The sequence below is a fragment of the Parabacteroides timonensis genome, from assembly GCF_900128505.1.
GTDB classification, from domain to species: domain Bacteria; phylum Bacteroidota; class Bacteroidia; order Bacteroidales; family Tannerellaceae; genus Parabacteroides; species Parabacteroides timonensis.
In genome coordinates, this window is record NZ_LT669941.1 from 2,633,141 (window position 1) to 2,690,811 (window position 57,671).

A 57,671-nucleotide genomic window follows, 5' to 3' on the forward strand; every position below is an offset into this window, starting at 1 on the left:
TATCCGACAGCTATGCCCAGTGTCACCTGATGTTCGAAAGTCCGTTGCTCCTGTTTCAGCTGATAAAAACCAGACATGTCCGGTATGTCGTTTCCGAACACCTCTATTTCAGTCAACTCTGGACACCGGATCTTCCCTGCTACACCGAGCTGGGATACGGTGTGGGCAGCGACCTGTTTAATGTAGGTATCTTTGCCGGATTCGAACGGGGGCACTACCACAGTATAGGGGTGAAGTTCACCCTGGAGCTATTCCACTAAAGAAAAAGACAACTGAATACCGCCCTATACCAAATCATCCGAACAAAGTACCAGATCGTTCAAACTTCACCTCCTCTATTGCTTATCAATCTCTTCTGTAATACATTTACTGCAAAATCAGACAAACACCCAGCATTAGTATGAATACACATTACCCGGACAAAATCCGCCGAAAATTACCGTTACTGGCAATTACCGTCCTTTCACTCCTTCAGATGCCCTGCTTCGCATGGGATTTCGCCGAACACCGTAAGATAGGTGACCGTGCCATGAGCCTGTTGCCCGCACGACTGGCCGAAGAAGGTATTTTTGCCAATGAAGCGGAAGCAGACAAGGCTATACTTTCCATATTGAACATGTCGCACATGGAAGGAACGAATGCCTATGCCATGAACGAGCTGACACAGTTACCCAACATCGTAACCTACGGTACGCTGTGCGGACTGGCAGGCGACCATGTTGAAAACCCTCTCTTGCTCGAAACCGGTCTGCAAACCCATTTCTCCAAGACGAACCGGACACTAGCTCTTGAATTCAAGGCCATGAACGAGTTCCTGACCGGTGCTTCCAGCAAAGAATTACTCGATATCAACCTGGCTTACGGCCTGCTTGCCATTAAAGACCTCTCTCACTTCTACGCGTATGGGAAAGGGCTGAACGAACACCTCCGTATGATAGACCCGGAACTGATCCGCCGGTTACGGAAACCTTCGGAGGTGAACGATGTCTTCTCCAGGCTAAACCATCTACCTTCGCTCTCGAAGTACTTCTGCATACATATCTTTGCCGCTTACCTCGCAGAAGAAGCAGGCAAACAGTTATACGCAGGCAACCGAACAGCCTCGAACGACCTTATGTTCTATGCTACCCTCTATGAAGCCTTTGCCGAACACTTCCTACAGGACTCGTTCGCATCGGGCCACCAGATGGTGCGCCGCGGCTTCTCGGCATCGGCTGTCTCCAATAATAAGAGCTTGCACGACTTCTACAATACAATTCCCGTACAAACTGCCAATATGAAGGGTGAAACCTGGTCGGCCTACGGTGATAAGCGACTGAACCAGAATCCTATGAACTATAGGAATGCGGATGACTACCTGAATATCCGCGTTACCAAACGGCATGCCTATACGCTGGATAAGGGTGACAGCTATGAACGTGAAACACAAGTGTTCTATCAGGTAGTTACCGCTACCTGCCAGTCGTTGACGGAAGTATGGATGGCATATCATAAAGCATCTTCGGGGAATAGCTATAACATACTGGAAAAACTACCCGCAAACGGTAAAGAGCTGCCCGATTTTATATATACCAACTTCCCGGTTGTGCGCCAGTTCCCACTCCCGTTCGGTACGGATATCAACAGCCTTCCGATAAACGATCTGACAGACCAACGCAAAGAGGAATTGCAACTGATAGTACAAGAACCTTTCACCCGTAACTTCATCCGCTCCAGGGTAGCCAACTCATTCATGTTCCTTATCGGTGTGCCAATCCATGTAAACCGACAGGGGGTAATGGCGTACGGAGCACGCCTGAACGCCAGTATGTTCAACTGGCACAAATTCGGGAACGGAACAACGATGGTCATGAAACCAGGCGATGTCGCCCAATGGATCAACCCAACAATATCCGGCTATTATATGCATGCCCCCACTGGCTCTTATATGATGAAAAACTGGAACATCAAGGCGGGTGTAAACTATGCCGCTGATATATTTGTTTCTCCCCGCCGTTTCCTCGGTCTATATGGCTATATGGAAATGGGTGCCGACCGTCGTAATAATGAAACTCGTTTTCTGGTAGCGCCCTCTGCCGGTATACAGTTAGGATCGTTGATAGGACTACATGAATTCAATATGCCGGGATGGCTACGTATCCCTTTGGGGATCATTCTACCTTTGAAATTCGCCGTCACCTGCAACAAAGCAGCAGGGCGTCCTGTGGAATGGATCAGTAATATGGAGGTCGATATTCTGTTTTAAGCGGCAGGCATTTTATAATGTTACGTTATATAGCACGCCTGTATTCCCTCTGTTAACACAGGCGTGCTGATTTAGATATAATGCTTATATTTGCGATGATGAAATACGGTCACTGCATATTACTCCTGCTGCTTATAAGCCTTCTTTGTGCCTGCCACCCACGACGATCGGCAGAAGAAGGGGAACGTTTTCTTCAAAAAGAAGAAAACTATAATTCCCGTAATAAATATCCCGCAGATACTTTCCTTATCAGCCGTTATTCCAATCTTCTGGAAGCTGAACAGCTTTACAACTTCACTCCTACTCAACAACTACGGCTCAAACTATTGCAACTATATCTATTTAATGGATATAATATTCCGCAAGCAACACGAATAGCTGACAAAGTAGATGATTTAGCTCTCCGTATAGGTAATGATACGCTTTTATGCACTGCCCGGATACAGATCTTCCTGCTGGCTCAGGGTAACGGAGATACGACCCGCATGCTCCATGTCATCAGGCAACAAGAGCAATTGCCTCCTTCCCTCCACCACCTCAAAGATATGGGATTTTATTATATGGGTATGGCTGTCTACTACCAAAAACAAGGCGAATGGCAACAGGCTCTTTACTGGCTCAAGAAAGCTCGTCCGCATGTAAAGTCGGTATATGCCTGGTATTTACAGATGTGCCAGTCGCTTCTGAAGGTGAAAGCCTACTCCGAAGCGCAGCTATACACGGACAGTATCCGGATCGTATTCCCTGAAAAAGTAACGAAAAGTAACACGCCCTATTTCGACTTCCACGGTCAGGTACTCATTCATACCAACCGCAAGAAGGAGGCACTCGACTGGTATGCCAAAGCAACTGAACAAATAGAAACCGTCCATAAACAAAAAGACTCCGCAACATACAGCAAACAACAAATACAGACAATCTACCATGCCGCTCTTTTGCATCATCAACAAGGACAAACAGACTGGGCGATCAGACATCTGGAAGAGTTACAACCGCACAAGTACCCAATATTATATACTTCTAAAAACAATCTATACAACGATACATTATTGTTACCAAACTGTTTACACCTCTTAAGCGAATGCTATGAGGCAACAGGACAATTGCAGGCTGCCACCCGCTGTCTACAAACACTCGATTCTATTCAACATACAGAAATCAAACGGGGTAGTATATCTTTTATAAACTATAAGCACGAATTACGACGAAACACCATGCTCAGCAGTAACCTGGTAGAGCTGGAAAAGGCAGCCGTCCATACCCGGCAAATACAATATCTGCTTTATGCTATCATAAGTTGCCTGCTGATAGTGATCATTGCCGGTCTGCTGGCATGGCAGCGCCATCAGCGGCGGCTTCGCCAGTTATACGAGGTATTGATGGAACAGCATACTATCTGGTTGCAGGCGCATGAAACCGAGGATATTCTCCCCCCCGGCATACTACCCCTACCCGTTGAACCGACCTCGGAGAAAAGTAATGAACCGGAAGCACCGGAAATACCTGTTATAGAAGTAAGGCAGCCATCCCAGCTCTTCCTCCGCATACTCCATCTGATGGATACCCGGAAACCTTACCGCGATCCGTCATTCGACCTGGTAACTCTGGCACAACTAGCCGCAACAAACCGTTCCCAGCTATCCTCTTTAATCAACCGGGAAACACCCAACGGTTTCAGCTACTGGTTAGCCGAATACCGGGTGAACGACCTGATCCAACAAACTGAACTTTTCCCGGACAAAAGTATGGATGAACTATACGTGCTTTCCGGCTTCCCCTCACGAACCACCTTCTTCCGCCAGTTCCGCCTGGTAACCGGACTTACCCCCAGGCAATACAAGACACAACGGAATCGCCCTTGTTTCATAAAGTCCGAATAGAGTACCAAATCGTCAATATTTGAGTCCACCCATTGCAGAACTATCAACGGATTGATACATTTGCCACTTAAACAATCATAATCAAGGCACAATGAAGAATCGGACACAACCGGGATGGCTATGGCTGTTCCTATGCTTTCTCCTATATATGGGAACTGCATGTCAAGACAAAAATGAAGCAGAAGATGAACAACTTACCAGTGGGTCTTACTATGACGGAGAGCTGCGATTCGTAGATTTCCACAGGAAGATGGCACCGGGAGCCTATGAATGTTACTTCACCAACCAGGAAGATAAATCAGAACTGGTAGTAGCTGCTATAGTCTATTCCGAAGAAGGAGAAGTGGTCTTTATCCCCGAGTCGCCTGTACGTACCGGCGATTATTACTTCAACCGAGCCGTATTGGTAAAAAGCGACTTGCCGGCTAATGAAACGGAAATTGGATTTGATGTTCCCCTGGGATGCCAGGTTAGTATAACCAATGAATCCTGCATCCTCAAGGAAGAGACGGTAGATGAAAACCTGGAATGTTTTGGTTCAGGGACAAAAGATGATCCTTTCCGTATATCTTCTTATGTGCATTTGGAGAACCTGATGACTATGATCAACTCCACAGAGGAAAATAATAAGAAGTATGGTGATAAATACTATATACAAACAGCCAACCTCTCGTTGAAGGTGCCTTGTGCCAACCTCAACAACGGCTGGAACTCGATCGGTAACCATATCACCCGACCTTTTGCCGGGCATTATGACGGGCAGGGTTACAAGATTAAGAATATGACAGTCAAACGTACGGGCGACATCGTGCCCCAGCCGGCCGGATTGTTCGGCATCATCATCAACAGCAGTATCTGTAATGTGAAGTTGGAAAGCTCGACGATCGAAAGCGATTTTGCCGTAGCAGGTATGCTGGTCGGTGCCGTAGTGTCGACAGGCGATATGCGCCTGACCTCCGGACTGAGAAACTGTAGCGTATCGAAAGATTGTAAGATACAGGCACCTTACCTGGTAGGCGGACTAGTAGGCGGTGTCAACCAAAATGCGCGTTTGGTAATGAGCGAGTGCACGAACAATATGCCGGTATCAGCGGCTCACCAGGGAGTAGGCGGGCTGGTCGGAGCCGCATTCTTTGCCTCTTCCGTTACACTCGACGGTTGTTCCAATACGGCAGCCATCAGTGGAACTTCAGGAATCGTAGGCGGACTGGTCGGATCGGCTGACACACTTCTGATCAATGACTGTAAAAACTCAGGAAAGATAACCGGCGGATACAGCTCTATCGGCACCGGCGGACTGGTCGGCGGCGGTCTGAATGTCATAACGAGTTTCAGTGAAAACCGGGGTATTGTAGAAGGCGATCGCGAGGTAGGAGGCATTATCGGCTCGACCGCTCGTAACTCATCGCAAAAGGTATATGGCGACACGCATATCTATGCGTCCGGTAATTATGGAACGATAACAGGGAACAGCGAAGTTGGTGGTCTGGCGGGAGCCGCCCAGATATTGATTTCAGGCAGTTACAACTTTGCAACCGTACAGGCGTCTCAAAAGAATGTCGGCGGACTGGCAGGACTGGGTCCGATGGCAATCATCATCGGTTCGAGTAACGATGGCGATGTTACATGCTCCGGATCGGACAAAGATGGTTTTACAGGAGGTGTACTGGGTTCAGCTCAAGACTACGTGATTACCGGTTCCAACAACTTCGGGACTGTCAGCAACCCCAACGGAAAAGGTACGGTTGGCGGTATCCTGGGCGGATGCGACCTGCTGGGTATCGTTTCTTATTGCGGTAACTTCGGGACCATCAAGGCGAAGGAAGGTTCGGCTGGTGGTATTATCGGTCGCGCCGGTAAACCGAAGAATATGACAGACAAGATGATTGCAGACATGGTACTGGGTACAGCTTTAAGCGTGGCTTCCATAGGCATGTCGGCCTCTGAAATACCCGGCGAAACCGGTAAAAAGAAAAAAACAGCCAAGATGGAAGCCCAAAGTTTGCGGATAGGCAATGCCAGCAAAGTACTCAACACTTTTGTCTCGGTCAACGACCTGAGTTGGACGATCGCCAATGGCGTCATGAAAGAAGCCGACCTCTCACCGGAAGCATTAAAGCAGTTGGAATATAAATCAAGTCAAGCACTCGAAAACCACCACTACAGCAGGATACAGACCATGCAGTTGGGACGAAGCGAAACGTTGAATCTCTTCAATACCATGGAACAACAACAGAGGCAACAAAAAGACTTCCTAACACGCATCAGCGGCGAAAAGAGCCCATACCAGGATAATCTGAACGAATGGCGTAATGATGTGGAAGACAAAATGCACAGCCGTGAAGAAATGCGCGAAGTGGCAGGACATGTCGGTGAAACGATCGCTTTCATCGGTGATATCATCGGATTCTGCAAGGTACCCAACCCAGTAAGCATAGTAGTGACCGCTATAGTAGCCATCTACAACCTAGTGATGAACTTGACGGACTATAGCTACAACCGCGTCGGCATCCTCCAGTCATACAATTACGGTGAAGTGCAGGGAGGAGACAGTTACTACTCAGGAGGTATCGCTGGCGAGTTGCACGACTACGCCCGTATCCTCGATGCAGCAAACTTGGGTACGATCAAAGGGAAACAGGCCGGAAGCCTCTTCGGCAAAGGAGGACACCTCCCTGCCGTAGAACATTCCGTCAATCTACAAACACAGAGTATCCCTTTCTATAAAGAATGTATCTTCCATGACACGGTAAAGAACAACCTCGACATCTCCGGCAACGACAAAGAATTGAACACTCAAAACACATACAATATGCTTGACTTCAATAATCGTTGGACCTGGAACACCAGCGTCCGACTGCCCCTCTTAAACAAATCGCAATTCGAATAAACGGAGAAAATAACAAATGTTCAACCCATAAACAGTCTATCGAATTATGAAAGCAATCAATAGAAATATAGAGAAACTTCTCACCTTTACCCTCCTTTCAGGATGCCTGCTATTAAGCGGATGCAGCAAGGACGACGACGATACGGATATCCCCGGCCAACCGAACGAAAAAAACGAGATTGTGCTGACCCGCAATGTATCCGCCTCCATCCCACTCTTCTCGGCAACCAGTGCGACACCTCCGGGCGACTGGCTGTTCTGCCTGGCTGACGAGGATGACAACGAATATCTGATTCCCGGATCGGCCGGTGAAAAGAAAGACGGTACCTACCTTCACCTGGATTTTTCAGAAGGCGACAAATGCATTACCTATACCGTCAAGTACGTCACCAATCCGGAACAGACGGAAAGCTATGATCTGGGGTTCACTATCACACTGGATGCCAGCGGAACCATCACTTGTGAAGATGTATGGGACGAAGATCTGGAACTGTTCGGTAAAGGAACCAAAGAGTGGCCCTATAAGATCAGTTCGCTGAAAGACATAGCGACAATCTCCGGTTTCTGTGATGATACGAAATGGGAAGACACCTGGTTTATCCAGATATGTGACATCAAATGTGACGAAGGCATAAACAAAACATATAATGAGAAGAACGGAGGGATCAAACCGATCGGGTTCTCATCTTCTTTCAAAGGGCATTACAACGGGAAAGGTTACACGATCAACAAACTCAAGTTCATCGCTTCCGGCACGACAGACAATATCGGAATGTTCAGTGTAATCGACGGCAACGCAACAATCGACAGTCTACGGATAGATGCGGTCACTATAGAGAAAGCACATGAGAATATAGCTGCCCTGGTCGCTGTAATGCGAGGCAATGCTTCTGTTACAAACTGCTCCGTCACAAATGGCAGGATCAGTGGCATTAAGAATGTCGGCGGACTGATCGGACGGATGGAAAGCGGCACTGTGACTAACTGTGAGAGTGACGATTGCGATGTGATGTCGAACATGCAGAACAACCCTTACACCGACTGTATCGGCGGTATGATCGGAGCCGTACAAGTAGCCCAGGGAGCAACGATACATATAAAAGATATCCGAAGCAATTCCAAAGTTATTGGGAATGAGAATATAGGAGGTGTGATCGGCTTCATCAGTTCCTCCGATGCTTCCTATTCACTGACGTTGGAAAATCTGGCGATGGGACTGATGAATATAACCGGAGAAAGAAGCGTTGGCGGTATCATCGGCGGATGTACCCTGCCACTCACATTGAAGAATTCAAGCAACCGCTCGGTCATCGATACCCAAGGAAACGACCGAAGGGATTTCGGAGGTATCGTGGGAGCCATCTCCACCACAGGGGCTGTCCTTCTCGATAATTGCCAGTCGGGTAAAAACAAAGCAGGTACCCAACCCGACCCATCGCAGAAATATATAGACGGCGGATCGCATACGGGAGGGCTGATCGGCTACGTACGTGCCGGACAAGGTGTCAAGCTAATCAACTGCAGTCTCACTTCCAACACGTATGGCTTCGACCAGGTAGGCGGTCTGATCGGTCTCTGTGCATCTGAAGTAACCATTGAAAACTGCAGGAATGAAGGCGGTAATATTCAGGCATTGGGCATGTGTGCCGGTGGATTGATCGGGCAGGCTACCGAAAGCGTCGGCTTCAACAGCAGCTGTGTGAACCAAGGGAACGTAACGGCTACCGGCAGCTATGCCGGCGGCTTCATCGGACAGGCTAGCAAGATCAAGTTGTCAGGCGGACGTAGCCAGGCAAACGTGACAGCCGGTAAGAAATACAGTGGCGGATACATCGGGTATGCAGCTGACCTGACGGCCCAACTAATTGACCAGCCCACCATTGCCGGTACCGTATCCGGCAACGAGGCGATAGGCGGACTGACCGGATATGCTGTCAAGGCCTCGGTGAGCGACGTAAAACTAGGGTATATCGTAGGAGAAGCGGCTGCGACGACTAAATATACGGGTGGTCTGATTGGTTTGCTCGACAATGGCGAATTCAGTCAATGTACCTTCACCGGTTCCGTACAGGGAGGCGAAAAGACAGGCGGCATCGTCGGTTATCAGAAAGAGGGCAAAATCGAGAACTGTACAACCCGTTCGGAAAACCGCATACTCTGTAACGAAACTGGAGAAGTAGGTGGCATAGCCGGCAGCATCACCCATACGTCCATCACCGGATGCAATAACTATACGACCGTGACCAATACCCAACAAGCACACCTGACAGGCGGCATCGTTGGTTACGTAGACAAGCAGCCGGACGACCTGCAGATAAGCGGCTGTAACAATCACGCATTAGTAACCGGCGGCGACCAGACAGGCGGTATCATCGGAGGCCACCGCAGCGACAAAGACTCGAATATCCAGGTTGCCAACTGTCATAATACCGCGAATATAACCGGAAAAGACGAGGTGGGTGGTATCGTCGGCAGCCTCATCCAGGGACAGATTTACCGCTGTTCCAACAAGGCAACCATCACCGGAACCCGTAGCGCAGGCGGTATTTCCGGTTGTATATACGGTACGGAATCTTATTATCCCAACGGACTCGTCAACGAATGTTTCAACACCGGGCGGATAGATGCGCCGGATAAAGTGGGTGGGATTGTCGGACGCTTCTTTGGCTGGAGCCATGCCACAGTTAAAAATTCGTATAACAAGGGAGAAATCGGACACGACGGATCCACAAGTTGTGCCGGCATCGTCGGATGTATCGATAACAATGCATACAGTCGTATCGAATACTGCTACAGCGGCGGGACACAGCGTACCGGCTGGGGTATTGCCGGACGCTATTTCACGATGGTAGGTTCGGAAGTGACCTTCGTTAAATGCCATTACTCAAAGGAAAGTGCCACCACCGACAAGCTGGATAACTCGGACTGCACGAAAAACTCCAATGCCGGCCTGGGTACGCAAAGTAACTTCAAAGGCTGGGATTTCACCAGCACATGGGTGATGAAGTCGATGCCTGAGCTTCAAGAAAATAGGGAGACGAATCAGTAATTAACAGAAAGACTAATAGTATGAAAGACTGTATCACGAAGAATATGATCCGGGAAGAAGTCAGCCGTTGCTGGATGTGTCATGCTCCGGTTTGCTCTGCTGCCTGCAAAAGCGGAATGCAACCGGCACGCATGCTCCGCTCCCTTCGTCTGGAGAATGAAGCCGGTGCCACCCGTCATGCCCGGCAGATGGAGGGCTGCCTGACTTGCACGGCCCGTGCCTGTGAAAAAGCCTGCCTGCGCAGACGTAACGGGCAAGCGGTGAAGATACACGATATATTCAGTTACCTGTATAAACAGGGAGAGAGTTCATCCGAACAAAAAGCGACCGACTCTCTTCCTACCGGAAAACACTCTCTGCCCGATCTGTCTCTCGACTTCTGCGGTATCCGTTGTGAGAATCCGTTTATTCTCGCCTCCTCCCCAATAGCACACAACTACGAAATGTGTGCCCGTGCGCTCGATGCAGGCTGGGGCGGTATCTGTTTCAAAACCATATCCTATTATCCGGTGGAAGAAGTTTCACCACGCTTCGACCAGGTGCAACAGGGAGGAGTCCCTTTTATCGGCTTCAAGAATATGGAACAACTGTCGGAAGCACCAATCCGCACAAACTTCGACATACTCTATCGTTTAAAGCAGCACTATCCCGACAAACTGATCATCTCATCCATCATGGGACGGACGGAAGAAGAATGGACTCATCTGGCTCATTTCTCCACATTGGCCGGAGCGGATATCATAGAGTGTAACTTTTCCTGTCCTCAAATGACCAGCGAAGGGATGGGATGCGACGTGGGGCAAAACCCGTCGCTGGTACGCAGCTTCACAGCCGCCGCCTGTCGGGGAACACATTTACCCGTGATCGCCAAAATGACACCCAATCTGACTCATATCGTACCGGTAGCCCGGGCCGCCTGCGAAGGTGGAGCAACCGGCATTGCCGCGATTAACACGATCAAAAGTATTACCCGTATCGATGAAGAGGCGATGACCGCCTTACCCGTTATCAATGGAAAAAGCAGTGTGTCGGGTTATTCAGGAAAAGCAATACGCCCTATCGCCCTCCGCTTTATACACGAACTTGCGTCCGACCCAATTATCGGACAAGCACCTTTAAGCGGGATCGGAGGAATCGAAACATGGCGCGATGCGCTCGATTTTCTGTTACTGGGCTGCACGAACCTTCAAATATGTACTTCGGTCATGCAATACGGCTATCGTATCATAGACGACCTACGTGAAGGATTACAACTCTACATGCAACGGAAAGGCTATACCAACCTGTCACAACTGATCGGGCTGGCGGTATCGAACATCGTACCACCCGAATCGCTCGACCGCACGACAATCTGCCGTCCCGTGATCGACCGGGAACTTTGCATTGGTTGCGGCCGATGCTACATTTCCTGCCAGGACGGAGGACACCAGGCGATCGTTTTTCCTCCCTCCCGCCGTCCGGCTATCGATGAAGCACAATGTGTAGGTTGTTTATTATGTAGCTTGGTCTGCCCTACAGGAGCGATCCGACAGGGAGAGCGGATAGGGAAAGTTCATTCATAACAGTTACATTCTCTTCCCGAAATAGGTATAAATCCGTCGCGAGTCGCTATCTTTGTCCGGTCAAACAATAACGCGACAATTATGAGACATTTCACTTGTGTACAGGATTTAGGCGACCTGAAACAGGCGCTTAACGAAGCTTTCGAGATCAAGAAAGACCGCTTTCAGTTCACAGAACTTGGCAAGAACAAGACGCTGTTAATGATATTCTTCAACTCCAGCCTGCGTACGCGCCTCTCTACCCAGAAGGCCGCGATGAACCTGGGGATGAACACGATGGTTCTCGACGTGAACCAGGGAGCGTGGAAACTGGAAACCGAACGCGGCGTCATCATGGATGGAGACAAACCGGAACACCTGCTGGAAGCTATTCCGGTCATGGGTTGTTACTGCGACATCATCGGTGTACGTTCTTTCGCCCGCTTCGAAAACAAGGAAGACGATTACAACGAAAAGATCATCTCTGAATTTATCAAGTACTCCGGTCGTCCGGTATTCAGTATGGAAGCGGCTACCCGCCATCCGCTACAAAGTTTTGCCGACCTGATCACAATCGAGGAATATAAGAAAACAGCCCGTCCGAAGGTGGTTATGACCTGGGCACCGCATCCCAAGTCTCTTCCGCAGGCAGTTCCCAACAGTTTTGCCGAATGGATGAATGCGACGGATTATGAATTTGTGATTACCCATCCGGAGGGCTACGAACTGGATCCTAAATTCGTAGGCAACGCCCGTGTGGAATACGATCAGAAGAAAGCCTTCGAAGGTGCAGACTTCATCTATGCCAAGAACTGGGCTGCTTATACCGATCCGAACTACGGCCAGGTATTAAGCAAAGACCGCGCCTGGACTGTCGATACGGAAAAGATGGCGTTGACCAACAATGCTTATTTCATGCACTGTCTGCCGGTCCGCCGTAACATGATCGTTACCGACGACGTGATCGAAAGTCCGCAAAGCATCGTGATCCCGGAAGCTGCCAATCGCGAAATTTCGGCACAGACGGTACTGAAAAAGATATTGATGGGATTATAATATCTATGGTTCTACCAGACTCATTTTCAATATCAACTATCATACCATCATAAACCGACACAAACATCACTTATACAACATGTTAGACTATGACAGTTACTATTTTGAACCATCATTCATCTATCATAGAACTATCATAACCTGCGATAAAAACAGGAAATATACTGCCTTTTCTCACTAAGTATATTACTAAAACTCAAGAAGATAAGGAATAAAGATGTTTACCACCCGGGTCTCGAAGACCTCGACACCCGGGTGTGAGTATCGTCGGGACCCGGGTATAAAACCGGTCAATACGGGCATGTCGGCAACAAAAAGTAAGCATTCCCACGAAGTTAAGTCATAGTTTTCTGAAAAAAAGGTAGGCAGGAAACGATTTAATTGAGCGATACCTATCGGTTACAGCCCCTTTTTAACGGATAAAGCAGTTCTATTTTCGTTCAAAAAAGAGGTAAATGAGGGTTTATGATAGTTCTATGATAGATGAATGATAGTTCAAAACGTCAACTATCATAGCCATACACATTGATATACATGCCATCCGAGTAAATAGTGATAGTATGATAGTATATTTTAAATTATTTCAATTGGATAAGAAACACTCAAAGTAAGAGCTACTACCGAACTTCCATAAACCTCTTTATTATGACGCCTTACCTTCAAACTTATCTGTTTATGAATTGTTTTATAAGAAAAGTGATTCATAAAACAATAACATCATGGGCTTCAACATTGCAAAAACAGATAAGAAACGGGTTGTTATTATTGGTGGTGGTTTTGGGGGATTAAAGCTGGCCAATAAACTGAAAGGAAGCAACTTCCAGGTAGTCTTGATTGACAAGAACAATTTCCATCAGTTCCCCCCCTTATTGTATCAGGTAGCATCATCCGGTCTGGAGCCGGGATCAATCATATTTCCTTTCCGAAAGATATTCCAGAAACAGAAAGACTTCTACTTCCGAATGGCAGAAGTGAAAGCCGTTATCGCCGAACGAAACCTGATCGAGACATCGATCGGTGAACTGAGCTACGACTATCTGGTGATAGCCTCCGGTACCATCACCAATTTCTTCGGTAACAAGACTATTGAAGAAAAAGCATTGCCGATGAAAACGATCCAGGAAGCTCTCGAACTAAGGAACACCCTGCTTTCCAACTTTGAAAAGGCTACAATCTCTACCGATCCGGAAGAAAAACAAGCACTGATGAATGTGGTTATCGTTGGTGGTGGAGCCACTGGCGTAGAGGTATCCGGAGTACTGGCTGAAATGAAAAGATTCGTTATGCCGAAGGATTATCCGGACCTGAAACAGTCGGATATGAATATCTATTTGATAGAAGGTTCTACCAGGTTACTCGGAGTAATGTCTACCGAAGCATCCGAGAACGCAGAGAAATTCCTGAAAGAGATGGGCGTAAACATCATACTGAATAAACGGGTAACAGACTATCAGGATGGAAAAGTCATACTGGATGACAACTCCACTATCACAACCAAAACCCTCGTTTGGGTCAGTGGTGTAACCGCCACACATTTTGATCATATCGATAAAGAAGCATTGAACCGGGGTGGCCGGATCACAGTCAATGAATTTAACCAGATGCCAGGGATGACAAACGTTTTTGCTATCGGCGATGTTTGTTTCCAGACAGAAGAAGAATACCCGAACGGTCATCCGCAAGTAGCCCAGGTAGCTATCCAGCAGGGAAATCTGCTTGCAGATAACCTCAAACGCCTGGAATCGGGGAAGACATTGAAAGCCTTCCATTACATAAATCTCGGAACACTGGCAACCGTAGGACGCAACAAAGCTGTCGCCGATCTAAAAAAGCTGAAGTTACAAGGGTTTATTGCCTGGATGGTGTGGATGCTGGTTCATTTACGTTCTATCCTGGGGATCAAGAATAAGTTGATGGTACTGATAGAATGGGTATGGAGCTACTTTACTTACGATCAGTCTATTCGTTTGATACTCTATATACCTAAAAAGCATAAGTCAACGTCAACCACGTAACCCGGGCATCCCGATTACGGATTTGCTCCATATGCATTTTACTCGTATCGATAATCGTTGTCTCCTCCAGACCGTCGAAGATATTATTGATACTTAAGTTAGCACGCAATTTACGATTCATAAAATACTGCGAAAGTCCGGCATTCACACTGCTGTGGCTCTTTATTTTTCCCTGCGGTGTCAACTGGTCCGAAATAAAGAAACCATCCAACTGAAACTCGGTGGTCGGTGTTATGGCAATACTTACACTCCCCTTCCAATCCGTACAAACCATCGATTTCTTTTCATCATAGCCGACCGTACGTCCGTCAATCTCATCTTTATATACATTTCCGGAGAAACCGATATTCAGTATACGGATAGGATTCCAGTTGCCGGACAGTTCAAAACCGAATGACTGGCTGTGTCCGATATTCTCTTTCTGCCAGACAGACTCATCATTCACCACTTCCATGATCCGGTTTGACTTATTCCGGTAATAAATAGCCGGAGAGAAACGGAAACGATCCGCCACCAATAAATAAGACAACTCCAAAGAATGAATGAACTCATCTTTCAGGTCAGGATTTCCCTGTGTCAAATGCGTCGGGTCGCCATACTGAATGAAAGGATTCAGATCCGCTCCGTAAGGACGGATCACCCGTTGCAGATAACTCAACGACAGGCTACCGGATTTACTGGTTTGCAAAGACAGTTTCACACGTGGATAGAGATGGAAACGAGTATGACTTCTTTCCGAATCCGAAGTCTCCGACTTATCCACTTCCGGGACATAAGTCTTAAACTCCTGTGCATTTATCTCCGCCTGTAAACCAGCCTCGGCTGAAAAACGATTCCATCGCTTATCTACAGAAGCATACAGCAAATGAGTATTCCGGTTGAAAGAATAATCGTATGTCTTATTATCTACCGGAGTCCAGATACCGTCATCCAGGCTGATATCGTTCGTCTCAGTCCTGTACTTTTCATCTTTTATACGTCCGATATAACCGGCTTTGAAATACCAGTCGTTTGTAAACGATTTACTGAATGCGGCAGACAAATAATAATTATGTTTGTCCTGATTGGCGAACATATTATCTTTCTTCAGGATATTTCCAGTGCCCGGCTTTTCATTCTCATACTGATTATCCTCATCGTAACTAAAATCATTGTAATTGAATGTCACACTTAACTGATCCAGCGGATTGGCAAAACGATGATTCCATCTCGCTTCCACAGCATAAGCATCCTGGCGCTGGTCGTTGTAACGGTGGCGCGTCATCTGATTCTTCACAGTCCCATCCGGATTCAAGACCTTATTATTGATCCCGCCATAACGGCTGTAATCCATTAAATGATACAGTCCATATACCGTCAGCAGGTCATTTGAAGTCAGATCGTAACCAACGCTCAAATCCGCCAGATGAACATCGGGACGTGCCTTCGCATTGTTGTTCATCAGGGTCGTACCCGCCTCCGTCCATGTAGTCTTATCGAATGAACGTTCACGGTATTCCTTACGATAATTATATTTTCCGACAATATGGAATTTACCCGGATGCAGATTGACGACCGCACCGACATTATACCGTTCCTGTAACCCGGCCCCCAATGTAACCGTCAAAGGAGAATCGGATTTCGTATAGTTGGCTGAAGAAAGATTCAGTACACCGGCATCACCGTCGGGAACCAGCGAGATACCGGGCAAGGCAGACATGGAGATACGGTTGAAGAACAAAGCAGGCAACTGGATCAGGACATCTCCGCTATATTCTTCCAGCAATCCGTAAGGAATACCGTTGATCAGCATCCCCGCCTTACTGGAACCGCGATAAGTCACTCCCCCTTCAATATCAGTGACCAGCGAAGGCATCTGGCGAAAGGCTTCCGAGACAGTCCCCGTCACACTACTCAGGCTCTTATCGACCTGCAGACGTTTGACCTCTCCCCCGTTCAAGCCGGAAAAACGCTTTCCCTGTATTTCTACATTTTGCAACAATAGATTCATGTCGACCGGATTCTGGGCTGACAACGCATGGCTGAACAACGCGACAACTGGGATAATGAGTAGATTTCTTTTCATATTGATATACCGTTATAAACAAAAAAAGTCTGTATGTGTAAGCATACAGACTGTCCTTCTAACTGTTTACTGAATATTATTCAGCAGGAGCAGCTTCTGTTTCAGTAGCAACAGCAGTTGAATCACCTTCAGCAGGAGCAACTTCTTCTGTTACTGTTTCTTCTTCAACAACTGCAGGAGTTTCTTCTACTGTAGTTTCTGTTTCAGCAACTTCAGCATTTGATTCTGCAGATTTGTTACCACAAGATGTGAAAGAAACGGCTGCAACGATAGCAGCAAATGCAACTAACTTTTTCATTTTGTCTTTAATTTAAACGGTCTATAATATCTTCTTGTCTTAAAACGATGCAAATGTATGTATTAATCAAATATGTTGTACAACATAAGAGACTTTTTTTTCAAATATTTTTTGCAACGAATGCAAGAGACTGTTAATCAAGAGACAATAATAGAGATTAGTAGTTACTGTATAAATATCTTTTAATACTTTTCTTCGGAGTCTTCTCAAACTCGGTCGGGTATAACTGTATTTCAGATACCACTTCATAGGAAGCCAACTGCTTGTTCAACTCAATCCGGTTCTGTTCCATAATGACCGGCAGATCGGTATGAGAAATACCGGTTCCGTCCACCGTATCATAATCAGGATAAACCAAAGCCACCAACTTACCGTTTTTCTCGATAACGATACTTTCCATGACAAAAGGCAGATTGTTTATCTTCGATTCGATCTCTTCCGGATAAATATTCTGTCCGCTGGCACCCAGGATCATTGTCTTACTGCGGCCACGGATAAAGATACGATTATCGTGGTCGATCGTTCCCAGGTCGCCGGTATGAAGCCAGCCGTCTTCGGTAAAAACATTTTTAGTCGCTTCTTCATTCTTATAATAGCCTTTCATGACGTTCTCACCACGAACCTGAATCTCCCCTACCGTATTATACGGATCATCAGAATCGATACGTACCTCCATAATACCTTTCAGTATCTGCCCGCAAGAACCTAGTACATATTCGCGATTATTGTCATAACTGATCAGCGGTCCGCATTCCGTCATTCCGTAACCGATCGTAAACGGGAACTTGATCTTATACAGAAAATCACTTACTTCCTGGTTCATGGCAGCTCCTCCGACAATAACCTCGCGGAAACGGCCTCCCATAGCATCCACCAGATGTTTACGGATCTGTGCATAGATACGGGAATCCAACAAAGGGATATTCAAAGCCAGCTTCATCGTCGTCTTACTCAACTGGGGAAGAATCATTTTCTTATAGATCTTTTCCAGAATCAGCGGAACAGTCAGGATCAGGTTCGGCTTCACCTCTTCGAATGCTTTCAGCAAAATCTTCGGAGAAGGAACTTTCCCTAACATATATACATGTGCACCGACAGCCATCGGTACCAGAAAATTGAAAGCACAGCTATAGGCATGCGCCAACGGCAGGAAACATAATTCACGATCACCCCGATACATCAGATCCAGTGTCTTGGCATAAGTCACATTACCGGCCAGGTTGTTGCCTGTCAGCATAACGCCTTTACTGAAACCGGTCGTACCGGAAGTATAGTTCAGCAAGACAACCTTGTCGTTATCCAGTTCGGCATATTTGATATCGTTCTTGGAAAACCCGTTCGGATACTTCTCTGCCATCTTTTCATCCATCGACTTCATTAGCTTCTGGATACTTTCACCGTCACGCTGATGCAGGCAACGGAAATCGGAAAGAGAGAATACACCGCGTATCTCTTCGATCTTATCTTCTTCCAACGAATCCCAGATACGGTCGCTGACAAACAGGAACACTGATTCGGAATGGTTGATAATATGATGCACGTCATTCGGATTGAAATCCTGCAGGATCGGTACTATGATCGCACCATAGGTCACAGCCGCCATATAAACAATACACCAGCGGGCACTGTCTTTACCGATCAGGGCAATCTTGTCTCCCCGGCGGATCTGGCACTCCTCAAACAGAATATGGATGCGTGCAATCTCCTTCGCAACATCTTCAAATGTAAAAGTGACGTTCTTGCTGTAATCTGTTAAGGCGGGTAACGACCAGTTTTCCTTGAAACTGTTTTCGTATATCTTAATGAAGTTCTCTTGTATCATAGCACAGATGCTTAAATTTCGTGCAAAAATACAGACTATCCGGCAGATACACAACAGATAGGGAGAGTTTAACCCTTAACCGCTACATTCATCTGCCGGTTTATATTCTTATTTTTTGTACTTTGCCAACATAATCACCGGATTGGCTTCCTCATCCAAACCTGCTGCAACTTCTTTCAGTTTGCCTTTCAACTCTCCTTTCTCATAGGCTTCTACGAGGTCAGGAGCCTGCAAAGACTGGCTGATTGCAATTTCGGAGTTGCGGGGTTTAAAAAGGAATGAAATCGATCTCTTATTTGAATAATCACCATTATACATGGTAAACTGAGAGAGAGTCTTTTCCTGTTTGTCATAGAACAAATCGGTACCAGGGAATCCTCTAAACGTTTTGAAGTCAAGCTCTTTCTTCATAGCCCGCATAAAATAATAACGATCGGTAATAACGGTCGGGAAAAGAAAGACTTCCGTTTCCATGGTATTGATGGAGGGAGTCCGCGCAATGATAGGATACATATTGCCATCAGCCAAATAGTTGTACAACGTATCGGACGAGGTGTTCACAAGTATCCAATTATTCTGATTAGGGAACATCAGGTGAAACTCAGGCACAACCGTCAATTCATCTTTCATAATGACCGGTGTCTTATACGCTTTAAAAGGGATTCGGATTTCACGGGTGACACTTCCGTCTTGCTTAGAAACAAGTAAATGGCATGCCTGTTCATCTTCTTTCGGTGTCGAATATTTCTTGTAACAAATCAAATGATCACGATCATAATTGAAGATATCGTCATAATAGCCGGTATCTGCATACTTGAAACTTCTCTTATAATTTCCGGACAGATCATACACCGATATTTTTCGTGCGGGATAGTCAGATACAAACATTTCACTGTTATCGTCATCCAATATAATAGAGTTAATACTTGAATATTCTTCGGCACCTTGTCCAAAGCGGTTAATCTTCTTTATCCCTTTTCCGGTCGCCCTGTCATACACGAAAATACTCCCGTCCCGCATATTCCTTACTACTATGACCTTCTTACCGATGGCTTCCACAATGCCCTGCGTAATAAATTCGTCATTTGTTTCCAACGGAACATATTCCACATCCATAAAATCCTGTAGAACCAGTTCCTTCTCGGGATAACTGGCGCTGACATCCACTGTGATAAGATCGTCATGTTGGCTACCGGACTGCTGGCATCCTGTGAATCCTGCCATTGAAAGGAGAATCATTACCAGACTTGCATTTAACTTTTTCATTTCTTTCTGTTTGTTATACATATTAATTACGAACATCTTCACACTTGAACGAATAAATCGTACGAAATATACGTACTCACCATCAAATAAACAACTTAATTTATATTACACACTTTATCTTTAACAATCATTATTGATCTATTTACCTAATCACAGAAAGTAAACACTGTATGAAACAAATCTTATCCCTGACCAGACTCTTACGTCTGGCATCTTGCTCTCTAAAAGAAAACTCCGATAATAATTCTGGTTGAACCCTAATATGAAGTATGTAAAATGGCATGCAGAGGGCATCCATATCTGCCCAATCTACATGCCATTCTAAATATATTCTCCTTATACGTGCTAATCTGGAATAACAGTTAATTCACTCAAATCTACCTTATCCAATTTCTTATTTTTATAGAAAGGACAATAAAACAATAGATCTTCAACACCTTTAATTTGCTCAAATCCAAGCTTTTGATAAAAAGCCGTCAATTGTTTGAATGCTTTCTTTTCATTGGTTTCTAGCCCTTTATACCAGTTCTTGTCTTCCCAAGTATCTTCTCCCATACAATGTTCTCCTTCAAATTGTAAAGGGAAAGGATGAATAACAAACAAACCACAAGCTGTCATAAAATGGAATATCGTATCTTTGATCACTTTCTGAGAAATACCATATCCCCTATACTCTGGAATAAGTACCAACCTATCCAATACTCCGATATTCAAACTCAAGCTACATTCCGGATATTTATCCAGAATAACAGAACAAATGTTTTCATTTTCCAGATCAAAGACCTGATCTCCTATAAAAAATAAATCCGGGTCTGTGTCAAACAGTTCCGGTAGGCTAAAATGATCTTCAATAGCTTGATTTATTAGTATCAATTTTAATCTAGATTTACCAATTAACACTTCTTCTTCGGTTTCTATATCTGAAGCATAAATGTCAATAAATACATTTTGAATATATCTATAACCTTCCAATTCTCCTGTACCTGAGCTAAAGGAATATTTAAAACTTAAAAATAACTCTTTCATATTATATCATTATATTAGTTTGTTACAAAATTGGCTGAAAGTTATTCATAATAATTCATATAATTGCTATTTACTATTCACTATATCATATAAAAAACAAAGTCTTTCACTAAGTTTAAATAAATAACGACATTGCTGTAACCAGATAAAACATCAACAATCTACATGTCAATAATTTTAGCTACATTTGCGCGATAATTCAATCGCAATGATAGACAAAACCGTATTTGAAAACAAAATAGCTGCTTATTATACCCTGGGCTGCAAGCTCAACTTCGCAGAGACCTCCACGATAGGAAAGGTTCTTGCCGAACAGGGGGTACGCAAAGCCCGTGCGGGTGAGAAAGCAGACATCTGTGTTGTTAATACCTGTTCCGTGACAGAGCTTGCCGACAAGAAATGCCGCCAGGCCATCCGCCGGATTAGCAAACAACATCCGGGAGCCTTTATCGTTGTAACGGGTTGTTACGCACAGCTCAAGCCGGAAGAGGTTTCCCATATAGAAGGTGTCGACCTGGTTCTCGGTGCCGAACAGAAACTGGATATATTAATGTATCTGGACGACCTGAAGAAAAAAGAAGAAGGCGGTGCAGTGATCGCCTCGCAAACGAAAGATATACGCACATTCTCCCCTTCCTGCTCAGCAGACGATCGTACTCGCCATTTCCTGAAAGTGCAGGACGGGTGCGATTACTTCTGTTCTTACTGTACCATTCCCTTTGCCCGCGGACGGAGCCGCAACGGTACCATCGCCAGCATGGTGGAACAGGCACAGGAAGTAGCCCGCAAAGGAGGTAAAGAGATTGTACTGACGGGAGTCAACATCGGTGACTTCGGTAAATCGACCGGTGAAACATTCATCGACCTGATCCGTGCACTCGACGAAGTGGAAGGTATCGTGCGTTACCGCATCTCTTCCATCGAACCGAACCTGATCACAGACGAAGCGATCGACTTCGTCGCTTCCAGCAAACGATTCGCCCCTCATTTCCATATTCCCCTGCAAAGCGGAAGCGATGAAGTTCTGAAACTGATGCGCCGCCGTTACGACACGGCCCTTTTCCGCCATAAGATCGAGAAGATCAAGGAGATCATGCCGCACACCTTTATCGGTGTGGATGTGATTGTCGGTACCCGCGGAGAGACGGACGAGTTGTTCGAAGAGGCACGCAGCTTTATCGACAGCCTGGACATCAGTCAACTGCATGTGTTCAGTTACTCGGAACGTCCGGGAACACAGGCTTTGAAGATCGCACATTCGGTAGACCCGAAAGTAAAACATGCCCGCAGCCAGCAACTGCTGGACATTTCCGACAGGAAACTACATGCTTTCTATGATGCCCATACCGGCAGTCAGGCGGAAGTTCTGTTCGAACATACCCGGAAAGGAGGCATGATGCATGGCTTCACGGAAAATTATATCAAAGTAGAGATACCTTACGACAGTTCGCTGGTAAACGAAACCCGACGGGTAACACTGACCGGCTGGAATGAAGACCGTACCGCACTGAATTGTGAATTAGTAACAAACAGCTGATATGTGGAATAAAATTCAATACGGATTGATCTATTCATGGGCCAAAGTTCATGCTTTCCTGCCCATGCCGGTATTATATGTACTGTCAGACATCCTGTATGTACTTATCTATAGGGTAATCCGTTACAGGATAAGGGTAGTCCGCCGCAATATGGAAGCCTCCTTTCCCGAAAAGTCCAAAATAGAACTTCGCAGGCTGGAGAAAGCCTTCTATCATCACTTTTCCGACTACATTGTCGAGACGATCAAACTGGCGCATATATCGCCGGAGGAAGTGTTACGCCGTGCCCACATCAAGAACCCCGAAGTCGCAACCAAACTACAGGCGGAAGGACAAAATACGGTTATGATGTTGATGGGACATTACGGAAACTGGGAATGGTTCAGTGCCTCCAGCCTGGTATATACGGAATCCAGACTATGGCAAATCTACCGTCCCTTGAACAATAAGGCAGTCGACCGCCTGTTCATCTTTCTCCGCACCCGCTTCGGTTCGTATGGTATGAAAAAGAATGATACGGTACGCGACATGATGACACTGAAGCGCGAAAACAGCAAGAACATCGTGATCTTCATTGCAGACCAGACACCAAGCAAGGCGAACCTGCATTACTGGACAAACTTCCTGAATCAGGACACTCCGATGCTGAACGGCGCCGAACGTATCGCACGAAAACTGGACCTGCCGGTTATCTTCCTCGATGTACAGAAAGTGAAGCGCGGATATTACACGGTTGAAATGAAGTTAATGACAGCCCATGCCAAGCAAACTGCCGAAAACGAGATTACCGAATCGTATGCCCGCATGACGGAGAAGATGATCCTTCGTAATCCGGCTTATTGGCTCTGGACTCACAAACGTTGGAAATACAAACGAGAAGATGCATAGTAATTCAAAAAAAGTCGCTATTGTTATATTGAACTGGAACGGTTGCAAGCTGATGGAAAAATTCCTTCCGTCGGTCATCGATTACAGTCCTTCCGAACTATCTGAAGTAGTCGTTGCCGACAACGGTTCTACGGATGCCTCCATTGCTATGCTGAAAGAAAAGTTCCCGTCCGTACGGATCATTCAGCTCGATAAGAATTACGGCTTCGCCGAAGGATACAATCAGGCAATCAAGCAGATAGACAATGAATATACCGTTCTGCTGAACAGTGATGTCGAAGTTACGCCGGGCTGGCTCGATGCTCCATTGTCTGCTCTTGAAGCCGATCCGACAATAGTTGCCGCCCAACCTAAAATCAGGGCACAGCGTAACAAAGCGTATTTCGAATATGCCGGAGCCGCCGGTGGTTATATGGACATCTACGGATACCCTTATTGCCGGGGGCGTATGTTGCATGTAGTAGAAAAAGATGAAGGGCAATACGACACACAAGCGGATATTCTCTGGGCTACTGGGGCCTGTCTGTTTATTCGTACCGCCATCTATAAAGAAGTAGGCGGACTCGATGCCGGTTTCTTCGCCCATCAGGAAGAGATAGATATGTGCTGGCGACTACGTTCGCGAGGCTACCGCCTGGTATGTACGCCCCAGTCTGTCGTCTACCACGTCGGCGGTGCGACTTTGAATGTGGAGAGCCCCCGCAAAACTTTCCTCAACTTCCGCAATAACCTGTTGATGCTTTATAAGAACTTACCGGAAAAAGACCTGAGGCATGTAATGCGCGTGCGCTTTTGGCTCGACTACATTGCAGCGACCAAATTTCTGCTGTGCGGCCACTTCCCTAATGCCAAAGCTGTTTACGAAGCCCGCAAAGCCTTCTTCGAGATGAAACCGGAATATGCGACCAAACGCCGGGAGAACCTAAATAAGACAACACTAACAGACATACCGGAACTGATGCGGCAAAGCCTGATCGTTGCTTTTTATTTGAAAGGGAGAAAAAAGTTTACAGATTTGAAGTAAATACAACCATTCAGATTTATGGACTTTACTCTACAATCCACTTCTCAATATTCCGGGAGTACCACCCACCCTCAAACTCAGGAAGTGCCTGAAGTTTTTTTAGAAGTTCCAGTGTTGCGGGATCGATTGTTTTGTAATGTAACATCTAAATTCTTCTTTAGAATTGGCAAGGATAGCCATTTCTTTTAATCCGGAATAACAGCAATAAATAAAGTGAAGAATTAATAGCCCATTCATTCCTCGATGAAAGAAGCAAACGGATGTACCGACGCTCTTATCAGGAACGAATGAGCCGCTTTTTACACCCCCCCTACCCCCTCTCGGAGAGGGGAAAAGTTACTCACGAAGAGAGGACAGGGGGAAAATGAGCTGATTCAATAACCGTAAAGTGGCTAGGTTTATCGGTTATTCTTCCGACAAAGCTATGTTTTAAATAGATTGCCTACCCGCTTCGCGGTATTCTGTTTTAAATAGATAAATTCATAAATGGATAAATAGAATCAAAAAGCGAGAACGGCACGGACTACCGAGTGGTTATTGCCCTTATAGTCGTCGTCCACGTCGCCGCTGCTGGAGTTCACGTACCACGCGTTGTGTTCGTCGTACTCCGTACTCGAAAAGTAGCGGTCCTTCAAGGACCTTGCGCCCGGCACTTTCCTAAATTGTTCATTCAACATATTTTTACCTGCAACTCCACTGCCATTATTTTGCCCCCAACACACAAACTTCAACTCCATAATAGATGGCCAATACCAACCGCTACTATTGGTTGGTGCGGGATGGCCGGAAGCATACTGCGTGATTATGTCGATGGAAAGAACCTTAAAATCGGATTTATTCCCGCTTGCCCTCTCACTCGCGTTGTAAGCTGCCAAAGCCTTGGTATTGGCGTAGCCTTGCCTCTTATTTTCTGTTTTCAGCGTGGCAATGCCGTAGGCGTTACCGGCTTGTTTACTCAACCACTCAGTGGTGATGTCTTCTTGGGCGGTACTCCAAAGAAAGCTCCTCCCTCCCGCATCCTGCAACGCTACTACTAAACCGTGTGTACAACCGGAATGGTCTTTTTTCAAAAGCGGATCATCTTGGGTTATGTCAGCTACGTAAAAGACCACGCCGAGGCAATTCGCTTTCTGCGCTTCGGACAAGGTTTCATCTTTCCCCACCAACGAACCGTCCTTCATATAGAAATCACCGGCTTGCAGTTCGTGGGATATCTCGATAACCTTTGTAGAACCGCCATCCACCGTATATTTTTTATACTCCCCTGCGTCGATAGTGGGGGTAAAGGTGAACTCCTGCGTGTTGCCGTCGGCATTGGTGTAGCTGCCCAAAAGCAACGGCTTGGTGGCAGGGCGTACGAGGTAGCGGTGCGAGCCGTCTGCCATGGCATAGGGGGTGAAGCCGTTGAAAGTGACGGTAGAAACCGTGTACTCGGAAACTGAGGGGCCGCTGTTTGTAAACGTGTATTTCGTGCCGGGAGCTTCAATTACCGCCAGTGCCATGCAGTGGCTGAGGGCGATGGTGAGCGTGCGTGCCGAAGCGTCGTCGTTGAGTTTACCGCCACCCGTCATGAAGTCTTGGGCGGTATAGAGGACGTAGGTGCTTTGGTCAGTGGCAGGCGTCCAACTATCCACCAGCGGCTGGAAGAAATTGGCGGCGTTGGCGGCTGAGGCATCTACTTTGCCGTTCATAACCGCATCCTCTTGGTAGGGATAGTAAGCGTAGTAGGTGGTGCCGTCGCCTTCGTACCACAATTCTGTGCCTACGGGGGGCGTCCATGAGAGCTTGCCGCCTGCGGAGGCGTCGGCGGTGAGCGTGAGGCAGAGGTTGGCGCATTCTGCCACTACGGCATTGTTTTTCACGGCATATAGGCCTATACGGTCGCCTGCGGTAAACTCGGTTCTGTAGCCGTTCTCCGTGGCACGGGTGTCGGCACGGGTTCCCTCTGCGGGAGAATAGCCGCCGTCGGTGACTTGCACGGTGAGGGCGGCTCCGGGACGGATGTCGTTATCGTCGGCTCCGGGACGGATGTCGTTATCGTCGGCACCGGGCAGGTCGCTTTGGGAGCAGCCTGCCAACGTGGCGGCAGCTATCAATAACGAGGCTGCCACTACGGAAAGGGGAAAAGGGGGTATGATTCGTTTCATTGTTCTTTCTGTATTATGTTTCGTTCTGTCATCCGAATAATTTCTTTTGCGGATTGAAAATCCTGATACTCGGGGGACGGGTTCTGTTTTAAATAGATTAATTTATAAATGGGTAAATAGATTAAAAAGCGAGAACGGCACGGACTACATACCTGGTATCGTACTCCTTACGGTCGGTGCCATCGTAGCCGTTGGCGAAGGACACGGTCCACGCGCGGCCGCTGCCGCTCTCCGAACTCGACCAGTAGTAGTCCGACTGAAAGGACGTGCCCCCCACTTTGCCTAATTGTGTATTCAACATATCCTTACCTGCAACTCCACTGCTATTATTTTGTCCCCAGCACATATATTTCAACTCCATAACAGATGGGCAATACCAACCGCTGCTATTGCCTGGTGCAGTGGCATAAGTACCGACTGAAACTACGGGGAGAACTCTTAGATCAGATCCGCTGCCTTTTGCTGCATTGTAAGCTGCCAAAGCCTTCGTATTGGCATAACCCTGCATCTTATTTTCTGTTTCCAGCGTGGTAATGCCGTAGGTGTTGCCTTGACTACTCAACCATTTACTGGTGATGTATTCGTTGCTGGTACTCCAAAGAGAACTTGTCGAAGCATCTTGCAATGCTACGACAAGTCCGTGAGTGCAACCAGATTTTTCTATCTTTAACAAAGGGTCGCTGTTGTTGGTGAGGTCTCCCACCCAAAAGACGATGCCCACAACGGTGCGGGAGTTTCCGGCTGCATCCGTCAATACAGGGCGGATGTCGAGCACGGCGGTTGAGCCACCACTATCGTATTCGCGGTATCCGCCATCGGAAGTTTCGCCGTCACTGTAATAGTAGTCGCCCACTTTGAGGTCGGAGGCGGAATAGCCATTATCAGGAACTTTGCCGCTTACTGCTTCATCGCCGCCACTGCCCCACTCGCCGTTCTTGGTAAGCGTCACCGCCAGTCCTGTTTTCTTCACGGTGATTTGGTAGGTGTATTGTTTGCCGGATGCGAAGTTGGCGTCGGCTTCGTCGGTGGGGGTGTAGTTGTAGGTGTTGCCTGCGGCTACTACTTTGATAAACACCTTGTCTTTTATCTTCTGCGGAACAAGCAACGCTTGCACGGTCTTCTGGTAATCTTTGGTAGCCGTAACACCTTTCGGGGTGATACTTTTGGTGCCTGCTCCGGCTTGTGCTACGGTGTAGGTCTTGCTGTCTTCGTCTACGGTTATCGCTCCCGAAGTGGTGGCTTGATTCAGGAGGGTTACGGTGGCGCCCGCTACTTCTTCTTTCGTCACCCCGTCGCCTGCTTTCAAGTTCACCACAACCCTGGCAGGCAGATGGCGGAAAGTGAGGCTTTTGTCTCCTTTGAAAGTGACTTCCGTAGGGGGAGCATAAAGCAAATCACTCTGCTGATAACCCGTGCCGCTGTTCTGATCTTCCTGCACCGTAAAGGTGGCAGGGAAAGTCTGGGAATACGGGAACCATGCCGAAACGGTTTTCTTTTCGGTGGTGTTTTGCCAGTAGAAAGGAGGATTGTCGCCATCCACCGTGAGGTTGCCGCTATTATCCGCCTTGTATTTCTTCACTTCGTCTTTTACCTTTACGGCTACTTCTTCCGTGCCTGCCCACGTGTTATCCACCGTGGCGCGTGTCTCCGTCAGCCCCTGCACCGTGGTGGTGAAGGTCATGGGATACATGCCGTCGGGCAAGCGGTCACCGTCGGCTGCGTCGTCCGTGCAGGACGGGAAAAAGACGGGGAACAACAATTGGGTTACCAGGAGGAGGATCGAAGCCGTTTGTTTCTGTTTCTGTTTCATTTTTACTTTACTCTTGTATTTCTGAATATTGTCTGTTTTCATCGGTCGAAAGGGTTTCCTCTGACAACATGAGGCGGTCGACTCACATGCCATGAGCGCTCCGGCTCATGCTTCGTGAGGAGCGTTACTCTATGACAGGACGGTCGTCGTCGCCACCGCCACTACTACCGCCTACGACCAGCGTCAGGGGATAAACCAGCGTACGCTTCTCTTTCAGCAGTGTACTGGTAGTACTGAACCACGTCTCCACCACCAACTGATATTCGCCGTCGGCAAGGTCTGCCGGAAGGGTAAACATCAGGCGGCTGGGATCGTTGATACCCAACTGCGTGAAAGTGGCGGCTGCCGAGTGGTCGGCCAGCTTCTGCAGTTGCACGCTGCCCAGTCCGGTTCCGTCGGCTCCGGTACAACGGATCTTCGTGCCCGTCACGTCGAGCATACCGCCCGGCGTAATCGTACCGTCGGTCTTGCCCGTCGCCACATCTTTCACCAGAGAGATACGGGCACCGCCCATACGACGGACTGTGCCGGAGAACTTCGGTTGTACCTTCGCCACCTCCGTACGCATTGCCAGCGAAGGGGCGATGTTGACTGCACATTTATTGACTGCCGGGTTGATAACACCCGTATCGCCGATGAAAACACCACCCAGCGAAGGGGCATATTGTGCCGAGCCGGTCACGACCGTATATCCGTCGCACACCAATTGACGTATCTTTTCGTCGATCAGGGTTCCGATGTTGGTAATCGTATCCACCCGATACTCGGTACGCTCGGCTGAAATCGCTGCGGCAACATCAGTCAAGGTCATCGACTTCTTGGTCTGTATCGCTGCCACATAATCTTCTTTGACATCTTTGGTCATCGTGTTCTCGACGAGATCGTACGACCAAACATAATTTGTTTTTGTGTCTGCCATGTTATTGACTTATTTAGTTTATGTATCCTGAAATGCCCGGCCGTTCCCCCGGGCAATATGATTCGGTCGATTGTCAGTGTATGATGGCGTCACCCTCCTTATTGCCCTCGTCTCCCCAGCCTTCGATGGAGGAAGAGGATAGCTGCAATCCTTCGTTCCATTGCAGGACGAACGAATAGGTGTAACCTGCTTCAAGCGTTACGCCCAGGTCGAGCGTACCCGAAGCCGAAGCAGATTCGCCGGATGCGGAGGTATATTGCAACATTGCATTCCCGTTCGTCGGCAGGCAGATGTTTTCTCCGATGCCAAGCAGATAGGATGAACAAACGGCTGCACCGCCGGCATAGCTTCCCGTCAGGGAGACGCCGTTGTACATATTAGTCAGCGTCAAAGTAGTGCCATCAGGCACATCCTTCAATTCGAGCTTCAACAGGCAGGTGGCAGGTTGCAGGGTAGCCTCATAAACAGTTGCCTCCGGAATCTTAACATCTTTCAAAAAGCTAACCCGTGCGGCGGAGCATTTGCTGCCATCCGCTTTCAGGGGAATCAGTGCCGAGAGGTCGATACCGTCCGTTGTTCCGGCAGCAGGCAGCGAGAAACCTTCCATACCCGAAAGGGTTGCGAAACGATACGTGCCATCTTTCAGCCTGACACTTCCGCTGCCCGCACCGAACGATTGGTTAAATACACATCGATCATCGCTGCCAAACACCCACTGACGATAATCAGCCATTTCAACTCCACCCCGTGTCGACAACGACACCTCGGTTGTGCCGTCTTCCGGAGAAGACGGATTATCTTCACTGCAACCGGCTGCCGATAAAAACAGCCCGGCAGACAACGCTGCCAACCGGAAAAAACTCTTTATAGTACACATTATATATATGTTATTTAGAAAATGACCTTCTGACTCTTTTCGCCCATCCGTACGATATAGGCTCCACGGGGAAGCTCTACCGGCAGTACACCCGCCTCTACCTTCACCGTGCGCACCAGTGAACCGCCAAAGGTATAGATACCTACCGACGCCGCACGGTCGCTCTGTACATAGAGGGTATTTCCCGAACGATACAGGCTGATACCTTCAACTTCCTTCCGGATCTCTTCGTTTGCCACCGGCGGGTTAGAGCGGATACCCTCGATGCGAACCGTAATATCCTGCCGTACACGCTCGACGACATAAGCTCCGTCGCTGCTACGGGGTGTCAACATGTCACCCCGGTCGGTCGTTACCACTGCAACCGATTGGTCATGGTTTTTATCGGGTGTAAGATAAAACAAGAAACTATCCCATGCCTTTACCCGATACGTCCCTGCCACCGGATCGGTAGCGGCTCCCTCTACAACAGGGAGAGTTATGTCGTAATAAACGGGATCAGGACCGGGCGTAGGACCCGGACCGGGATCGGGTGTCGTTTCTTCGTGAATAGTAAAGCGAAGCACCACCGCTTTCGAGGGCATGGTGAAGGTCACTTCCGTCGGTTCCTCACCGTCTGTCCCAACTAAAGGGGTGAGTTGCCAGGAGCCGTCGGGGGCATATCCCCGAATGCTCAACAGGCTGAGGCGTGAAGCAAGAGGCGTTTGCAGTCGGGCGGTTACCTGCGCACCGGTCTTTACGTTATACGAGGAGCCGGAAGGAGTAAGGTTGCCATCCGCCTTCGTAGTCACCGTTACCGTCACCTTTCCAGCCGATACGCCAGGGGTCTCTACGGTCAGCGGATAAGATCCCGGATTGCCACCGCTAACAGCCTGAATTTTCACATCGACATAGACAGGATGGTCGGGCATCGTAAAGGTATATTCCTCACCATTTATCGAAACACCAACTTCAGTGCCTCCGAAAGTCCTACCGGCTGTCACCGTAGCACTTTTCCCTGCTTCCAGACCTTTCAACTGAACAGTGACCTGGTCGCCTTTCTTTGCGGACGGATTATCTACCGTGACAGTGACAGCCGGATCATTCACCCGGGTTTGTACCGTTCCTTGCAGGGTGGATTGCGCTTTAAGTATAGGAATACTGCATATCAAAAACAGGCTTAAAAGCCTTAAAACGCTACTTGTTAATAGTTTACTAAACATAACAAGTATCACATGGGTAGAAAAAAGGGAATAAAAAGGGCTGTTTTGCAACTGCTCCCGGCTTTCAGGCATTAACGTAAAAACGTTTATCTTCCTGGCTTGTAATACAATAGATTTCATTCGCTGTTAATACTAGAGTCCACTTAGGACTAGTGTTCAGTCATAACCCTTCTAACAACGAAAACATATACAAATAAAGGTTTTTTAAATCATCCGCTCATCCACTTTTATTCATCATTCTTTATATAAATCGACATCACCAATACAAATAATGATTGATAAACATTGCTTATATACGATATTTATTAATATCTTTGCAGTTGAAAAATAACATCGTCCTAAGTGAACTACGTCAATTAGCCTCTCCTTCATTAACAACAATTAAGATCAAAGAAGCAATGGGATTATGTCCCACAAAGAATCCACCGTAAAGAAACGCGGATTGATAACAGGCTCGTTCACTTGTTCGTGCGCCCAGGTAGTCGCATAAGGTACGTGAACGGCATAACTGCCGAGATTTAGCGGGGGAAGGATATCGGAACGGACAGAGTTGCCGATCATCAGAAATTCTTCGGGACGGATATCCAGATGCTTCAATAAAGAAGTGTATTCGCGGTCGGTCTTGTCGCTCATTATTTCTACATGGTGAAAAAGATGTTCGATACCCGAACGGCGTAGTTTCTGCTCCTGGTCGAGCAGGTCGCCTTTGGTGACAACGATCAGGCGGTAACGGCCCACAAGGGCGTTGAGGGTCTCCTCCACTCCATCCAAAAGTTCAACAGGTTTGGAGAGTTGTTCTTTTCCGAGCAAAAGTATTTGCTCTAGTACGCTGGCCGGAACTTTACCGTCGGTGATACGGATGGCCGTTTCCATCACTGAAAGGATATAAGCCTTCACCCCATAACCATAAAGGGGCATGTTGCGGCTTTCGGTCTTGAAAAGTTCGGCTGTGACAGTTTCACCGTCTACATAAGAAGCCAATAAAAGACGGAGTTTTTGCTCCGTCTCCAGAAAATAAGTTTCGTTTATCCAAAGGGTGTCGTCGGCATCGAAGCCAATCACCTGTATTCCTTCAATCATAAATTAGCTTGTTGCAATATATCGATCATTATTGGCTTGAAACCGCTTACAAAGCATTCCACGGCAATAACCATCAGGATAAGGCCCATCAAACGCATCATCACGTTGTTGCCTGTTTCTCCCATATACTTATTCAGCCGGGTGGATGCCCGGAGAATCAGGAAGGTGATAAAGTAGACGGATGCGATCACGCTGACCAGCAGTATCTTCTTTATCAATGTATTCGCATCTTCCATCAGCATGATCCCGTTGGCGATAGCGCCCGGACCGCAAAGCATCGGGATGGCAAGCGGAGTGACAGAGATATCGTTTACATAGGTTTTCACCTCCTCGTCTTTGAGTTTTGCCTTGGAATAACGTGCCTGAAGCATGTCAAATCCGATGGTAAAGATAATAATACCTCCGGCAATACGGAAACCATTCGTAGAAATACCAAAGAATTTAAAGAGGAATTGTCCGGAGAAGGTAAAGACCATCAGGGTGATAAACGACACGATCGTGGCACGGCGGACGATGGTTTTACGTTCGTCGTCACTCATCCCGTTCGTCATGGTCAGAAAGACCGGCATAGTGCCCAACGGGTTTGTCAGTGTAAAAAAGGAGGTGAAGCACAAAAGGGCGAAAGGGAGTAAGGTGTCCATAATAGTATAGATTTAAAGGTTATTCATCCCAAACCAGGTAGGCGGAAACCAACCAATGGTTCAGCTTATTGCCATCTACTTCCTGAGCTTCGGGGATGCTGACCGTCAGGGTATGTTCACCCGGCTGGATATCGGTCAGTTCCACTTCTTCGGGAACGACATCGGAACCCGGACACCAGTTGGAACGGGAAAAGTCGGACGAAGCAACAGGTTCTTCCACTTCTTTCTCCGTATATCCTTTCGGTCCGATATAAGAGGCCAGGCGCTTCTCCAACCACACACCGGTTGCCGGATTGAAACGGCGGAAAGATGCACAGTCGTTACGCCAGGGAATGAAGTCAAGCACTTCTTTTCCATCTACCGAGATTATATTCTGCTTCTGAACAAATTCGTCACCACCATCATGGCCGCCATGCCCGGTTACGATATATTTCAGGCGAACGTTCTTCGCACCTGCCGGGATGGTAAAGTCAGTCGACACGTCTTTGCGGGCAAAGATATCGGGATAGGATTGTCCGATATAATAAACAGTGTTCATCAACGGTTCGACATGTCTTTTTGTCAAAGCATCACAAGTGATATCCGACTCATCCACATCAATCGTCACACTGGCAATATAACCCTCGGCTGTCCAGGTATCGATAAAGACTCCTACGTAAGCGCCTCCTTCCAGCAAAGGATACAGGTCGGTGATATTCTGTTCCCAGCTTACGCTATCGGCCCACTGGTCGATATAAACAGGCTTACGCTTACTGCTCAGACTGTCGTCCGAACTGCTGTAATGACCTACACCGAACGGAGTCATGAAACGCATCAGCTCGACTGTCGGTTCATAGTCTTCACCGGAGACGATACCGATCATATTTTCCAGCTTCGTACTGTCTATTGCCGGGAACTGCTTCTCTCCCTTCGCAATGTTCAACAGATTGATTGCCGACGATTTCGGCAGGATAAAGCAGGAACCCGACTTATCCCAACGGTCACCGTTGGAAGCAATCGTTACTTTCAGGTTTACGGAGACGTTACGTTTGTAATCGGGCAAAGTCACCTTTTTCAAAATGATACGTCCGTTCACCAGGTGATAGATGCTGTCTGCACCAGCTTCACTATACCCGCCGTACTGGTCGGGCACGAACCTCACCGGAGTATCGTGGAATACCTGCACAGAATAATCTCCCATTGCCGGCAATTCCCGATGGCCGCATGCTGTCAATAACATTGCTCCTGCCAGCGAGAATGATAATAAGATTTTCTTTGTCATTTTTGTTTAGTATTTAGTAAGTTCCTTCATCAATTGCTTCTGTCCGGTTACTTTATCGGCATGGATACAAGGGCCGGTTACACAACCGCCTTCACAGGCCATGACCTCGATAAACTGTGCCGGAGCTTTGCCTGTTTTGGCGTAGGCACGAAGCAAGGCGACGTTCTTTTTTGTCAGGTTGGCTACCTGTACGGCGTTCACCTGTTCCTCTTTCAAGTAGACTTTCACAGCGTTGATCACACCACCGCTCTGGGCGAAGCCATGCGCTTCACGCACAGAGTTGAAAAGGACAGAGAAAGGCTTTGCTTCCTCCACTTTGATGTCGAGTCCTTCCAGAATAGAGCCGATCTCTTCGAATGTCAATGTGAAATCGACAGCCGGATCCATCTTCACCTCCTTACGTTTGGCTACGCACGGGCCGATAAATACGATCTTGCAATCAGGATATTTCTCTTTGACAAGGCGTGCCGTATAATACATCGGAGAGCCTGTGGTAGAGATATATTTCTTCAGATCCGGGATGTGTTTTTCGGCTAGCTGAACGTATGAGGGACAACAACTGGTTGTCATGAAAGGTTGCCCTTCCTCCAGTTTTTCTTTCAGTTCTTCTGCTTCACGACGGGTAGTCTCCATCGCTCCCTGAGCGACTTCCACAATCTCCGTAAATCCCATCGCCTTGATCGCTCCATATACACTTTCTACCGGTGCACTGAACTGTGCCAGGATGGAAGGAGCCACAATAGCGACCATCTGCTCCTTATTGCGCAAACGTTGCAGGATATCGAACACCTGGGATATCTCGAAGATCGCCCCAAACGGACAGGCATTGATACATTTACCGCAGTAAATACATTTAGACTCGTCGATATGTTCCACACCGTATTCATCTTTGCTGATCGCTTTCACCGGACAAACCTCTTCACAGGGGATAGGAATATATACGATAGCATGGTAAGGACAGTTCTGATGACACTTACCACAACTGATACAGGTATCGTGGTCGATCCGGGCCTGTCCGTTCTTCTTGAACTGGATAGCGTCTTTCGGACAGTTCATATAACAGCTACGTGCCACACAGCCACGGCAAAGGTTCGTAATCTCATAGTTAACCTGTACACAGGACGAACAGGCTTCGTCGACTACGCACATCAGGTTATCTTTCTTATTCTCCGGACGAAGCAAGGCGCGTTTGGCATATTCCGACAAAGGTGTCAGTTCGTCTATCTCGTCCTGCATATCGAAGCCCAACAGGGGAAGCGTCTTATATTTCCATACGGCACGCTCCTTATGCACGCAGCAGCGGCCTATTACTTTCGATTTACGGGGACTCAATTCTATGGGCAGACGATCGATCTCGTCGAGCAAACGGTTTTCTTTCCAAAGTTTAACTAACTTCGCCATCAAGCCGTGGCGGACAATCATTACGTTGTTGGTAAATGCCATGGTGTATATTATTTGTGCTTTAAAAATGCAAAGATAGAGAAAGTTATTGAAATACTAACTGTACGTTTCTTCCAGAATTACGGAGGCACTATAAACATCGCCGCCAAAAGGAGGGTTCAGCTTCGAGAGTTTCAACTTAACAGCCAACAGTTGGGGAAATGCTCTTTTGAGCGCATGCAGGATTCGTCCGGCTACATGTTCGAGCAGCTTCGACGGAATGGCCATTTCTCCTTTCACGATCTCATATACTTCGGCATAATTTATTGTATCGTCCAAATCATCGCTGGCCAATGCTTTTTCAAGAGGTGCCGTCAGAAGAAGATTCACGACAAATGTGTTCCCGACACGTGTCTCCTGAGGCGACACTCCATGCCAGGCATAGAATTTCATGGTTTCCAGTTCTATTTGTACTGTCATTTTTCGTTATTTTATCTGTAAAAGTAGATAAAGAAGTCCTTTCTGCAAAAAAAATAGTCTATATTTGCGAGACAAGCAACAAAGTATTTATATGATGGGAATAAAACAGAAAGATGAAAATTCCGCCGGTGGCCTACATAACACCCTAGCCGCCGGAACAACCGTTAAAGGTAATATTATTACAGAAGCTGATTTCAGACTGGACGGTCAGGTTGAAGGAGATATCAACTGCAACGGAAAGATCGTGATCGGTCCCAAAGGACGTGTGGCCGGTAATATCGTTTCTGCCAATGCAGAGGTGCTCGGAGAAGTAGAAGGTTCCGTGCGTGTCAGTGAAAAGCTAGTGCTGAAAGCTACTGCCAATATTAAAGGAGATGTGTTTGCACAATCACTGGAGATCGAGCCGAATGCTCGCTTCAACGGGGTTTGCAATATGTCAGGGAAAAAGGCCTGAACCGATCACATCTACAAAAATAAAAGGGTATGCCCAAAACGCCTTCCGGTGTCTGGCATACCCTCCTTATTTCATGCTGCTTCGTTTAGAAGCCTACCTAATTCATAAGTTTGAAAACTTGTCCTTTGATCAATACAAGATAAATGCCTTTCGGGACATCCGTTTCGGTGACGTGTCCTAAGACGGTCAACGTCTTATGGAGGCGACCGTCTAACGTAATGATCCGTGCAACTTCCTTTGTTTCGCTATACAACCTCAACGTGCCCTTATAACTCCAAACCCGGACGGGTATATCGACATTGGCATTGGAAGTCGGAAGATCAGGCATGATGCCGGTGATCGAGATCGTCAGATCGCGAGAGATATCCGTAAGCATGTAGCGACCGTCAGCATCGAGCCGCAACGTCTCGTTGCCGGCTTTCACTATCGGGCTGGACTGGCTGTATTCGGTATCCAAAATCAGCGTGAAGCTGAAGCTACCACCCTCCTCTACCGTATAATCTCCGGCAACCGGATCCGTCGTGGCACCGACCACAGACGGCAAGGTGATCGTGTAACTGTCCACTGTTGGCGTGGGATCAGGTTTCGGCTCCGTTTTCGGTTCTACAGTCACCGTGCCATAAACGCTTAGCGTGGTTGAGACCGTTGTTCCGCCAATTTCTTCCCGTTTAATCAGGCAGCGATACTCATAAGTGCCTGGAGCGTTCAATGCCTCACTGTAATTATTCGTATAGGAAACGGCTTCCGGTTCGGTATCAAGCTTCATTGCTCGCGTAATCACCGGAGTCTGTTCTGGGCAGGTCGTTGGTTCGCCGATATCCGTCCATGTACCAGCGCTTCCGCGTTGCCATTGGAAAGTGACGGTTGCACCGGCCGGAACAGTTGCTTGCGCGCTCAAAGAGGTGGTTTCACCCGGTGTGATATTCTTATCCGCTTCTTCTTTTTTTAGCACGGAAAGAAACAAACTTTCGTCTTTACCCAGAACTTCCGTGATCAACCCGGTGTTGTCGATCAATGTGCCAGAATTGATAACCTTAGCTGCCAATGATACTTCTGCGGCATTATCACCCTTCTCGATGGTCACACAGCCATTATTGGTGAGCGTTCCGAGGTCGTTCGTTCCCGACAATTTGAGGATGACGTTTGCATCCTTGGTGATGGTCGTTCTGGCCTCAAGGGTTTCACTGCCTCCGCCATCCTCTTTCGGTTGAACAGTTACGTTGCCGATTTCCACGACTGCCGGTTTATTCCCCTCCGAGCCGGATGCGGAAATTTCCACCTTGTCCACGCTTGTGATTTCATCCGATCCACCCAATACGGTGGTGTCATTTTCGATATACAACGTGTCGAGACGGAACCGGGCAACCAGTTCGATGGATTCTCGTGCCAAGAACTGGTACTCTTCATTCGCCTTTATCTCCACCTGCGGAATGGAATCCAGCTTCTCCATCTCCTCATCCAGTCTCTTCATAACTTTCACTACATTTACCAAGGTTGCTCCCTTGCCGGGCTTAGGCATAATATGGAAAGTTCTTGCATTTGTAAAAATGATCGTGGTGTCGGCCTGGAAATCGTGTTTTTCCTGCACTTCCTCTTCTCCCGTCCAATAATAGCCCTCGAATGTGCCGGGACCTTCCACTTTCAGGGTAAGGGGGTATTCGATAACGGACGGTTTGTTTTTTTCTCCCAAGATCGGGAAACCGCCGTTTCGTTCCTCTTTACAAATCCAGAGTTTCCATGATATCTCGTCTTGAAGAAGCTTGTGTGCTTCGACTCCCTTATTCAAGGCATCCAATGCATCTTTCGGATCCGTGGCTTTGAAACAACCATCAATAGTTCCGTCTCCCGATTCGGCGACAAGTTCGCCGATAGATGGTTCCTTTGTGATTGTCAATTCAAGCGAAGTGCACTCCGCCTTATGAGACACAGGCTTGAAAAGATGAGAATAAGTATTCTCGATGCAAGCACCCGAGCGACAATTAACCGCAATCTCCCCTGCCCTGATAATTCCTCCGACATCATTAGTTTCCTCCCAACGGGGTTTCGTATATATCTCCTTCATACTTATCTCTCCGGTAAAATAGCAGTTTTGAATGACCTTGTAGTTAAACACCACCAATCCGGCATTACTGACAACGGAAGGATCTGTGAAGTCAGAGGTCAACGTGCTTTGTTCCACACCGCAGTTGACGATATATCCATTCACATTACTGCAAACAAGTCCGGAAGAACCGGAGTTTATCCTGCTATTATATTTTGTGTCTTTACTGTTGAATGTACCATTGACCACGAGATTAGCCAGAGTAGAAGCCGGTCTACTCGAAGAGCCTAGTTGTTGTATGAAAGTAGCACAAGCCTGATTCACTTTCAGGTTATAAATGCGGTGGTTCTGCCCATCCAAAAGCGCAGCAGAGAATACAAAGATAGGAACCCATTCATATCCGGTCATATCCAGGTTGGCGGTGATTCGGATTTCCGAAGCCTGGTTTATTTTATAGTAATCTGTCTGGGGAAGTTCGACCTCGAAGTCTTTATTCCAATAACCATTAATCGCAGTCATCAGCCAAAGCAGCCCTTCCGGCGTATTGATCTCATAATTGTATGGAATTTGCGTCCCGAAGACTGTCACATCTTTGCCATTCGGTCCTACGTCGGCCTTCAAAGCCTCTTCCCTGCCATAACCCGCGGGGGGTTCGCTATCAAGAGCCTTAACTTGTATCCTATCATATTTTTGTATGGCATCGTTTTTGTATTGCACGTCCGGCTGTAACTCCTGTGTCAATGTAAAGTAGCCATATCCCTTCTCCAACATGCTTTCCGGTGTAAGACCGACCGACGGGTCAATGTGGAAAGCACAATTATTATAAACACCCCCGCTAAGCTCAACCTCCGCATCTGCCAGGATCTGTATAGCCGCACGGACCGATTCATGTTCGGCAGCCGTAAATTCTCCACCTGTGATTCTCAGGCTGCCCCCTTCAATGATGACAGGCTTGTTGATTTTCTGTCCACTTATAGAGTAACTTGTAGCGTTAAAGTCCCCGCCATTTATGGTCACTTTTCCTTTTTTAGACTGAAGCCCGTAGAAAGTCCCTCCGTTGATGGTCAATTCGCCTTCTTCCACAGAGATAGAATTATAAAAAGTGCCATCATCGATAATCAGGCTACCACTTTTCAAGACATGAAAAGGCAGAGGGACCTGCCCGGTAAACGTCTTCCCGAATGTTCCGCCCGATATTTTCAATGTGCCACCTTCCGTCTGGACAATATAATCCGGGTAATAGGATGCCAAACTCCCGATTGGGTCGAAATCGTAATTTTTCAATGTCAGTTCTCCGCCAGTTTGGAGGATGGCATAAGGAATAGGAGTTACTTTCTCCGGCTGATTATAACGAGCAGACTCTATCGTCACCATTCCACCTTCAATGCGCATAGCCATCTTTTTCGAATTAATCGTTATACCAGACAAGGTGACATTTCCACTCGATATGACCATATCATGTGCCACACAGTCAGGGAAATGACCATCTGATCCCCCTACAATGTTCACATCTCCTTTAACTATAAGTTTAGAAATAGCATTACCGGTATTGTATTGCTTATACAGAATCGTTCCACCTGTAGCCTCAACAGTAATAGAAGTGCCCTGATAACCACCTATACTTTCAATGATTAACGTCCCACTCTTTAATTTTATATCGCTGATAGGGAGGCTATTCTCTGCAATAATGTTACCATTCTCATCGCGTATCGGTTCACGATGGAAATCTCCATTAATGGTTTCCTCCCCACCATCAATCGTACAAGAAAATGTGCTACCATTAGACACCCACACACCTTGCCCCCACACGGCGTGTGGCAAAAGCATCATCGCCCCCATCAGACAAAGCAGCCAGAGTCGGTATTTCTGTATTATTTGTTTCATAAGTAAATGCTTGTTTAAATTGTATAAGTTCTTTGATATTTGCGCAGGTTACGTCAATTGATCCGTTTCGTACCGCGCATATACGATTGTCGTATGCGCTCGTATACGGACATCGTATGTTCCCGTATACGACAGTCGTATGTGAGAGGATACGATCATCGTATACGAGCGCATACGGTGATCGCATAAAAAGTGTCATTCAATTACAGGGCGGTCATCCTCGCCGGTATCCCCCACTGTCAGCAGGTAAGGGAAACGGTTACGGCGTACGTCTTTCAACAATTGTTTGGTGTTGCCGCCATATTGGGAAGCTATTTCCAAATAGTATTTACCATCGGCCAATGCCGGGATAATGAAAGAGAAATAAGAAGGATCATTACGCGAAACGGCTGTCATCGGAACGGCTGTTTCTGCTTCGGTTTCTGAGTTGATAAAGAAGAAACCTACGGTGTTACCTCCAGTTCCCACTATCTTGACGCGCTTACCTTCACCGTTGAGAGTGTTGCCCGGGGTGATTTTAGCATTTATAGAACCAGAGAATACATCAGTCAGTTTAGTGACGGTCGGAAGGCCTTCCACTACTTCACCTACGATCACGTTGATACCTTTCATATCCGTTTTCACTTCTTTAATAGGCGTGCTGCGAAGGGTTACATTATTCTTTGCCGGATCGAATTTGGCTTTCGGGCCAATGAAGGGACCGTCTATTCCGAGCGAGTTGTTTGTCAAACCGAATTCTACAGTAGAACCGGAGTACAATTCTTCTTTGGCAGTGGTCTTCAAATCGTTGTGAGCTGCCAGTAATTCGGACGCTGTAAACTTACTTTTACCACTTGCTGCAATATTGCAGAGATCTTCAATAGAGCGATTTGCCACGTAAGTGACGTTAGCAGTGAAGTCGTCTTCACGCTCCGTCAGCATGTTAGCTACCAAGGTAGCAACGATACTTCGCTTTCTGGGTTCATTTGTTGCCATAGGCTTTGTCTGTTTTTGTGAGTTCTGTATGAACTCTGGCACCAGCCTTGAAAATTAAGCCCTAATTGTCATCATTCCTTTTGACAGTCTTATGAATATGAGATAGTATCAACTCATCTAAGTATGACCCGATTTACCTTATGATACCATAACGGTACCTCTTACAGAGAGGAAAAACAGGTAAATAGCAGTTTTTTTTACAGGAACCTTGATTATTCGCTATTATAAATGTAGCATTTGTCGATAATTCTTATCTTTGTTCATCATAACCAGAGTTCATACAGAACTAAGTTTTTTACTAAGAATATTACACAAACCTTATCATAAAGTATAAAAAAGAATTGTGTCGAAAGCGCTAAATAACACTTTCGACACAATCATCTGTGATATGTTTTCCGACGCTTATTCGTCCTGCGGAACGTTTATCGTCTCCCGGACTTTCTAATCAGTTCCGCTATTTTGTTGTTCAGGCTGTCTGTCTCGATCAGTTTCTCCAACGTGATGTGCATTCTGTAACACCAATAATGATTTGAATTGGACGGGACGTTGATACGTTCCGCCTCAAAATCTTTCCGCTTCACGGAATCGTCAATCGCAAACCAATCCTGCATAGGGATGATAGTCAGCATTGAATTTGTTGCCAGATGGTTGGTCACGATTTGTGTTGCCAGCTCTTCCGTACAGTCTTCCGGAGCGGTACCTTCATGTAATAACACTTCATTATAATAACGCTGTATCTTCTCACGATCTTCATGCCACCAGTTACGAAGCGGAGTCATATCGTGTGTCGACGTTGTGCAGACCGAATGATAGGGCAGGTTGAACATATCCGTAAACTCCCGCTGGGGTGTTTTCGGCATCCTTTCAATCTCCAGGCTGAGTATCTGTAGTTTATTCATTACATCAGGAACAGACTCGGGAATCATACCCAGGTCTTCACCACACACCAACATATTCGTACTTGCCACCAGAGGGGTCAGACGATTAAAGGCCTGTGTCTTCCAGTAATCGTTATGACGATGATAGAAAAACTCCCAGTATAACTGATCGAATGCATATCGGTCGGATGTGCTCAGTTCGCTGTACATATATGACTGACTGGCCGAAATGCGGGGATGGAATTTATCTTTCTCCTGCGGATCGCGCAGGAACAATACTTCATTGGCAATCGAGAACAGTCCCTCCTTTAAACGCAAAGAAGCTTCATCGGTCTTTCCGGCAAACAATGCTTCGATCTTCCGCTGTGTATCACAGAAAGATTTCAGTACAAAATGATTGGAAGAGGATTGGGCCAGATAAGTTCCTTCCACCTCTTCAGCCAGAATACCGAATAATTCCGGAAGGAATTTACGGTTTATATGAGGAGTGGTGAAACGGGCTTCATTGAAAGTAAATCCATACTGTTCGATCTCCTCTTTTGTCAGAGGGAGAGCTGGATTGAAATGACCGCACAATCCCTGTACATAATCCAACGGCACTTCCCATATACGGAAAAAGCCTAGTATATGATCAATACGGAAACTATCGAAGTAATCACTCATCTTATGAAAACGCCGTTTCCACCAGGAATAATTATCTTTCTCCATTGTTTCCCAGTTATAGGTCGGGAACATCCAGTTCTGACCGTTAACGGAGAAATCATCGGGAGGTGCACCGGCCTGACCGTTCATATTAAAATACTGCGGTTCTGTCCAGGCGTCGATACTGGTACGGTTCACCCCGATCGGCAGGTCGCCTTTCAGGACTATTCCGTTCTTACGGGCATAGTCGGATACAGATTTAAATTGCGTATGCAAAATGAATTGCAGGAAATAATAAAAAGATATTTCAGGATAAGCGCCGCTATCTTCCGAACAAAGTTCACGTATCTGCGACTTGTTGTACGTCGCATTATTTCCCCAGTTTGTAAAGTCGGAAGTCTTATATTTATCACGAAGATAACTGTATGCGGCATACGGCACTAACCAGGATTGACTTTGAGCAAAGAATTCCTGATATTCGGGACTGGCCATAATAGCAGAACCTTCCTGACTAAAGAATTCCCGACAATAAGCCAATTTATATTTTACTGCTTCTTCATAGTCGACAGCGTCCTTCGCATTCAGATCTTCCTGCTTTTCCCTGTAGAAAGCAACTCTTCCTGCATCCTTCAGTTCTCCCATCGAAGGCAGACTGATATACATGGGGTGAAGTGCATAAATTGAGATTGCACTGTACGGATAAGAGTCTCCTTTGGTATGACTCATTGTCGTATCATTCATCGGTAAAACCTGTATGATACGCTGGCGGGTTTTCTTTGCCCAGTCGACCAGCATACGCAGATCCCCGAGATCGCCAACTCCAAATCCTTGTTCGGAACGGAGAGAAAATACCGGGATCACTGTACCCGCACACCGCCATAAAGGAAGATTATCGCGGAAATAAAGTCCGGAGACAATGACGGTTTCTCCAAAATCCTGCGGAGGCAGGTCTAGTTTCCGGTTCTCGTCTTCTTCCCAGTATAAAGGCTGATGCTTATCGTTATCATAGACAAGGAATTTGTATTCCAGCGGATAGACTATATCATTCGCATCCAGGTCGATATGCCAATCGGGGAAGGTGTCGCAACTTAGGATCAAAGCTTTATCGGGATGCCAGTTTCCCAGACATTCCTGATTACCGGTGATGGCAACACTTTGGTTCTTCTCCACACGCGGGGCCGAGATTTTAATAGTCAGCCTCTTTCCGCTTTTGACAACCCGTTCATACGTATTACATGGATGGGCAAACAGACTTTTCGTGAAAGCAGAAGAATAGAAGGCCAGATTATTAGGACGTATCTGCCAATAGTCATACAAGGTGTAATGATTGGCATGTCCTTCAAATGTAACCTGATGGTTTTTCTCCCATTCTTCAAATACCTGCTTATCATTTATACTTAAAAAGTAACGATATTCTATAGTCTGCTGAGGCGATGTAAGTTCCAGATCCAGCTCAAGCTGCCAGTTTCCATCCCCTTTGTAGTTCATTTCCTTTGCCAAAGCAGGCTCCCATGAGCCAAGCTCCGGAATAGATCCTACTACACATAACTTCTGCCCCCAAATGGTATGGAAGTTGATATTAAAGGTGACTTTCATGTGTATCAAATTTAGTTCCAGCCACGAAGATATGAAAAATGCGGAGATTTCTCTCCGCATTCACTAAAAATATTTACGATGTTACACTTATCCACACTTTGATGCTCCACAGTTCGTGCAAATCAGACATCCTTCCTGGTAGATCAGGGTTTCCTGACCACAGTTAGGACATTTCTGTCCTTTTAGCTCGGTTCCATTCGGCAAGTATTTCTTCAAGGCACGTTCAACACCATTCTTCCAGGTATTGATAGACTCGTTGTTTAACTCCATTCCCTGAACCAGCTTGATTACCTGATCGATAGGCATACCATAACGCAATACACCGGAGATCAGTTTTGCATAGTTCCAGAACTCTGGGTCGAACTTACCATCCAGCCCTTCGATAGTCATCTTATAACCACGTTTGTTCTTGAACTGGAAGTCGTAATGTTTCTGTCCATCCTCATCATAACTCTTGATAATCGTACCTTTCGATACATTTTTCGGAAGCATGATACCTTCATCATCGTCTGCAAGACCAGTAAAAATCTCATAAGGACGTCCATTCAATAAGCCGACAAAGGCAATCCACTTTTCGCGGTTATTCTGGAACTTAACAACGTCTGCTTCCAACTCACGCGGACGAGTAGCAACAATAACAGGTGGCTGCATACAATTGCAATCATCCTTGTCCTTCTTCTTTTTCTCGGTTGATAACAATACACCCGAACGGGAACCGTCACGATAAACCGTACATCCTTTACATCCGCACTTCCATGCTTCAACATACAAAGAATCGACCAATTCTTCCGTTACGTCAGCCGGCAGGTTAATAGTCACACTGATAGAATGGTCTACCCATTTCTGGATACGTCCCTGCATACGGACTTTCTGCAGCCAATCAACATCATTGGATGTAGCCTTATAATAAGGTGACTTAGCAACCAGTTCGTCTATTTCTTCCTGGGTATATCTCTTGGATGCGGAATAACCATTGGCCAACATCCAGGTTACAAACTTATGATGGAATACTACATATTCTTCGAATGCATCCCCTGTTTCATCAACGAAGTCTACACGTGCTGCCGAATCATTCGGATTCACCTTACGACGACGTCTGTACACAGGAAGGAAGACCGGCTCGATACCGGAAGTCGTCTGTGTCATCAGACTGGTTGTTCCCGTAGGAGCAATGGTCAGACAGGCAATATTACGACGTCCGTATTTCATCATATCTTCATACAAGCCCGGATCGGCTTCACGCAGACGGTTGATAAACGGATTCTTTTCTTCACGTTTTGAATCATAGATCTCAAAAGCGCCACGTTCCTTAGCCATCATTACAGAAGAACGGTAAGCTTCCAAAGCCAGTGTCTTCTGAATTTCTTCAGCACATTCAGTAGCTTCTTCCGTACCATAACGTAGTCCCAGAGCTGCGATCATATCACCTTCTGCAGTGATACCCACACCGGTACGACGTCCCTGTAATGTTTTCTTCTGGATCTTTTCCCATAAATGACGTTCCGTTTCCTTCACTTCCATCGATTCCGGATCGGAATCGATCTTTTCAAGGATCTTTTCAATCTTTTCCGATTCAAGATCAATAATATCATCCATGATGCGCTGTGCCAATGCTACATGCTTTTTGAATAAGTCAAAATCAAAGTAAGCATCTTTTGTAAACGGATTCACAACGTATGAATAAAGATTGATTGCCAATAAACGACAGCTATCATACGGACAAAGTGGTATCTCGCCACAAGGATTAGTAGAAACCGTACGGAAGCCCAGGTCGGCATACGTATCGGGAACCGATTCACGTAAAATAGTATCCCAGAACAAAACACCTGGCTCGGCAGACTTCCATGCATTATGTATAATCTTCTTCCATAAAGCCGAAGCATCTATTTCTTTTTTAGTGGTAGGATTTTCCGAATCAATAGGATATTGCTGCGTATATGGAGTTCCGCTAACTACGGAATTCATAAAATCATCATCTATTTTTACTGATACGTTTGCACCGGTTACTTTACCTTCTGTCATCTTCGCATCGATAAAGGATTCAGAATCCGGATGCTTAATCGACACACTCAACATCAATGCACCACGACGTCCGTCCTGTGCCACTTCGCGTGTAGAATTAGAGTAACGTTCCATGAACGGCACCAACCCGGTAGAAGTAAGAGCCGAGTTTTTAACAGGAGATCCTTTCGGACGAATATGAGACAAATCATGTCCGACACCTCCACGACGCTTCATCAACTGAACCTGTTCTTCATCAATCCGGATAATTGCACCATATGAATCGGCTTCTCCATCCAATCCTATCACAAAACAATTAGAGAGTGAGGCAATCTGATAATCATTGCCTATCCCCGTCATCGGACTTCCCTGCGGAACGATATAGCGGAAATGATCAAATAATTCAAAAAGCTCCTGTTCCGACAGCGGATTAGGATACTTCTTTTCTACACGGGCAATTTCTTTTGCCAACCGGTGATGCATATCATTAGGGGATTCCTCATAAATATTCCCGAATGCATCTTTCAAAGCATACTTGTTTACCCATACTTTCGCGGCAAGCTCGTCGCCCGTAAAGTAGTCCAGTGAAGCCTTAAATGCTTCATCGAATGTGTAAGTTTTATGGTTCACGATAATTACTGTATTTAATAATAGTGCAAGTTTAAGAATACTTTATTTATTAACCAAATTATTCAACAACTAAAATCGAAACAGACAACAAGTTTTCCATTTCAAACCAGATCACCAATGAATATCAATATATTAGCTTTTTAATTATCAAACAAAGTTTTCCAAAACGAAAACCTATCACTCTCACAGGTTATCCAAGAACAGAAAAGGATGCCATACAAAATGACATCCTTTCAGACTATATTTTAAGGATTTCTTAGCCTTTCAACTTAACTTCGATTTCTTCGACAGACGACCGGAAAGATTTGCTCGTTTCCATCTGATCCTTGATTGTTTTGCAGGCATGCAAAACGGTGGCATGATCTTTTTTACCTACTATCTTTCCGATATGGGAAAATGAACAATCGGTATACTTTTTGGCAAGATACATCGTAATCTGACGAGCCTGCACAATTTCACGCTTTCTGGAACGCGTCTGAATAACTGACTGATCTAAATTAAAGTAATTACATACAATTTCCTGAATCATCTGAACAGACAACTGCTTCTTTTCAAGACGAACCGCCTGACTAACCACACGTTTGGTCAAAGGCAAATCTATTTCCTTATTATTAATAACAGCATTTGCCATCAGAGAAACAAGAATACCTTCCAGGTCACGAACATTTTCCGTTACGTTATTGGCAATAAAGTTGAATACTTCATCCGGGATAACGATTCCGTCATGATTAATCTTGTTTTTAAGAATCTTCTTTCTCAAATCAAGGTCCGGACGACTCAATTCAGCAGTCAAGCCCCATTTCAAACGAGTAATCAAACGCTCCTCCATTCCTTGTAAGTCTACTGGAGCCTTATCGGATGTAAGGATCAACTGTTTTCCCAACTGGTGAAGGTGATTAAATATATGGAAGAATGTGTTCTGTGTTTTATCCATACCGATCAACTCCTGGATATCATCCAATAGCAAAACATCGATATTCTGATAAAAGTTCAGGAAGTCATTCGTCGTATTCTTACGGATCGCATCAGTAAACTGTACACGGAAAAGATGAGACGAAACATATAACACCTTCTTCTCAGGATGAAGTTCACGGATACGTGTTCCTATGGCATGACACAAATGTGTTTTACCTACCCCTGAAGGGCCAAAGATAAATAATGGATTAAACGTTGTCTTTCCAGGATTCTGAGCAACAGCTTCTCCCGCAGTACGTACTAATTTATTACTGGTTCCTTCAAAATAGTTTTCAAAGTTATATTTGGGATTCAATTGAGGATCCAAATCCTGAGGTGCAGTTTGTACAAATGGACTAGGAGCCTTATTCGCATCTTTGGGAGTTATTTTCTTTACAGCTACTGAACCATTTTCTGCCGGATAATCTACCGTACCACCAGTCGTCTTATCTACCATAACACGGTAATTAAGAATCGTACCCTGACCGATAACACGATATAATGTAACCTTTAATACATTTACGTATTTCTCTTCAAGATACTCATAAAAAAACTGGCTCGGTACCTGAATCGTAAATTTGTTATCCTCATACGATAGAGGTATGATCGGCATGAACCATGTGTTAAAAGCGGCCTCTGGCACGATGTCTTTTATAACAGCGAGGCATTTATTCCACAATGTCTGATATTCAGTTTGCATGATTTATTACTCTCCCAACTATAGCTTTTATATTTCTTTCCGACTACAAAGTTTAGAAATTAATTCGGAAAAAAAAAGCTCCGAATTATTTGGTTCTTTTGAATGTTTAATATCCCATTTAGCATCAGGCAGTTACAAGAAATACATCTGATTAACAAGCACTTAGCATTCACTATATTCAAGAGCCCTTTATTTTGGGGCATTTTTACTATCCCCACTTTACCCCCTTTCCCTATGCAAAAAGACTCCGATATCAGGTTATTCCCCTCTATCTAAAGGCCTTAAGCCTATCTGAAATTAGGTTTGTATATTTTTTTCTTTAATTGGAATAATTCTAAATAACATTAGATGTTTTAATATTCCTTTCAGTTAAAAAACAGAAAAATGAACATATCTTTTCGGATTCTTTTTCAAGTCTATTAATAAATTGGAAGCATTCACCATGGTGCTATCCAGATTATCATATAAACTCCTGTCATTCAACAACAATCCCAAGCTATTATCTTTTTGATTCAGCTTATCAGTAGTAAGCTTAAGATTAGCCAATGTTGCATTTATCGAGTTAACTGTTGTAGCCAGATCCAATTCTTTCAGCCCGGCACTGACCTCATTAAAATTACCTGTTATCACTTTCAGATCCGATACAATTCCGGGAACGTCTTTGCTCAGTAAGGCATTCAACTGACGAGTGGAAGCTTCCAGGTTACCAGTTGTCTTCTCAATATGATTTAGGGACTGGGCGATTGCCGGATGAGCAATCAACGTTTGCAGACCTCCCAAGATCGAATCTATCTTAGGTAACAGATCTGCCACACTAGGTAGAATTTTCTCTTGTACAGCCTGCATCATATCTTCTTCCATCCGTCCTTCAAGCGTAGCTCCAGGCTTCAGGTAATCTTTTACATACTTATTCAGGTGAATATGAAGTTCTCCTCCACTCAGTAAGGTCTTAATAATTGTAATATAGCTACCCGAAGTTAGCTTCATCTCATCATCCAAACTGATCTCAACAGTTATTTTATCCGTATTTTCATAATCATAGACAATACTCCTAACCAATCCGACTTTAAAACCATCAATAAAAACAGGACTGGAAACAGTAACGTCCTTCACATTATGAAATGTAACAAAATAATGATTTACCGGCTTGAATAAATTTATTCCTTTCAGATAATTAATCCCGAAATACAGCAACGCCAGACTGATAATACTTACGAGTCCGATTTTTGCCTCTTTGGTCAGTATATTTTTCATCCCTTTAAATTATATGTTTCTTTATTTAATATTTTACCTTTTTGCCATCTTTAAAGGCTACGATAAACGCATCTTTAAAGTCTTTAGCGACCTGTCGGCGTAACTTCCTGATCGAATCAAAATCCGTTGTTTCGCCATAAGTATATTTATAAATTCCTTTTTCAACAAAGAAGTTCACATTCTTATATCCTTTAAACACTTTTGCCCCCGGAGAAAGTTTTTTATCGGAGGTAAGAATTTGCACTTTATAAATTATTTTACCTGTCGTATCTGACTTTTCCCTGGACGACACCGTAGTCTGAGTCCGTTTTCTTTGTGAAGATGAATTTTTCTTTTTGTTAAGAATATCCACCTCACTCCCTACCGGAGCATCAGAAAGATCGGTTCGTGTCTTCTTATCTTCACTCAACGCCGGAATATTACGGGTTTCTGATGATACAACCGAACTATTTGCACCGACAGAGACACCTCCCTGTTTTCTGTCATATTCCTTTTTGTATTTCGTAAAAGCAGCACTAAGAGCACTGGCCAGTTTATTCTGTCCATCCGACGACTTCATAAAACGTTCCTCTTCCCGGTTGGAGATATAACCAAGTTCTACCAGAACACTAGGCATACTTGTTTTCCTTAAAACCAGAAAACCTGCTTGCCTCACACCTCTGTCACCACGATTGGCCGAGGTGAAACACTTCTGAATTTCAGAAGCCAGGCTGATACTCTGTTCCATATGCTTATTCTGCATAAACTCGAATATGATATATGACTCGGAAGAATTGGGATCGAACCCTTCATATTTCTGCAGATAATTATCTTCTAATAAGATAGCTGAGTTTTCGCGCATAGCAACAGCCAGGTTCTCATCCGTACGGGCCAAACCTAAGGTATAAGTTTCAGTACCGCGGGCTGTACTTCCTTTTTTAACGGAGTTTGTGTGTATCGAGATAAACAGGTCGGCCTTATTCCGGTTGGCGATGTTGGCACGTTCATCCAGTTCTATGAAACGGTCGGTCTTGCGGGTATAAATAACTTTTACATCGTCATGGTTGGCAGAGATCTTCTCCCCCAGCTTTAGAGCGACCGACAGGTTTATCGCCTTCTCATCAATAACAGTACCGCGTGCACCAGGGTCTTTTCCCCCGTGACCGGCATCGATCACGACAGTAAACGTTTTCTCCTTTGCCTGAACTCCAGACAAGGAAAGAAACAGGGCTATCAGCAAAATTATATATAGAAAAGATCTTTTTGCCACTTTATACTTTTATTGCAAATTCGGGGCAAATGTAGCATTTTTTTACTGATTACGAGAAGTCTTTTTCTATAAATAATTGGTCGTCTCTTGTTTACAGTAAAGAGAAAGCCATATTATGGAAATGACTTTCCCTGCGGATTGGAATCCTCTGCAAGCTGTTAGCCCATAAAAGTTTCTTTCCGATGGGATATTTTCCCCACTGCAATGGGGTATTTCCCCCACTTGCACGGGGCATTATCCCCATAAATATGGGGATTTTTCCCCACCAATAGAAACATTCTGGGTAAATAGTCATAATAAAGTTTAATCTAGTTGGCTAACAGCACTCGCATATCCACCGAATAAGCTGGAATCAAATCCACTTAATTAGTAGGCTGCACTTTCTTTATCGTCCCATCCGGATTAAAGTCCATACGATCGATACAGACCTCGCGGTGTGTGCCAGGACTTTCATTCAGGTAATTTTTATTTATACGATGATATATGATATACCATTCATCCGTACCGGGGATTTGCAGAACCGAGTTATGAGCCGGACCGTATATTCCCTTTGCCGGGTTCTGAATCAATATAACCGGATCATCAGCTACCGAAATAGGACCTAGCGGAGATTTGGACGTACCATAAGCAAGATGATAATTAGGCGATCCGGTATCGTCTACCGACCACAAAAAATAATAAAGTCCGTTCCGATAAAACACATAAGGAGCCTCACGATAAGCATAATCCTGCAAAGTTCCTCCTTCGGGAGTCATCACGGTAATTGTTTTCTCTTTAAGAGAAGTCATATCTTTATTAAGTTCGGCTCCTGCCATATAACCATTGCCCCAATAAATATAGGGTTTGCCCGATACAGGATCGGTAAAGACATCGACATCGATCTGCTGCCCATGACCGACAGGAGACGATGTAATAATAGGATGTCCCAAATCAACAAAAGGACCTGCTGGCAAATCGGCAATGGCAACACCAATCTGTTTACCACTATCATCATTCGGATTGCCGCTATAATAAAAGAAGTATTTATATTTCCCGTCTACTAGTTTTTCTTCTATACAGGGTGCCCAGGCATTCCCGTTAGCCCAGGAGACCTGCTCGGATTTCAAATCGAGCATGGTTCCCTCGTCTGTCCAGTCTTTCAGGTCATCAGACGAGAAAACATTGAAACTCCAACCACCCCATCCGTCATGTCCATCCGTTGTCGAATAGATATAATATTTCTTTGTCTGTTGGGAATATAAGATTTCAGGATCGGCATGGAAACCAGGTAAGATTGGGTTATTGGGTAATTCACCCAGTTCGGCAGGCTTCCCCCATTTAGTAGTGATACGTCTTAATTCATCCCGGGTAATAGGAATGATCGTTCCATGACGCGGATGAAAATTCATATTGACTTCACTGTCTATTACTTTGAAGTTCTTCAAATCAGTTGTTTCTGTGAACTGATATTTGCCGGAAGTATAAACATCATACATCAAAATATATTTGTCCTGATTAATCAGTTTAAAAGTGCCGGCACCCTCCACTGGTTTGTCCGTCTGCTGCTTATAATCTGGTTCTTCCTTCCATTGACCGGATGTAAGTGAACGAGTGGTAGCGACTTTGATACCGTTTCCATGCCCTTCCGTTTTATAGAATAAATGATAGATACCTCCTTTATAAACAATATCTCCATCTATACAAGACAGCTTATTTTCGGGTATGAACAACGGCTTAGGTTCTTCTTCCAGATCCGTAAAGTCGTTATTCGCATAAGCATAATAAATAACATCCGGACCATCTCCATATTTCATCGACCAATACACCATATACTTTCCGGCTTCCGGATCAAAGACGGTTTGAGGAGCCCACACTCTTTTCAGCTTTTCCTGCCCGGCATAGCGTTTCTGCATATTGATCACTGAATGAGACCAATTTACCAAGTCGGTAGATTTCAGTAAAACCATTGCTCGGTTGGAATCCCAACCATTATCAGAGACCATGTCGGTCACAACCATATAAAATGTTTTACCATCCTCAGAACGTAAAATATGAGGATCACGGACACCACCGGTAGAACTGATCAGTTTAGAATCGATCACCGGTTTATTATCATTCAAAGCCCAGTAATTATATCCATCCATACTCACCGCAAAACAGATAGCTTCCTGGCTGATATGATTTCCCGTAAAATAGGTAAACAAATACGCTACATAATCTTTTTCAAAAACTCTATCCGACGCAGATTGTGACTGAACGATCCACGGCAACAAACAACTAAACAGCAGTAAATAAATTCGGTTTCTCATGTTATTAATATCCTTTGGTTTTAACAATAATCTTAATGACAAGCACAAAAGTACAATATACATTTAATAGAGAAGGGGGAGAAATTAAGCAAAAAGGGAGACTTTTCAGTCAAAAAGAAGGGAGAAAGGCAATCTAAGAACAAAAAAGGGCAGTTCGTCATGGAACTACCCTTTTAACTTTATATCGTTTACTGAATTATTCAGAAACCACTTCGAAAGGAATTTCAACAGAAACTTCTTTGTGAAGTTTAAGAATAGCTTTATAGCTACCAACTTCCTTAACAGCTTCTTTGATATAGATAATCTTACGTTCTACTTCGAAACCAGCCTTTGCCAAAGCTTCAGCAACCTGGATATTCGTTACAGAACCAAAGATTGTACCTGTTGAGCTGGTCTTTGCACCGATAGTCAATGCAACACCTTCCAACTTAGCAGCCAATGCCTGAGCATCTTCTTTGATCTTAGCCAATTTGTGAGCACGTTGTCTCAGGTTTTCAGCTAATACTTTCTTAGCAGACTCAGAAGCGATTACTGCCTTACCCTGGGGGATTAGAAAGTTACGTCCGTAACCGTCTTTTACTGTTACGATATCGTCCTTGTAACCTAAGTTGATTACGTCTTCTTTCAAAATAACTTGCATATTCTGTCTCCTCTCTTTTTATTATTTCATTAAATCGGTTACGTAAGGAAGCAACGCCAGGTGACGAGCTCTTTTTACTGCCTGAGCGATACGACGCTGGAACTTCAAAGAGGTACCAGTGATACGACGCGGAAGAATTTTACCCTGTTCGTTCAGGAATTTCTTCAGGAATTCAGGATCTTTGTAATCGATATACTTGATACCGTTCTTTTTGAAACGGCAATATTTCTTTTTCTTAACGTCTACTGAAGGCGGAGTTAAATATCTGATTTCTGATTGAGTTGCTGCCATGATTAATTCTCCTTTACTGTTTCTTTAGATGATTTCAGATTTCTTCTCTTAGCGGCATATTCTGCTGCATATTTGTCCTGGCGGAAAGTCAGGAAGCGGATCACACGTTCGTCACGACGGAAGTTAACTTCCAGAGTAGCGATAGTTTCCGGATTTGCCTTGAATTCAACCAGCTGATAGAAGCCTGTTGTTTTCTTGTCGATAGGATAAGCTAATTTGCGCAATCCCCAATTTTCTTCGTTCACGATTTCAGCACCCTGTTCTTTCAAGATGTTCGTGAATTTTTCTACCGCTTCCTTCATCTGTGCGTCAGACAAAACGGGAGTTAAAATGAAAACGGTTTCATAATTGTTCATAAAACGCTGTTTTATATTGTTAGTACTTAAAAATTTGCGGGGCAAAGGTAAGGAGTTTTTTTTATTCTGCAAACTTTGTTTCAAAAAAAGCTATATCAGGACGAACTTCACGCCCATCAAAATCGACGGGATAAAGTGCACCTTCATTTTCAAGACGAATAATCATACGGCGAAGCATATCAAGAGTCTTTTCTGGATTCAAGGCTGATATTTCTTTTTGTTCTCCCGGATCTTCTACCAGATTGTACAAAAGACAATCCGGTCGCTCAGGATGTTCAGGGTTATAATAATAAACCAGCTTCCACTCCCCTTCCCGATAAACCGTAAAATAACTGCCGCGATGGTTATGAGGAAAATGCATTAAAAAACAGTCCTCCCGTGTACGATCTGCCTTTCCTGTCAGAAGCGTTCTCAAATCTTGTCCGTCGACAGGATAAGAATCCGGGATTTCTGCTCCGGCAAAAGTAGCCAAAGTTGGCAAAACATCCATTACAGTTCCCATTTGTGTCTGCACAGCCCCTTCCGCCAGAGGATATTGTTTTTGCCATTTATTAGATTTATCAGGTTTTACCCAGGCTACAATACAAGGGACACGCATGCCTCCCTCAAACTCGGCTCCCTTTTTCCCCCGAAGCGGAGCAGAAGAAGAATATTCTCGGGAAGGACCGAGCGGAGCGTCAGATCCGTTATCCCCTAAAAAGAAAATCAATGTATTCTCCGCAACTCCCAAAGAGTCGAGATGATCCATCATATCTCCAAGTGATTTATCCATTCCTTCGATCAGTGTGGCAAAAGACTTTGCATCTGCCGGTTTATCAGACGATTCATAATGAGCCGAAAAGCGACTATCTGTTTCAAATGGACCATGAACAGCATAATGGGACATATAAAGAAAAAAAGGCTCTTTCTCCGCTACAGCCTGATCTATCTGTGCATTTGCTTCAATGGTCAGTGCCTCCGTCAAGAAAGTGTCCGTGCCATGGTATTTTTCCAAATCTGGAACAGCACGTAGCTTATTACCTTTTATATATCCATACCCAGATTCACCATAATAACTACCGGGAGAACCAATGGAAGATCCTGCTATTGCCACATCAAAACCAAGATTCTGAGGGATCTCCCCTTCGCTTCCCTTACAACCGAAGTGGGCTTTCCCTACATGAATTGTCCGGTACCCTTGTTTTTGGAGTAATCGGGGCAATGTCAGATTGTTCGTTTTCAGACCTTCCCAATTCCAATTGTAAGGGCCGTATTGATCACGATTATTAGACTCGGCTTTGATCCAGTTCGTTGTATGATGCCGTGTAGCATTCTGGCCTGTCATTATCGAAGCACGTGAAGGAGAACTCACACTTTGGGCATAAAAAGTAGAAAAACGTATTCCCCGTTGTGCCAGTCTCTCCATATTCGGTGTCCGATACCAATCATTCAAAGGGTAACGAACCGGATTTCCATTATTATCTGTCAGAAAAGGAAGCGACGTATCCATTACTCCCATATCATCAACCAGGAATATTATTATATTAGGATGTTCCTGAGCCCTAATCAACTGAGTCGACAGAATCAATCCTCCCATCAATAGACTTTTCATATTATTCAAAATTTCACTTATTTATACTGAAAAGTAACTTTAATCAATTAAGCTTTTCTAAAAGGGTCTTTCTTCCGGATTATTTTCCATACTCAGGATTAAGCATTGTAGGAATCGGAGCCTCTACCTTTTGTTTCCATATCTGCAACCAATCGAACAATTCATCTCGCTTATCTTTATTCTGCAAAGCCAGATTCTCCTTTTCAGATACGTCCGTCCGGATATTATACAGTTCAACATTTCCAGTCTCATAATTTTCGATAAGCTTCCAATCACCCATTCGAATCACAGAAACCGGTCGTGTGCGGAAACCATCATTACCAGTCTCAACCGTTTCTTTTTCATTCCCTTCCAAATAAGCAGGAAAATGCCAGAACAACGGCCTCCCCTTAAAATCTGTTTCATTCCCTGCCAATAGCGGAAGAATACTGACTCCATCCAATAGTAAATCAGACTGTCTTACTCCGGCGATTTCCAAAAATGTGGGAAACAAATCGAGTTGCATAACCGGTATATTACAGATTTCCCGTTTCTCATATTTACCTTTCTGATAAATAACCATCGGTATTCTAATTCCTCCTTCATAAAAAGAACCTTTTCCCGCTCTTAAAGGCCACTGACGTGATATTCCATATACTCCTCCATTATCTGAAGTAAATACAATAAAAGTATTTTCCTCTATTCCCAAAGCTTGTACCTCATCAAGTACTCTTCCGATATTCCAGTCCATATTCTCCACCATAGCGGCATAAACCGAATTATCGTGAGCCGATGTCGATGGCTTTTTTCTATATTTATCAATCAGGTCAGCTTTTGCTTGTAAAGGAGTATGCACTGCATATGTCGC

General features: G+C 45.5%; 41 protein-coding genes (2 of these 41 running past the window's edge). 12 read left to right on the plus strand and 29 right to left on the minus strand.

Going from position 1 to position 57,671, the window contains the following annotated elements:
- From BQ7394_RS18155 to BQ7394_RS18190, 8 genes are all read left to right on the plus strand, one after another.
- Positions 1 to 260, plus strand: partial view of a DUF5686 family protein gene (locus BQ7394_RS18155; protein WP_087880611.1) — the final stretch only. The gene continues 1,735 nt to the left of window position 1, outside the view; the window shows 260 of its 1,995 coding nt (coding positions 1,736-1,995); its start codon lies beyond the left edge, outside the window; the stop codon is at positions 258 to 260.
- Positions 261 to 400: 140 nt separating this feature from the next.
- Positions 401 to 2,245, plus strand: a complete 1,845-nt coding sequence (locus BQ7394_RS18160; RefSeq protein WP_233577168.1) for a hypothetical protein — start codon at positions 401 to 403, stop codon at positions 2,243 to 2,245.
- A 95-nt stretch (positions 2,246 to 2,340) separates the two neighbouring features.
- On the plus strand, positions 2,341 to 4,125 hold the full coding sequence (locus tag BQ7394_RS26315; protein WP_235848775.1) for a helix-turn-helix domain-containing protein: 1,785 nt from the start codon (positions 2,341 to 2,343) through the stop codon (positions 4,123 to 4,125).
- Between the two features lie 91 nt (positions 4,126 to 4,216).
- On the plus strand, positions 4,217 to 7,015 hold the full coding sequence (locus BQ7394_RS18170) for a hypothetical protein (protein ID WP_075558711.1): 2,799 nt from the start codon (positions 4,217 to 4,219) through the stop codon (positions 7,013 to 7,015).
- Between the two features lie 46 nt (positions 7,016 to 7,061).
- Positions 7,062 to 10,064, plus strand: coding sequence for a hypothetical protein (locus BQ7394_RS18175; RefSeq protein ID WP_075558712.1), 3,003 nt, complete (start codon positions 7,062 to 7,064; stop codon positions 10,062 to 10,064).
- Positions 10,065 to 10,084: 20 nt separating this feature from the next.
- Positions 10,085 to 11,626: an NAD-dependent dihydropyrimidine dehydrogenase subunit PreA gene (gene preA / locus BQ7394_RS18180; RefSeq protein WP_075558713.1), complete on the plus strand. Its 1,542-nt coding sequence runs from the start codon at positions 10,085 to 10,087 to the stop codon at positions 11,624 to 11,626.
- Between the two features lie 81 nt (positions 11,627 to 11,707).
- Entirely contained in the window at positions 11,708 to 12,661 is a 954-nt protein-coding gene (locus tag BQ7394_RS18185; protein ID WP_075558714.1) for an N-acetylornithine carbamoyltransferase, read from the plus strand.
- 719 nt (positions 12,662 to 13,380) lie between these two features.
- Positions 13,381 to 14,676 (plus strand): NAD(P)/FAD-dependent oxidoreductase, encoded by a 1,296-nt coding sequence (locus BQ7394_RS18190; RefSeq protein WP_075558715.1) that lies wholly within the window; start codon positions 13,381 to 13,383, stop codon positions 14,674 to 14,676.
- On the opposite strand, the gene BQ7394_RS18195 is transcribed toward BQ7394_RS18190, so the two are convergent.
- The 5 genes from BQ7394_RS18195 to BQ7394_RS18215 form a co-directional block, all read right to left on the minus strand.
- A complete protein-coding gene (locus BQ7394_RS18195; protein ID WP_075558716.1) occupies positions 14,645 to 16,741 on the minus strand; it encodes an outer membrane beta-barrel family protein in 2,097 nt (698 codons plus the stop codon). The genes BQ7394_RS18190 and BQ7394_RS18195 overlap by 32 nt on opposite strands.
- A gap of 76 nt (positions 16,742 to 16,817) precedes the next feature.
- Positions 16,818 to 17,039: a hypothetical protein gene (locus BQ7394_RS18200; RefSeq protein ID WP_028726975.1), complete on the minus strand. Its 222-nt coding sequence runs from the start codon at positions 17,037 to 17,039 to the stop codon at positions 16,818 to 16,820.
- A gap of 157 nt (positions 17,040 to 17,196) precedes the next feature.
- A complete protein-coding gene (locus tag BQ7394_RS18205; RefSeq protein WP_075558717.1) occupies positions 17,197 to 18,861 on the minus strand; it encodes an AMP-binding protein in 1,665 nt (554 codons plus the stop codon).
- 108 nt (positions 18,862 to 18,969) lie between these two features.
- Positions 18,970 to 20,127, minus strand: a complete 1,158-nt coding sequence (locus BQ7394_RS18210) for a 6-bladed beta-propeller (protein ID WP_075560114.1) — start codon at positions 20,125 to 20,127, stop codon at positions 18,970 to 18,972.
- 345 nt (positions 20,128 to 20,472) lie between these two features.
- Positions 20,473 to 21,153, minus strand: a complete 681-nt coding sequence (locus BQ7394_RS18215; RefSeq protein WP_075558718.1) for a hypothetical protein — start codon at positions 21,151 to 21,153, stop codon at positions 20,473 to 20,475.
- Positions 21,154 to 21,361: 208 nt separating this feature from the next.
- Here BQ7394_RS18215 and mtaB point away from each other — a divergent pair, with 208 nt between their 5' ends.
- Genes mtaB through BQ7394_RS18230 form a run of 3 tightly spaced genes read left to right on the plus strand, consistent with a single transcriptional unit; the run spans position 21,362 to position 24,603 of the window.
- The gene (gene mtaB, locus BQ7394_RS18220; RefSeq protein WP_075558719.1) at positions 21,362 to 22,690 is read left to right on the plus strand and encodes a tRNA (N(6)-L-threonylcarbamoyladenosine(37)-C(2))-methylthiotransferase MtaB; all 1,329 of its coding nucleotides are present in this window, start codon (positions 21,362 to 21,364) and stop codon (positions 22,688 to 22,690) included.
- Position 22,691: 1 nt separating this feature from the next.
- Positions 22,692 to 23,579 (plus strand): lysophospholipid acyltransferase family protein, encoded by an 888-nt coding sequence (locus BQ7394_RS18225; protein ID WP_075558720.1) that lies wholly within the window; start codon positions 22,692 to 22,694, stop codon positions 23,577 to 23,579.
- Entirely contained in the window at positions 23,572 to 24,603 is a 1,032-nt protein-coding gene (locus BQ7394_RS18230; protein ID WP_075558721.1) for a glycosyltransferase family 2 protein, read from the plus strand. Before BQ7394_RS18225 ends, BQ7394_RS18230 begins: the two co-directional genes overlap by 8 nt.
- A 500-nt stretch (positions 24,604 to 25,103) precedes the next feature.
- Here the strand turns inward: BQ7394_RS18230 and BQ7394_RS18235 are convergent, their stop codons facing one another.
- From BQ7394_RS18235 to folB, 10 genes are all read right to left on the minus strand, one after another.
- Positions 25,104 to 26,750 (minus strand): fimbrillin family protein, encoded by a 1,647-nt coding sequence (locus tag BQ7394_RS18235; protein WP_075558722.1) that lies wholly within the window; start codon positions 26,748 to 26,750, stop codon positions 25,104 to 25,106.
- A 121-nt stretch (positions 26,751 to 26,871) separates the two neighbouring features.
- Positions 26,872 to 28,602, minus strand: coding sequence for a fimbrillin family protein (locus BQ7394_RS18240; RefSeq protein WP_161951806.1), 1,731 nt, complete (start codon positions 28,600 to 28,602; stop codon positions 26,872 to 26,874).
- Between the two features lie 82 nt (positions 28,603 to 28,684).
- Positions 28,685 to 29,479: a DNA-binding domain-containing protein gene (locus BQ7394_RS18245; RefSeq protein WP_075558724.1), complete on the minus strand. Its 795-nt coding sequence runs from the start codon at positions 29,477 to 29,479 to the stop codon at positions 28,685 to 28,687.
- 73 nt (positions 29,480 to 29,552) lie between these two features.
- On the minus strand, positions 29,553 to 30,356 hold the full coding sequence (locus tag BQ7394_RS18250) for a hypothetical protein (protein WP_075558725.1): 804 nt from the start codon (positions 30,354 to 30,356) through the stop codon (positions 29,553 to 29,555).
- Between the two features lie 14 nt (positions 30,357 to 30,370).
- Positions 30,371 to 31,507 carry a hypothetical protein gene (locus BQ7394_RS18255; RefSeq protein WP_075558726.1) on the minus strand — a complete coding sequence of 379 codons (1,137 nt, stop codon included), beginning with the start codon at positions 31,505 to 31,507 and terminating at the stop codon, positions 30,371 to 30,373.
- A 438-nt stretch (positions 31,508 to 31,945) separates the two neighbouring features.
- Positions 31,946 to 32,635: an HAD family hydrolase gene (locus BQ7394_RS18260; RefSeq protein ID WP_075560115.1), complete on the minus strand. Its 690-nt coding sequence runs from the start codon at positions 32,633 to 32,635 to the stop codon at positions 31,946 to 31,948.
- A complete protein-coding gene (locus BQ7394_RS18265; protein ID WP_075558727.1) occupies positions 32,635 to 33,279 on the minus strand; it encodes a MarC family protein in 645 nt (214 codons plus the stop codon). Before BQ7394_RS18265 ends, BQ7394_RS18260 begins: the two co-directional genes overlap by 1 nt.
- Before the next feature lie 19 nt (positions 33,280 to 33,298).
- Positions 33,299 to 34,540 carry a PNGase F N-terminal domain-containing protein gene (locus BQ7394_RS18270; protein ID WP_075558728.1) on the minus strand — a complete coding sequence of 414 codons (1,242 nt, stop codon included), beginning with the start codon at positions 34,538 to 34,540 and terminating at the stop codon, positions 33,299 to 33,301.
- Positions 34,541 to 34,546: 6 nt separating this feature from the next.
- Positions 34,547 to 35,983, minus strand: a complete 1,437-nt coding sequence (locus BQ7394_RS18275) for a monomeric [FeFe] hydrogenase (RefSeq protein WP_075558729.1) — start codon at positions 35,981 to 35,983, stop codon at positions 34,547 to 34,549.
- Positions 35,984 to 36,037: 54 nt separating this feature from the next.
- A complete protein-coding gene (gene folB / locus BQ7394_RS18280) occupies positions 36,038 to 36,400 on the minus strand; it encodes a dihydroneopterin aldolase (RefSeq protein ID WP_075558730.1) in 363 nt (120 codons plus the stop codon).
- Positions 36,401 to 36,494: 94 nt separating this feature from the next.
- Between folB and BQ7394_RS18285 the strand changes: the two genes are divergently transcribed.
- Positions 36,495 to 36,854, plus strand: a complete 360-nt coding sequence (locus BQ7394_RS18285) for a bactofilin family protein (RefSeq protein WP_210436550.1) — start codon at positions 36,495 to 36,497, stop codon at positions 36,852 to 36,854.
- A gap of 97 nt (positions 36,855 to 36,951) precedes the next feature.
- On the opposite strand, the gene BQ7394_RS18290 is transcribed toward BQ7394_RS18285, so the two are convergent.
- The 14 genes from BQ7394_RS18290 to BQ7394_RS18350 all read right to left on the minus strand — a co-directional run.
- Complete coding sequence (locus BQ7394_RS18290; protein WP_075558732.1) at positions 36,952 to 40,779, minus strand: hypothetical protein; 3,828 nt, start codon at positions 40,777 to 40,779, stop codon at positions 36,952 to 36,954.
- Positions 40,780 to 40,974: 195 nt separating this feature from the next.
- Positions 40,975 to 41,754, minus strand: coding sequence for a DUF4469 domain-containing protein (locus BQ7394_RS18295; protein WP_075558733.1), 780 nt, complete (start codon positions 41,752 to 41,754; stop codon positions 40,975 to 40,977).
- 422 nt (positions 41,755 to 42,176) lie between these two features.
- Entirely contained in the window at positions 42,177 to 44,870 is a 2,694-nt protein-coding gene (locus BQ7394_RS18300; RefSeq protein WP_075558734.1) for a 4-alpha-glucanotransferase, read from the minus strand.
- 87 nt (positions 44,871 to 44,957) lie between these two features.
- The gene (locus BQ7394_RS18305; protein ID WP_075558735.1) at positions 44,958 to 47,501 is read right to left on the minus strand and encodes an adenosylcobalamin-dependent ribonucleoside-diphosphate reductase; all 2,544 of its coding nucleotides are present in this window, start codon (positions 47,499 to 47,501) and stop codon (positions 44,958 to 44,960) included.
- 256 nt (positions 47,502 to 47,757) lie between these two features.
- Positions 47,758 to 49,155 carry a chromosomal replication initiator protein DnaA gene (gene dnaA, locus BQ7394_RS18310; RefSeq protein ID WP_075558736.1) on the minus strand — a complete coding sequence of 466 codons (1,398 nt, stop codon included), beginning with the start codon at positions 49,153 to 49,155 and terminating at the stop codon, positions 47,758 to 47,760.
- A gap of 369 nt (positions 49,156 to 49,524) precedes the next feature.
- Entirely contained in the window at positions 49,525 to 50,409 is an 885-nt protein-coding gene (locus BQ7394_RS18315) for an MlaD family protein (RefSeq protein WP_075558737.1), read from the minus strand.
- A gap of 25 nt (positions 50,410 to 50,434) precedes the next feature.
- Positions 50,435 to 51,658 carry an N-acetylmuramoyl-L-alanine amidase family protein gene (locus BQ7394_RS18320; protein ID WP_075558738.1) on the minus strand — a complete coding sequence of 408 codons (1,224 nt, stop codon included), beginning with the start codon at positions 51,656 to 51,658 and terminating at the stop codon, positions 50,435 to 50,437.
- Between the two features lie 91 nt (positions 51,659 to 51,749).
- Positions 51,750 to 51,902, minus strand: coding sequence for a hypothetical protein (locus tag BQ7394_RS26090; RefSeq protein WP_154674746.1), 153 nt, complete (start codon positions 51,900 to 51,902; stop codon positions 51,750 to 51,752).
- A gap of 118 nt (positions 51,903 to 52,020) precedes the next feature.
- Complete coding sequence (locus tag BQ7394_RS18325) at positions 52,021 to 53,946, minus strand: glycoside hydrolase family 43 protein (protein WP_075558739.1); 1,926 nt, start codon at positions 53,944 to 53,946, stop codon at positions 52,021 to 52,023.
- A gap of 196 nt (positions 53,947 to 54,142) precedes the next feature.
- Entirely contained in the window at positions 54,143 to 54,586 is a 444-nt protein-coding gene (gene rplI / locus BQ7394_RS18330) for a 50S ribosomal protein L9 (protein WP_075558740.1), read from the minus strand.
- 21 nt (positions 54,587 to 54,607) lie between these two features.
- Complete coding sequence (gene rpsR, locus BQ7394_RS18335) at positions 54,608 to 54,877, minus strand: 30S ribosomal protein S18 (RefSeq protein WP_007654155.1); 270 nt, start codon at positions 54,875 to 54,877, stop codon at positions 54,608 to 54,610.
- Between the two features lie 2 nt (positions 54,878 to 54,879).
- Positions 54,880 to 55,233 (minus strand): 30S ribosomal protein S6, encoded by a 354-nt coding sequence (rpsF, locus tag BQ7394_RS18340; RefSeq protein ID WP_028726943.1) that lies wholly within the window; start codon positions 55,231 to 55,233, stop codon positions 54,880 to 54,882.
- A 61-nt stretch (positions 55,234 to 55,294) separates the two neighbouring features.
- Positions 55,295 to 56,824, minus strand: a complete 1,530-nt coding sequence (locus BQ7394_RS18345; RefSeq protein ID WP_075558741.1) for a sulfatase — start codon at positions 56,822 to 56,824, stop codon at positions 55,295 to 55,297.
- 79 nt (positions 56,825 to 56,903) lie between these two features.
- Positions 56,904 to 57,671: the 3' portion of a sulfatase gene (locus BQ7394_RS18350; RefSeq protein ID WP_235848776.1), read on the minus strand. The gene runs 660 nt beyond the window's last position; 768 of the gene's 1,428 nt are visible here — the last part of the coding sequence; its start codon lies off the right edge, out of view; it ends in the stop codon at positions 56,904 to 56,906.

Coding starts and splice junctions, on each gene's coding strand:
- preA (WP_075558713.1), top strand. CDS start 10,085: ATGAAAGACTGTATCACGAAGAATATGATCCGGGAAGAAGTCAGCCGT.
- rpsR (WP_007654155.1), bottom strand. CDS start 54,877: ATGGCAGCAACTCAATCAGAAATCAGATATTTAACTCCGCCTTCAGTA.
- BQ7394_RS18295 (WP_075558733.1), bottom strand. CDS start 41,754: ATGGCAACAAATGAACCCAGAAAGCGAAGTATCGTTGCTACCTTGGTA.
- BQ7394_RS18205 (WP_075558717.1), bottom strand. CDS start 18,861: ATGATACAAGAGAACTTCATTAAGATATACGAAAACAGTTTCAAGGAA.
- rpsF (WP_028726943.1), bottom strand. CDS start 55,233: ATGAACAATTATGAAACCGTTTTCATTTTAACTCCCGTTTTGTCTGAC.
- dnaA (WP_075558736.1), bottom strand. CDS start 49,155: ATGCAAACTGAATATCAGACATTGTGGAATAAATGCCTCGCTGTTATA.
- BQ7394_RS18225 (WP_075558720.1), top strand. CDS start 22,692: ATGTGGAATAAAATTCAATACGGATTGATCTATTCATGGGCCAAAGTT.
- BQ7394_RS18275 (WP_075558729.1), bottom strand. CDS start 35,983: ATGGCATTTACCAACAACGTAATGATTGTCCGCCACGGCTTGATGGCG.
- BQ7394_RS18345 (WP_075558741.1), bottom strand. CDS start 56,824: ATGAAAAGTCTATTGATGGGAGGATTGATTCTGTCGACTCAGTTGATT.
- BQ7394_RS18315 (WP_075558737.1), bottom strand. CDS start 50,409: ATGAAAAATATACTGACCAAAGAGGCAAAAATCGGACTCGTAAGTATT.
- BQ7394_RS18285 (WP_210436550.1), top strand. CDS start 36,495: ATGGGAATAAAACAGAAAGATGAAAATTCCGCCGGTGGCCTACATAAC.
- BQ7394_RS26315 (WP_235848775.1), top strand. CDS start 2,341: ATGATGAAATACGGTCACTGCATATTACTCCTGCTGCTTATAAGCCTT.
- BQ7394_RS18190 (WP_075558715.1), top strand. CDS start 13,381: ATGGGCTTCAACATTGCAAAAACAGATAAGAAACGGGTTGTTATTATT.
- BQ7394_RS26090 (WP_154674746.1), bottom strand. CDS start 51,902: ATGGGGATAATGCCCCGTGCAAGTGGGGGAAATACCCCATTGCAGTGG.
- BQ7394_RS18300 (WP_075558734.1), bottom strand. CDS start 44,870: ATGAAAGTCACCTTTAATATCAACTTCCATACCATTTGGGGGCAGAAG.
- BQ7394_RS18245 (WP_075558724.1), bottom strand. CDS start 29,479: ATGGCAGACACAAAAACAAATTATGTTTGGTCGTACGATCTCGTCGAG.
- BQ7394_RS18250 (WP_075558725.1), bottom strand. CDS start 30,356: ATGTGTACTATAAAGAGTTTTTTCCGGTTGGCAGCGTTGTCTGCCGGG.
- BQ7394_RS18215 (WP_075558718.1), bottom strand. CDS start 21,153: ATGAAAGAGTTATTTTTAAGTTTTAAATATTCCTTTAGCTCAGGTACA.
- BQ7394_RS18195 (WP_075558716.1), bottom strand. CDS start 16,741: ATGAAAAGAAATCTACTCATTATCCCAGTTGTCGCGTTGTTCAGCCAT.
- BQ7394_RS18170 (WP_075558711.1), top strand. CDS start 4,217: ATGAAGAATCGGACACAACCGGGATGGCTATGGCTGTTCCTATGCTTT.
- BQ7394_RS18230 (WP_075558721.1), top strand. CDS start 23,572: ATGCATAGTAATTCAAAAAAAGTCGCTATTGTTATATTGAACTGGAAC.
- BQ7394_RS18290 (WP_075558732.1), bottom strand. CDS start 40,779: ATGAAACAAATAATACAGAAATACCGACTCTGGCTGCTTTGTCTGATG.
- BQ7394_RS18240 (WP_161951806.1), bottom strand. CDS start 28,602: ATGAAAACAGACAATATTCAGAAATACAAGAGTAAAGTAAAAATGAAA.
- BQ7394_RS18185 (WP_075558714.1), top strand. CDS start 11,708: ATGAGACATTTCACTTGTGTACAGGATTTAGGCGACCTGAAACAGGCG.
- BQ7394_RS18235 (WP_075558722.1), bottom strand. CDS start 26,750: ATGAAACGAATCATACCCCCTTTTCCCCTTTCCGTAGTGGCAGCCTCG.
- BQ7394_RS18265 (WP_075558727.1), bottom strand. CDS start 33,279: ATGGACACCTTACTCCCTTTCGCCCTTTTGTGCTTCACCTCCTTTTTT.
- BQ7394_RS18270 (WP_075558728.1), bottom strand. CDS start 34,540: ATGACAAAGAAAATCTTATTATCATTCTCGCTGGCAGGAGCAATGTTA.
- BQ7394_RS18210 (WP_075560114.1), bottom strand. CDS start 20,127: ATGAAAAAGTTAAATGCAAGTCTGGTAATGATTCTCCTTTCAATGGCA.
- BQ7394_RS18160 (WP_233577168.1), top strand. CDS start 401: ATGAATACACATTACCCGGACAAAATCCGCCGAAAATTACCGTTACTG.
- BQ7394_RS18200 (WP_028726975.1), bottom strand. CDS start 17,039: ATGAAAAAGTTAGTTGCATTTGCTGCTATCGTTGCAGCCGTTTCTTTC.
- rplI (WP_075558740.1), bottom strand. CDS start 54,586: ATGCAAGTTATTTTGAAAGAAGACGTAATCAACTTAGGTTACAAGGAC.
- mtaB (WP_075558719.1), top strand. CDS start 21,362: ATGATAGACAAAACCGTATTTGAAAACAAAATAGCTGCTTATTATACC.
- BQ7394_RS18175 (WP_075558712.1), top strand. CDS start 7,062: ATGAAAGCAATCAATAGAAATATAGAGAAACTTCTCACCTTTACCCTC.
- BQ7394_RS18325 (WP_075558739.1), bottom strand. CDS start 53,946: ATGAGAAACCGAATTTATTTACTGCTGTTTAGTTGTTTGTTGCCGTGG.
- folB (WP_075558730.1), bottom strand. CDS start 36,400: ATGACAGTACAAATAGAACTGGAAACCATGAAATTCTATGCCTGGCAT.